We start from the raw sequence: 56,905 nt of genomic DNA on the forward strand, positions 1-56,905 counted from the left end.
AAGGCCGCGGAAGATGTACGTGCGCACGTGGGAAAAAAAATGTTTCATATAAGGAAATTATATTAACATTAAAAGCAGTAGGAAAGTAAGAAATTTTTTGTATAATTATGGAGCCATGGACCGTAAACCATTTGCTCCCAATCTCCATACCCCACAGGACAAATATTCCAAGGAAGAGCTGAATAAACTGGCTTCCAAAGGGTTTTTGGGCAATTTGAAAACAGATTTCAGGGACAATTCCCGGCCGGACCTGGTTTGGGAAGCGGAAGCCATTGCCAAATCCCACGGCATCTACCTGGAATTCAACCGCGCCAAGACCGGCAACGAAAAAGAATGGGTTTACATGGTCCGCATTTCCATTCCCGGCGGCGGCCCGTTAAACCGCGGACAATGGAACGTCATTGATGATCTGACCGAAAAATACACCAGGGACAGCGAAGGCCGCCCTTCCATACGGCTGACCACCCGCCAGAACATCCAGTTCCACTGGATCAAAAAAGAGCATGTGGTTGAGGTGATCAAAACACTGGCCGAATCGGGCTTAAACACCCTCAACGGCTGCGGGGACAATACCCGCAATGTCATGGGATGCCCCCTGTCACGATTTTCCGATGTCTACGATGCCAATGCCATGGCCCAAAAAGCCGGGCTTTATTTCCAATTGCCCCTCGAGCCCTTTATTGAGGTCTGGGCCATTGACCCCAAATACCTTAGAAAGCCCGAAGAATCATTCCAATACGGGCCCAATCTCCTCAACCGCAAGTTCAAGATCGCTTTTTCCGGAGTTGTTAAAGATGAGGCCACCGGTCATCTGGTCGCAGACAATTGTGTGGAAGCCCTGACCCATGACCTGGCTGTAGTGCCAGTGATTGAAAGTAATGCCTCCGCCAAAGGCGGATCCGCCTTCGGCGGAAAATTCCAGATCTACGTGGGCGGCGGCCAGGGCGAACGCAACGGCAAACCATCCATGGCTTGTTTAGGCAAACCCCTGGGCATCGTGGATAAAAACCGTTTGTTTAAAACTTTGGATGCCGTGGTCCAGGTCCACCAGGAATGGGGCGACCGCGAGAACCGCGTCTGGGCCCGCCTCAAATACGTCATCAAAAAGATGGGGGCCGCCTGGTACCGCGAACAGGTGGAAAAAAAGCTTGGCTTTAAATTGGAACCACCAAACCCCTCTTTGGATCCCGGAGCCAGACATATGCATCATGGCTGGTTCAAACAGGCGACCAACGGGCTTTGGTCTTACGGTGCTTTTATTGAGAACGGCCGCCTGATCGACTCGGGCCCCAACGGCAAACTCAAGTCCATGTGCCGGCATTTGGTGAACAGGTACCCGGTGGAACTCCTCATCACCCCCAACCAGGACGCCCTTTTCTCTAATATACCCGAGGCCTCAAAGAAAGAATTTGAAGCTGATCTGGCCAAATTCGGATTCGGCAAGCGCAACGGCAAGGCCTATTCCACCCTGCGCCTGCTTTCAGGGGCCTGTGTGGGCCGCGACACCTGCCGTTTGACATACACGGATTCGGAGAAATTTGAACCTTTTTTGATCGATGAACTGGAGACCTTGGGCTGGGGGGAACTGGCAGAGTCCATCGGTATTACCGGCTGTGAACGGCAATGCTTCCGGCCTGCCACCAAAACCGTGGGGTTGGTCGGCTCCGGATTAAACCGCTACCAATTGAAGTTAATGGGGACCGAAGATGCCAGGCACCAGGGATTGTCCCTTGTTTCCCCGGATGGCAACGATATTTACTTAAGGTCCATCCCCCGCGAGCGGGTAGCGGCTGTCTTGGATGCGCTTTTCAAATTCTGGAAGGCCAAAGCCAAACCCGGAGAAGACCTGGGTTATTTTAACCGCCGCATCGGCATGGAAGGCCTCATCAGCCACTTCAAAGAGAACCCCATTACCGCAGACCTGATGGCCAAACCCTTCCCGGCCGACTGCATTATTGAATAAAAAGGGGACACTTTAAAGTGTCCCCTTTTTACCTTATAAAAATGCTTAACCCTTGCTCTCGCAAGGGTTTTTGTGCTTCTTTGAATCAATAAAAAGCAGATTTAGATCAAGACACTCGCTTCATCCCAAGCGAAAGTGGCCTCGTCTTCTTTATCAGCCCTCTGATTCGACTGTTCATTATGCGGACCGATCATGGCTAACCTCCTCCTCTTCCTTACGACAACATGGTTCTGCCCCAATAAGGGTAAAGATAATATACCTTACTTTTAAAAAAATGCCAGTGTTTTTTTATGAAGGGGTTTTTGGGGGGAAAGCGCTGAAATTTGATTAAATGGCGGACAACATGCCGGTAACGCGGTCGAATTTCTCCCTTGGCTTGTCTGATTTCGCCCCGCGTGCGATCTCCGCGGCATCGATCTTCTTCCAATCCGCGAAAGTGACCACCCGGACCTGTTTTTCCTTTAAAAAAGCTATGACTTCCTGGGTGCTTGGCCTTTCGCACGGTTTTAACCGGTCCAAATCCTCCAGTAAACTCTTGACCGTGTCTTCGCTGTCCGGTTTATTGGTGCCGATAACGCCTGTGGCGCCTCTTTTGATCCATCCGGCCGCGTATAAACCGGCCAATGCCTTCCCGGGATCCATGACCCGGCCATTTTGGTTGGGAATAATACCCGCTTGGTCAGAAAAAGGCAGGCCTTTTATGGGAATACCGCGATAACCGACGCTGCGAAAGAAGATCCCGCAGTCAATTTCCTCAAATTTGTCTGTGCCGCTCACTTTTTGTCTGCCCGGATCCCCCACCAGGCGGTTCATCTCAAATTTTACCCTCTGGACACGGCCTTGACCAAGGAGCGCCACCGGGCTTTTGAAAAAATGCAGGACAAACTTGCGTTTGCGGCCCTGGGGCTGCAGAGTCGTAAAATGCTGAAGGATCTCAAAATTCTTCTTACGGGCCGCATGGGCCGGGTCTTCCATCTCTTTTTGGCTTGCTTCGTTCAATTTCAGGTCTTGGGGATCTAAAACGGGGTAACAATCGGCCAATTCCCCCATTTCCCTGATCTCGGGAGGGGTAAAAGCGGCCTGGACCGGGCCGCGGCGGCCATACATATGGACTTCCCTGATCCTGCTTTCAGCCAGGACCTCCAAGGCCTGCCGGCTGATATCGGTTTTCTTCAATTCATCCGCGCTTTTACATAAAATGCGGGCCACATCCATGGCCACATTGCCCTGCCCCACGATCACGGCCACGTCATGGGAAAGATCAAAATGATGGTCCTGAAAATCCGGATGGCTATTGTACCAGGCCACGAATTCAGTGGCTGTGTAACTCCCCGCCAGACCCTCCCCCTCAATACCCAAATGCCTGTCTGCCTCGGCACCAACGGCAAAAATGAGGGCATCATAAAACTTCTGCAGTTCAGGGACCGTGATGTCCTTGCCCACGGTCACATGGCCTAAAAATGTAAAATGGGGATTTTGGGCGGTCTTTTCAAAGACCTTGGTGACGTTCTTGATCTTGGGATGGTCCGGGGCAACGCCGTAACGCACTAACCCGTAAGGCACGGGCAATTTTTCAAACATGTCCACTGTGATATGTAAGGGCGGGGCATGCCCCGCCCCTACTTTAAACAATTCTTCCGCCAGATAAAATCCGCTGGGCCCGCTGCCGATGATCGCCACCCTGAAAGCGCGTTGCAACACATTCACCTTTTGAATTCGGTTGCCAATACCAAATGTTTGATCCCGGCCTTGGATGCCGCGTCAATGACCTGCACCACGTAATCGTATTTGACGTTGCGGTCGCCGTTGATAATGATCGCGGAATTCTTATTAGCCTTGACCAATCCCCGCATCTTGAAGCGCAGCAGGTCGCGGTCCAGTTTGAGGTTATATTTCTGGTTTTCCAGATAGACCTCCCCGGCCGCACTGACCATGACATTGATATCTTTTGTTGCCAGGGGCTGGGGATTGTTAGACACCTGCGGCAGGGCGATCTTGATGCTGGAGCGGTAGATCAACGGTGTCGTCACCATAAAAATGATCAAAAGCACCAGAATAACATCGGTGAACGGCGCTATGTTGATATCGGCGATGAGTTTGGAATTGCGGGGGCGGAGTCTCATTTCTTTTTCATACAAATAACATCCAGCAATTCGGAAGCCGCCAATTCCATATCCACGACAAAATTGTCAACCTTACGCATAAAATAATTGTACGCGACCACCGCCGGGATGGCGACAAAAAGCCCGGCCGCGGTGCAGATGAGCGCCTCGGAAATGCCGGTGGTCACGACTTCCATGCCGCCGGAACCGGCCTTGCCGATGTCCGCGAAAGCGCGCATGATGCCCAGCACCGTGCCGAAAAGCCCGACATACACGGCCGTACCGCCGATGGTCCCCACAATACTGGTGAAACGTTCGAGTTTGACCGTTTCCACGGTGATCTCCCGTTCCATGGCATTGGAGATCACCTTTTCATCATGACCCTTGAGCGTTAAGCCCGCCAAAGCCACATTGGCATACGGAGTATCTGCCTGACGGCAACTATCAATGGCCCCGGACGTCCGCCCTGATCCATATTCCTGGCGTATATGTTCCATCAGCGCTGGCCTGGAAACCCGCGAACGGCGCTGATAATACAGCATCCGTTCAATAATAACGGCCAAAGACAGGACCGAACAGAACGCCAGCAGATAAATGGTGAAGCCGCCGGCACCAATGAGCTCAAAAATATTTTTATCCTTAAACATGGGGGGATTGGATCCTTCGACTTCGCTCAGGATGACCACTGATGTAAAACTTAGAGGTCATTTTATCCTAACCCTTTCTAGAAAACAAGGAAAATACAGGAATACAGGAATTCACCCTTGACTTAAATTCGTCTTTTGTTAATCTGGAGGCATGGTCATTGCCGTCCCTAAAGAAATCCATCCGGGAGAAACCCGGGTATCGTTCATCCCTCCTTCCGTTGACCGTTTGGTCAAAAAAGGAGCTGTGGTATCTGTTGAAACCGGTTTAGGCCAAAGCATCGGCGTCTCCGATGAAGAATACAAGAAAGCTGGTGCTTCTGTAACTTCAGACCGCCGGACTTTGCTTGCCTCGGCTGATATTGTCCTTCGCCTGCGCAAACCCCCTGTCCAGGAGATCAGCTGGCTTAAAAAAGGGTGTTTGCACATCAGTTTTTTGGACCCCTTCAATGAAAAACAACTCGTGGATGCTCTGGCCTCCGGCGGCATCAGCGCCATTTCCATGGAAATGATCCCCCGCACCACCCGCGCGCAAAAGATGGATGCTTTGAGTTCACAGGCCAACCTTGCCGGATATGTCATGGTCATCCTCGCGGCCGAGCGTCTCCCCAAAATTTTCCCCATGCTCATGACCCCGGCCGGGACCATTTCTCCGGCGCGCGTCTTTATCATCGGTGCGGGCGTTGCCGGTTTGCAGGCCATTGCCACGGCCAAACGGCTGGGTGCCCGCGTCGAGGCCTTTGACACCCGGCCCGTGGTCAAGGAACAGGTGCAGTCCTTAGGGGGAAAATTTGTTGAGATCGACCTAGGGGACACCGGTCAAACCTCCCAGGGATATGCCAAAGCATTGACCCTGGAACAATTGGAAAAACAGCGTCAGGGTATGGCCAAGGTCTGTTCGCAATCAGATGTGGTCATCACCACGGCCCAGTTGTTCGGCCGCAAAGCGCCTGTTGTTGTGACCAAGGACATGATCGCCCAGATGAAAGCCGGCAGTATCATTGTAGATATGGCGGTCGAAAGCGGCGGTAATGTGGAGGGCTCCAAAGTTAATGAAGAGGTCGTCACCGCCAATGGCGTGCGCATTTTGGGACCCGGCAATCTGCCCGGTCATGCCGCTGTCCACGCCAGCCAGATGTATTCCGCTAATCTGCACAATCTCCTGGAAGAATACTGGAACAAGGACACTAAAATTTTTGATCTGAATACCGAAGATGAGATCATTAAGGGTTGCTTAGTCACCCACGCGGGCAAGATCGTCAACCCCATGCTGATCAAATAAGAATTCCCTCCCCCTTGTGGGGAGGGTTAGGGAGGGGGAACATGGAACTCATCTATCTACTTTTTATATTGACCCTCTCGGTTTTTCTGGGCTTTGCGCTCATCTCCCGCGTTCCCCCGCTTTTGCATACCCCGCTGATGTCGGAAGCCAATGCCATTTGCGGGATCATCATCATCGGTGCCTTGATCGCGGCCGGCGCTGATGCCAACAGCACGCTGACCATTATTTTAGGAACATCGGCCGTGGCCCTGGCCGCCTTTAACGTGGTCGGCGGTTATTTGGTCACGGAACGCATGCTGAAAATGTTCAAGAAAAAGGACATTAAATGAGCGAGGTTGTCGTCAATTTCATCTATATCATCAGTTCCGTCCTGTTCGCCTTTGGATTAAAATTTCTGGGCTCCCCTGTGTCCGCCCGCAAAGGCAATATGCTCTCCGCCGCAGGCATGTTTTTGGCCATTGCCGCCACCCTGACCAGCGGGCAACTTAGTTTTCAATGGATCCTCATCGGCATCATCATCGGGGGCGGTTTGGGGACCCTGGTCGCTTTTAAAGCGGCCATGACCCAGATGCCGGAAATGATAGCGCTTCTGCATGGATGCGGGGCCCTGGCCAGTGTTTTTGTCGGCTGGAGCGCTTATCATGTGCACGGCGCTGTTGACCTGACCAATGTCATCACGCTTTACATATCCATCGTCATCGGCGGCCTGACCTTTACCGGAAGCATCATCGCATGGGGAAAACTGAGCGGACGGATCCCCGGAAAACCCATTTTATTTACCGGCCAGCGTTTATTGAACATGGCCTTGATATCAGCGATCCTCATCCTGGGCGTCCTGTTCATCATGGCCCCCGGCCGTTACGACCTCTTCCTGATCATTTTAGGGTTGTCCGTGTTTTTCGGCATCTTTCTGGTCATTCCCATCGGCGGTGCGGACATGCCAGTGGTCATCTCGGTCTTGAACAGCTATTCCGGGATCGTGGCCTGCACCACGGGTTTTGTCATCCATAATACGCTGTTGATCGTGGTGGGCGCTTTGGTGGGGGCCAACGGGATCATCTTGAGCGTCATCATGTGCAAGGCCATGAACCGCTCGATCGTCAACGTCATTTTCGGGGCTTTCGGAACAGTGGTCAAAAAGAAAGCCGACGGCGAAAAAAAAGAGGCCAAAGCGGTTTCTGTTGAGGATGCTTTTCTGGTATTGGAGAATGCCAAATCCGTGGTGATCGTGCCCGGTTACGGCCTGGCTGTGGCGCAAGCCCAGCACGCGGTGCGCGAATTGAGCGAATGGCTAGAGAAAAACGGCTGCGACGTCAAATTTGCCATCCATCCGGTCGCGGGACGCATGCCCGGACACATGAACGTATTGCTCGCCGAAGCCAACATTTCCTATGACCAGTTGATGGAAATGGACGCCATTAACCCGCTCATGGAAAATGTGGATGTGGCCATCGTGATCGGTGCCAATGACGTGGTCAACCCGGCCTCCCGCCATGACAAAAGCAGTCCCATTTACGGCATGCCCATCATCAACGCGGACAAGGCCAAGACCGTGTTCGTGCTCAAACGTTCAATGGCAACCGGTTTCGCGGGAATTGAGAATGAATTGTTTTATTACGACAATACGCGGATGATCTTCGGCGACGCCAAACAAACCGTTCAGGCCCTGGTCGCGGAATTTAAGGAAGCAGCAAAATAAAATCCCCGTTTTGATTTTCTTTGACAGCCATAATACCTTTTGTTACATTAATGTCATCAAGCGCCCCTTCCCCAGACGCGTTAGCACTTAACCCATATTATCCGTCATATCGCCGTAGCATCCGGTAGCTCCCCACTACTTTCGCCGACGGAAAAAGCGAAAGGAGTTTGTATGTTCGTCATAGACGACGCACGCCGGGAATATATGTCCCGGCAAATCGGAGACCTCGGGAAGAATATTCTAACAGCGGCAGTAGCAAGTTACTTCTTTGAAAAATTCTCATTGTTAATGCGTTTTGGCCTGTGTATACTTGGTCTTGGGTTTATGGTCGCTGGCGTCTTGATCCAACCTTCCAAAAAAGGAGCATAAATATGATGGTTCTCGCAACACTAACCTTGCTTCTTATTTTTTGTGTAGGCCTTGTCGTTTATTCGGAGCATAACAAAAAACGGATCTCTCATTAACGAAGGAAACAAATAATGGAAGCTATCATCATTGTTGCCATTGCCGGAATTGCCGGTCTTATTGTTATTCTCTTAAGCCAGCACAATCGCAAACAGCAACATCAGCCAACGCATAAATAAACACCCTTCGTTTACACAAAAAAGGGGACACTTTATGGTGTCCCTTTTTTATCTATTTTGCGCGAAATAATTCAGGTTACGGTGGGCTACTTAATTTATGGTTTGGGGCCGATCATGTCCTGCGGACGGACGATGCGGTCAAACTCTTCGGATTTAAGCAAACCCAGCGCAACAACGGCTTGTTTGAGGGTCATGCCTTCGGCAAGGGCTTTTTTGGCGACCTTGGCCGCGTTATCATAACCGATATGCGGATTCAAAGCGGTCACGAGCATGAGCGAATCGTCGAGATGCTTTTGGATATTGGCGCGGTTGGGCTCAATGCCGACAACGCAATGGTCGGTGAAACTGGCACAGGCATCACCCAGCAAACGGATGGAATTCAAGACATTAAAAATAGTGACCGGTTTGTAGACGTTGAGTTCAAAGTTACCGCTGGCGCCGGCAAAGGTGACGGCCGTGTGATTGCCGAACACCTGGACACAGACCATGGTCATGGCCTCGCATTGGGTGGGGTTGACCTTGCCCGGCATGATGGAACTTCCCGGTTCATTTTCCGGCAAATGCAATTCCCCTATTCCTGAACGCGGCCCCGAACCCAACCAACGAACGTCATTGGCGATCTTTATAAGCGATACGGCCAAGGTGTTCAAAGCACCGCTCAATTCCACCAGAGCATCCTGGCCTGCCAGGGCCTCAAATTTATTACGGGCTGTTTTAAAGGGCTTGCCGGTGATCTGCGCGATCTTTTCAGCTGATTTGACGGCAAACTGTGGATGGGTATTAAGCCCGGTCCCGACGGCAGTCCCGCCCAAAGCCAATTCATACAAACGCGGTAAAGCCGCGTCGATGCGCTCCAGACCATTGGTCAATTGCTGGACATAACCGGAAAATTCCTGCCCCAACGTCAGCGGGGTCGCGTCCATCAAATGGGTGCGGCCGATCTTGATGATGTCTTTGAATTCCACGGATTTTTTTTGCAAAGCATCGCGCAATTTTTTGACCATGGGGACCAAACGCCGGTGAATATCTTCCAGCGCGGCGATGTGCATGGCTGTCGGAAAGGTATCATTGGAGGACTGGGCCTTGTTGACATCATCATTGGGATGGATGGGTTTTTTACTGCCCATGACCCCGCCGGCGATCTCAATGGCGCGGTTAGCAATGACTTCATTGGCGTTCATGTTCATCTGGGTGCCGCTGCCGGTCTGCCAGACGACCAAAGGAAAATGCGCGTTAAGCTTGCCTTCAATGATCTCGTCCGCGGCCTGAACGATCAACCTTGCCTTATCCGCGGATAAAAGCCCTAATTCCTGATTGACCAGAGCCGCGGCTTTTTTCAAGATCCCGAAAGCCCGGATGAATTCCGGCGGGAATTGGTCTCCCCCGATCTTGAAATTCTCCAAAGCCCGCTGAGTCTGGGCGCCCCAGTATTTGTCCGCCGGGACCTTCACTTCCCCCATGCTGTCCGTTTCAATGCGAAAACTCATCATCACTCCTACTTGATCGGCATAACACCGGCCAGGTCGCCGATGACATTGGTTAATTCTGAATTGGCAGGCACCACGATCTTGCTATTGTGGGCCAGGGCCTTTTCAACCGCTTCCAATTTACGCAGCACCTGCGCGTTGCCCACGAAATATTTCTGGGCCGCTTCATTGACCAATTGGATGGCCTGGGCTTCGCCCTGGGCCTCCAAAATACGGGCCTGTTTGATGCCTTCGGCTTTCTTGATCTCGGCGCGTTTTTGACCGTCGGCAACGGTCTCGGCGGCAGTGGCATAATCAATGGCCGCGATCTTCTCGTTCTCCGCCTTGACCACCTTATTCATGGTTTCCTGCACGTCCTTGGGCGGATCAATTTCCTTTAATTCCGTGCGCACGATATCCAATCCCCAGTTCGCGGTCTCGCGCCCCAAAATGGTGTGCAATTCCGTATTGATACGGCCGCGTTCGCTGTTGGCGCTTTTAAGGGTCATGGTGCCGATGATATTGCGCAAGGTCGTACGCGCCAGATTGACGATCTGCCATTGATAATTGCCGACATTGTACTGGCAGTTTTTTACATGCTGTTCATCGGGCTTGACCTTGAAATACACCTGCGCGTCAACCTTGGCATTCAGATTGTCGTTGGTGATGATCTCCTGCGTTTCCGCGTCCACCAGCTGTTCGGTGATGTTGATCTGGTACATGTTCTCAACAATGGGGATGATCCAATTAAAACCCGGAGAGGCAAAACGCAGGTATTTACCGAACCGTTCCACCAGACCGCGATGCGTCGGGCGCACGATGCGTATGCCCATGAAGAAAACAATAACGGCGAAAATGATCAAAAAATAAAAATTCTCCATACTTCCCCCTCCCTAACCCTCCCCACAAGGGGGAGGGAACGTCCTAACTGTTTAATAAATAATGCGTCAACAGCCGCACCCCGGCGCCGGTGGCCCCGTGGCCGTAATACATCCGGCAGGGACCCTCGACGTAGGCGCTGCCGGCAATGTCCAGATGCGCCCAGGGCGTGTCATTGGTGAATTGACGGAGGAATTCCGCGGCCGTGCACGCGCCCGCGCCCCGCACCGAACTGGTGTTCTTCAGATCCGCGATGGGCGATTTGATATAATTTTTGAGTTCCGGATAAACAGGCAGGCGCCAGGCGCGGTCATCCGTATCATTGGAAGCCCGCACCAGAGAACGGGCCAGGTCATCATTGTTGGAAAAAAGACCTGAATAATCAAAACCCAAAGCCACCACACAAGCGCCGGTCAGGGTGGCCATGTCGATCATCGTCGCCGGTTTATAATTCTTGACCACATAAGCAAAAGCATCGGCCAGCACCAGGCGGCCTTCGGCATCGGTATTGCCGATCTCAACGCTTTTGCCGGCATAACCGGTGATCACATCCCCCGGTTTGTACGCCCCGGAACCGATGGCGTTTTCGGCAATGCTCAAAACGAACAAAAGGTTTTTCCTGATCCCCAAGGCCAAAACGTTTTTGAGGATACCGCACACAGCGCCCGCGCCGCTCATGTCGATCCTCATGGTCTCAATATGATTGCTGGATTTGAGATTTAAACCGCCGGTGTCAAAGGTCATGCCCTTGCCGATGATGGCGGTGTACGGTTGACCTTTAGGACCGCCGTGGTATTTGACAATGATGAGTTTCGGCTCCTTGCGGCTGCCCTGGTTGACGGCCAGATGAAAATTCAACCCGTGGCGCTTGAGTTCTTTTTCATTAAGGACCTGCAGGGACGCATTCTTCTTTCCCTTGATCAGCCCTCTGACGGTTTTTTCCAAATATTGGGAAGTCACGGTATCGGCATTGTCATTGATCAGATCACGGGTCAGGCGCACGCCTTCGCAAATGGTCACGGCCTGGCGCAGCGCCTTGCTTTCAGGAACAGCAATAATGATGTGCTTATTTTTGAAGGTCTTGTCATCCTTGGGCCTACTCTTGTATTTGTCCCAGACATAGGTGCCGATGCTGATGCCGTCAATAATGGCCTTGACCGTGTTCTCATCAGAGGCGTGGGGCACCACTTCAACGGTCCTGGCGGATTTGATATAAGGCGACAACAGCGCCTTGCGGGTATTGACGCGCACTTCGGTCAACGACAATTTCTGTGTCTTGCCTAAACCGACGAACAAGGACAACCTCTTGCCCTCCAGGATGGGGAAAACTTCCCCTTTCTCCAGTTCTTTTTTCAAACGGGGATGTTTTTGGCCGGCGGTCAGCAAAATGACCGCGGCGTCTTTATTGAATTTTGCTTTGGGGATAAATGAGATCACAAAACGCTCCTTCTCAAATTAGTGTACGGGGGGGCATGCCCCGCCCCTACGTTATCTTTTCTCTAGCGGCACATAATCATGCTTGGGCTCGCCGGTGTAGATCTGGGACGGACGGCCGATCTTGGTGGCGGGGTCTTCGATCATTTCTTTCCAATGCGCGATCCAGCCGGGCATGCGGCCGATGGCGAACATGACCGGGAACATCCTAAGCGGTATGCCGATGGCCCGCAAAATGATGCCGCTGTAAAAATCCACGTTCGGATAAAGCTTGCGCGAAATAAAATATTCATCTTTGAGCGCGGCCTCTTCCAGGCGTTTGGCGATGTCCAAAAGCGGATCATGGATGCCGAGTTTATTGAGAAGTTCGTCGGCCTTTTCTTTGATGATCCTGGCGCGCGGATCAAAATTCTTGTACACGCGGTGGCCGAAACCCATGAGCCGAAAACCACTGGCCTTGTCCTTGGCCCTGGCCACGTATTTGTCCACCCCGCCGCCGTCGGCATGGATGTCCTGGAGCATTTCAATGACCGCCTGGTTGGCCCCGCCGTGCAGAGGCCCCCACAAAGCGCAGATGCCGGCGGAAATGGACGCGTACAAATTTGCGTGGGAAGAGCCCACCAGACGCACCGTTGATGTGGAGCAATTCTGCTCATGGTCGGCGTGCAGGATCAAAAGGACCCGAAGCGCCTGCACGACCTCATCAACGATCTGATAAGATTTGGTGGGTGAAGAGAACATCATGTTCAGAAAGTTGGGAACATATTTCAGGTCATGGCGCGGATAGACGAACGGTTCGCCGATGGACTTTTTATAGGAAAAAGCGGAAATGGTGCGCACCTTGGACAAGAGCTGGACCGCGATGCGGTCAATGTCCCCTTTGTTGGGGTTTTCCTTGATCATGGTGGGGTAATACGCGGACATGGAACAGACCATGGCCGACAGGATGGCCATGGGGTGCGCGCTCGAGGAGAACGCGTTGAAAAAATTCTTCATGTCCTCATGGATCATGGAATGTTCATTGAAAGCGCTGGAAAAAACGTCGACTTCCTTCTGGGTGGGCAAATGACCGTAGATCAAAAGGTAGGCGGTCTCCACAAAGGTGGACTTTTCCGCCAATTGTTCAATGGGAATGCCGCGGTAACGCAGGACCCCTTTGTCTCCGTCCAGATACGTGATGGCGCTCTTGCAGGAGCCCGTATTACCGAAACCCGGGTCCATGGTGATATACCCGGTGGCGGCGCGCAGTTCGGCGATATCAATGGCTTTCTCACCCTCGGTGCCGACAATGACCGGGCAATCCAGCTTTTTCCCGTCGATATTCAAAGAGATCCGTTCAGACATGTCTATCCCCTCCTTAAGGCACGTTATGGACAAACATCATATCATATATTCGGGGTCCAAGACAACCGCTTTGACTAAAAGGTCCACGATCTTCTTGACGGCCTGGCCGCTGTCCTCGTTCTCAACGAGATCCAGATCGATATCAGACGCGTTAAAACGGTTTTCCCCGACATTGACCACAAAGGTGCGGTTAGGATAATTGAGCGTTTTGAGCAACCCCAATTCATGATCATCAATGTCCGTAATGCTGGTGATGAGGACCAGCCCCGCGTCCGTCATCAAATGGGCCAATTCCCCCAATTGCTGCAAATGTTCAAACTTACCCAAAACCTTATCTTTGGAGTCCTGGGAAGCCAAAGCCAGCTGGTTGGAAACGCCGAGAAAATATACAAACTTGCCTAAATTGGACAGCTTTTCCTCAAGGTCCTTGGCAATGCGTTGTTTACCGGCATCAACCTTACCGGTAATGAGGATGAACGCGCTTTTATGTCCGTATTTCCGGGCGCGGTCATCCGGTGTTATCTGACTGCGCTCCCACCCATACTCGCGCTTGCGGATGTGTTCTTTCAATGAAGAATCACTGTCAAAAACAGGAGCCAGAATGATGCCGCCTCCGGCGATCTCGTATTGGTCCACGAGCACAAAACGGCCTGTGGCCGCGATGTCATTGGCAAGGTCAAAGGCCACGGGTTTCATGGCCTCAAAAACGCATTCCCCGACCTCGTGACGGTCCACATAAGATTTCTGGCTGGAGACCAATTCCGCGGCGTTAAGGACATGGAGGATCTGCGAAACAACTACCGGCACTTGCTGGCTGGCGATCTTTAACTTATAGACCTTGCCCTGCACCAGCGGCTGTTTGCCCATCCAGAACACATTGGCCTTGAATTTCTGGCTGACCTGCGGCAATTTTTCCGACGCCTTGACCATGACCTCGCCGGGACGTATGTAAAACTCGGTGTCCATGGTCAGACCCGCGGACTGTCCGGCAAAGGCCTCCTGACGGACAGGACCGTTAAAATATTCCACGGATCTGACGCGGTTCTTTTTTCCCGACGGCCAAAAGACCACCTCATCTCCCGCCCGCACGGTCCCGGACTCGACGCGTCCGGCAATGATACGCCGCTTGTCCCCCTCTTCGGTGAACTTATAAATATCCTGGACCGGCATGCGGAACACCTGCGTGTGCAAAGGGGCCTGTTTTGGAAAACTATCCAGAACTTCCAGAATATTCGGCCCCCTATACCACGGCATGTTCTTTGAGGCAACGGCCACATTGTCGCCGTGAAAAGCCGCGATAGGAATGAAACTCTGGGGCTTCAGGTCGATTTCGTGGAGGAATTTGGTGTAATCGGCCTTGATCTGTTCAAAGACCTTTTGGTCATACTGGACCAGGTCCATTTTGTTGACGCACACGGCCACATTCTTGATCCCCAAAAAACGCATCACATAGCCATGACGCCTGGAATTTTCCTTAATGCCTTCATGGGCATCGATGACCAACAAGGCCGCTTCGGCGCGGGCCGCTCCGCTGATCATATTTTTTAAGAACTCGATATGACCCGGCGCGTCAATGATGATGTAATCACGCTTGGCGGACTTGAAAAAACTGCGGGCCGTGTCAATGGTGATGCCCTGGGCCTGCTCGTCTTTGAGCGCGTCGAGCAAAAAGGCATACTCAAAGGGCTTGGCATTGCGTTCGCATTGCTTTTTGACCGCTTCCACCTTACCCTCGGGCAAGGAACCGGTATCGGCCAAAAGACGGCCGACCAGCGTGCTTTTGCCGTGGTCCACGTGGCCAACGATCACCACATTCATCTGTTCACGTTGAGTATTCATAGTCACCGTCGTAAGGGCGGGTCCTGTCTTCGGTCACCCCCGTCCGTGCTCGCACCAGCTGCGCGCGGCCGGGGGGCCCCCACCTCAGCCACCCGCACCACGCATAACCTTTACATGTATCCTTCTCGCCGTAAGGTTTCCAAACCGCCGTTGTCTTCCTTGTCCTGGGCGCGGCCGGAGCGCTCGGCGATGTTCTTGAACTTGCCTTCCCTTAACTCTTTGACAATATCCGCCACGTTCTTGGCCTTGGAATCCACGGGGAACGAGCATGGATAGCACCCCAGCGATCTGTAGCGTTTGCCATCACCCTGGTCAAAATACAATTTGGTGATGGGAACATTTTCCCGCTCAATGTATTCCCAAATATTCAATTCCGTCCAGTCCAGCAAAGGATGCACACGGATATGCGTGCCCGGCGCGAAATCGGTCTTGAACTGGTTCCACAATTCCGGCGGCTGGTCTCCCACGTCCCAGTCGCTGTTGCGGTCGCGGGGAGAAAAATAGCGTTCTTTGGAACGGCTCCCCTCCTCGTCCGCCCGCGCGCCCACGATGACACCGGTATAGGGTTCAATGTTAGTATCTGTTTCATATTGGCCGGTCTTATGGTTGAGCCGTTTGCGCGGCCAGGCACCGGAAAGCGTGTTTTTAAGCGCGTCGGTCTTCAGGGCCTTGCAGCAGGCGATGCGGTCAATGGCGCCGTCGGGAAATGTCTTTTTGGCTTTGAGCGCTTCGGTGTTCTGGCCTACGATCATGTTCAACTTGAACTTCATGGCCAGTTCATCGCGGTACTGGATCATTTCCGGGATCTTGTAATTGGTATCAATGTGCACCAGCGGAAAGGGCACGTGGCCAAAGAAGGCCTTGCGCGCCAGCCACAAAAGCACGGTCGAGTCCTTGCCGATGGACCAGAGCATGACCAGCGACTTGAACTCGCGATACGCCTCGCGCAAAATATACACGCTCTGCGATTCCAAAGCGTCCAGTTTGTCTATCGTCTTATTCATACCATCACACCTCAAAGGTAGCACCTGCCTTCTCCGAAGAAGGCAGGTGCTACCTTTATTTCTTGTGCAAACCGCATTCCTTCTGTTCCGGCTGTTCCCACCACCAGCGGCCGGCACGGATATCTTCGCCGGGTTTGATGGCCCGGGTGCAGGGCGCACAGCTGATGCTGACAAAACCTTTGGCATGCAAAGGATTGACGTCCACCTTGTTCTTTTTAATGTAATCGCGCACCTGGTCCAAAGACCAATCAACAAGCGGATTGATCTTTATTTTCCCATTGACCTCGTCCCACTCGAAGATCGTGGCTTCCGACCGGGTCAGGGATTGCGAACGCCGCAGGCCCGTGATCCAGGCATCCGCGTTGGACAAAGCCCGGCGCAGGGGCTCCACCTTGCGCACCCCGCAGCATGTCTTGCGGTTCTCAACGCTTTCGTAAAATAAATTGATGCCCTTGGCCGCAACCATTTCTTCAACGGCCTTGGTATCTGGATAATAGATCTTGAACGTCACCTGACTGTACCTTTTTTGCGTCTTGGCTAAAAGGTCATAGGTTTCCTGATAGAGACGGCCGGTGTCCAGGGTAAATATTTCAATGCCCGGCGCCACGCGGGCGATCATGTCCGTAATGACCTGGTCTTCCTCACCCAAACTGGTGGCAAAAACAACCCTGTTGCCAAAGGTCTTGAATGCCCATTGAATGATCCCCTGGGCATCAAGACCCTTGGTCGCGCTGATCAATTCCGGTATTTTCTCTTTAAATGTCATAACTCACCGTTTTTGATTGGCTCATGTGCTTGTTACGTATGTCCTCAAAATTGATGCCTTCCAGGGCATGGTTCACAGATGTCTGCACCTCCTGCCACATGGCATCCATCACATGCCCTTTAGTTTTGGGCACGGCTTCTGAAAAACCAAGACCGCCAAAATGCCTGACGATATCGCTCAATTTAACATCAGCGGGCTTTTTAAGCAAAACATAACCACCGTTTTTACCTCGGATGCTGTCCACATACCCTGACTCTTTCAAATCGATCAAAATGTGCACCAGAAATTTCATGGGGACCTTCTGACGCTTGGCGATCTTTTGGGCCTGCAAAGGTGTGGTGACCGGCCAATGCAAGGCCAGTTCCAGAATGGCGCGGCAGGCATAATCTATTTTAGCGGAGATCTTCATGGCTATTCCCCTTAAATTTCATAATCCGCCATAACACGCCCTATTTTAACATGCTCCCAGGCCCGTTCATGAAAATAATACAGGACCAATTTCGTAAAAAGCTCCACGAATCCAATGGAAAGGGCGATGTGTAATTTATGCGTGATGAGCCAGGAGATCAGGATGGTATCCATGGTCCCGGTCATGCGCCAGGAAGCGGCTTTGGCCATGCTTCGCCATTTCTTGTCTCTGACGATAAGGTTATTTTTCATATAAACCCCCGGAAACTTTTTTAATCATTACTAAGTTAATCATGTAAGTAAGTATATACGATAAAAAAATTTTGTCAACTATTTTTTGACATCAGCTTCTCTATCACCTTGACCGTGCCTGAAGGCATGGGGTATTGAACAAAATCGCGGGACAAAACCCACCGATGGGTCTGATCAGTTCCGGGTAAAGATGCTGTTTCAGCCGCCCATACGGACAATTTCACCCGGAAGGTCGTATAAAAATGCCGCACGTCAAAAAGATGCCGGGCATCTACAATTTTAATTCCCAACTCCTCTTGTATTTCCCGGCTAAGGGCTTCCCGCGCGCTCTCCCCTTTTTCCAACTTACCCCCGGGGAATTCCCACAAGTCTGCGAGCAGTCCTTTGGACGGCCGTTTCTGGATAAAAAATTTGCCCTTGTGACGAATGACCGCGATCACCGTTTCAATGTCCTTGATGATCTTTTGTTTTGGCTTGGGGATGATCTCCTGTTTGCCTTTGGTATAAGCTGAGCAATACGGGCGCACCGGACATAAAAGACACAAGGGCTCTTTGGACCGGCACACCAAGGCGCCCAATTCCATCAGCGCCTGGTTAAAATCACCGACACCCTTGCGGGGCAAAACTTTTTCTAAGAACGCGGTAACTTTTTTATCCTGTTGCGTGTCCGCCTCACCGGGCAAAGCCAAAAGCCGCATCACTACCCGGCGGACATTGGCATCAATGATGGGCAGGCGCGCGTCATAGGCAATGCTTAAAACCGACCCGGTCGTATACGGACCGAACCCGGGCAAGGAACGCACCACGACAGGGTCAGCCGGCAGCTTCCCTCCATGATCGTCCACGACAAGCCCTGCCGCCTTATGGAAATTCTTGGCCCGCGCGTAATATCCAAGCCCCTGCCACGCTTTCAGGACATCGTGGATGTCGGCCCGGGCCAGATCAAATACGGTCGGAAAGGTCTTCAGCCAGCGTTCATAATAGGGAATAACGGCATTGACCGTGGTCTGCTGGAGCATGATCTCGGAAGCCCAGATGTGATAAGGGTCACGGCTATCGCGCCACGGCAGGGAGCGCTGGTGTTTCTGATACCAGCGCGTCAAATCACGGGCAAATATTTTCCCACTGTCGGTTTTAAGCATGGTTGATGAGGTCTGCAAAAAGGTCGGCGATCACGGGATGCTGACCAACGGGGGTTATGATCAAAAAACGCACGCGCGGGTATTTGTTTTCAGCTTCATGGACAAGGACGGGGATGTCCGTATCCACATGCCGGCCGGAATTGAGAAAATTTAATAAAACAGTGACCTGATCCGCTCCCTTGTTGACACAAATGTCTATGCCTTCCGGGATACTTGGGGATTCCAGTTCCAGAAAAGCAAATTCAAAAATATCCGTTTTGACGCGTTTTCTTAAGGTCTCAACGAGCGCGGACACCTCTTGTTTTGTCTTCGCCGAGCGGCTGCCGTGGCTGACTAATAGGATCGCTTTCATAACATTATGTACGGGCGACCCGGCGGGTCGCCCCTACTATTTCCAAATTACCTTTAACGGATGCGACGAACGGCTGACCTTAAGTGTTGAACCGAAAACGAACGGCAGACAAATATGAGAACCGTCCACGTATACCACCCCTTCACGCATCAAGGAGGTGATCCTGATATTTTCCCGGTCGCGGATAATCCCGCCTTTCAAATGGTATCCGGATCCGCGTCCGTGATACAGCTCACGCGGCTTATATTGCAATTGCCTGCTTTGTGGCGGCAAAACGCGGCCTCCAGCCGAACGGATGGCACCGGTGGAACCGGCGGCCGTGGATATCCACACCCCCGATGATCTCTGCTCCTCTTTTTGTCCCCGGAAATGCAAGGCATAACGGCTCATGGCCCCGGGGCTCTGATGGGAAACCAAAATGTCATTGAGGGCCGGATATTTCTTCTTCTGAACTTCGATCTGCATGCGCTCAAGGACCAGAACGCGTGAACGCCCGGCGATCCAACGCGCCAGAAGACCGGGAAAATTATGCGCCGTACCGGCGCAAAAACGCCCCACGCTCCAATACGGGTTAGAGTTGACCCCTAAAACGAATTGCCCCTTCAGGGCGCGCGCGGCTTCCAGGAACGTGCCGTCCCCGCCGACGGTGATGACCAGGCCGAACCCCGACGGGTCAAAGGCCTTGCCCCGGCAAAAACGCTCATAACGGACACCCCGCAGACGCAGGGCCTTTTCCACCCCGGCCAATGTCGCGTAATGCAGCTGGTGCGTGTCCAGAAAACGTTTGAGATCACGCGGGGCAAGAAGTTTCTTAAGCGTGGACGAACGTTTTTTGCCGGCCAAGAAATAATGGTCGTAACTGGTTTTCTTATAAAAGAGGAGGACTTTAGAATGGCTCATGGTCGTTGGAAATGGACTTTGGCCAGCATATCGCGGTATGAAGGAAAAATATGGTCAGCGCCGGATAAAAAAGACCCGGGTAAGGATGTTTCCAGCGCGAAACAGGTCAGGCCCGCGGCTTTCGCGGAACGTATGCCGAAAGGGGCGTTCTCCAGAACAACAGCGCGGGACTTTTGAACGTTCAAATGCCGTATGGCCTTCTCATAGGGTTCCGGATGAGGCTTTCCGTTATGCACATCGCTGCCGCAGACAACAACGTTGAACGCCTCCCACAGCTCCGGCGGCAGGAGTCTTTGGGCCTCATGCCTGGACGTGCCGGTCACAAGTCCCAGTAAAAAACCTTGGCGCTTCAAACGCTTGAGCAAGGAACGGCTGCCGGGAATGAACCGGGACCTGAAAATCTCTTTAAACAATTCTTCTTTCTCCTTCAGGACCTGATGGCCAAGGTCATCGCTATGCTGACGGCCATGCTCAAAAAAGATCTCACGCACGCTGTCAATGCCCTTTTGGCCTTCACGCTTGTAAATGTCCTCGTGGCTGACACGCACACCGTAACGGACGAACACCTCTTTCCACGCGCGATAATGATAACGCATGGTGTCGGTGATGACCCCGTCCATATCAAATATCAAGGACTCAACTTTAAAAATCACGGATCCAATTATATCACTTTGGAGGGTTATCAACAGGAAGAAAAACACGGAAGGTGGAACCGGACCCGATCCGGCTTTGCACCTCCACCCTGCCTTTATGGGCATTGACAATGTGTTTAACGATGGAAAGCCCTAATCCCGTGCCTCCCAGATCGCTGGACCTGGCCTTGTCCACGCGGTAAAAACGCTCAAAAACGCGGGACAAATGTTCCGCAGGGATCCCGACACCGGTGTCCCTGACATCCACCCGCACAAGATCCCCCTCCAAACAGGCGTCAATGTCAATACGCCCTCCCGCCGGGGTAAACTTGACCGCATTGTCCAGAAGGTTCAGGAAAACCTGCTCCAAACGTCCCTGGTCGGCATGGACCTTAGGCAGGTCACGGGGGATATTGAGGTGGACCGCGTGTTTATTTTGCTCAATGTATTTCTTTTGCATCAGGACCACGGCCTGCAAAAGGGCCTCGATGTCCACCGCCCCTAAGCTCATCTTGATCTCTTTGGACTCCAGCGAAGAAAGCACCAGAAGGTCGCTCACCAAATTCTCCAGCCGATGCGTCTGTTTGCCGATGATGTCCAGAAAACGCAGGGCATGATCGCGGTCATCCAAAGCGCCCTCTTTGAGCGTTTCCACGAACCCTTTGATGGACGTCAGCGGCGTTTTCAATTCATGGGATACGTTGGCCACGAATTCACTGCGCAGGCGTTCGTATTTCTTCAATTCGGTGATGTCGTGAAAGACCGCAACAATGCTTGACAGCGCCCCCTGTTCATTGAGTACGGGAGAGATCTGCATGCTAAAGAACGTTTCCACCGGATGGAGGATGGTGATCTCCCTGCGCAGGGCTTTTTTGGAAGCCAGGGCCTCGCGCAAAAGATCATTGATGGAGGCGTTGCGGATGACTTCCCAATAATACCGGCCGTTGAACTCCTTGGAACGCATTTCAAGCATGTTATAAAAATTCGGGCTGATATGCACGACATGGCTGTCTGCGGAAATGATAATGACCCCCTCCACCATGCTCGAAAGGATGGCTTTCAACTGGTCCTTGTCAGCCGTGACCTGGCGGATCTTCTTCTGAAATTCCTCTTTGGACAAGGCATCGGTCATCAGACGAATGTCTTTAAGGCGGCGGGCATGAAAATAGCGGCTGATGGCAAAGGTGAGGACACCGGACACAACGGCAACCAGAAGAACAAGCGCAATGGACAGCATTACTCAAAGTCCTTAAAACAATACCCGACACCACGCACGGTTTCAATGCAGTCCTTGCCGCGGCCCAGTTTCTTCCTTAAGCCGCGGATATGCACGTCCACCGCGCGGTCCACGATGAATTTCCCTTCTTTCCAGACATTGTCCAGCATCTGCTCGCGGGAATATACGCGCCCCGGCGAACGGGACAAAAATTCCAGGATATCGAATTCAATGGCCGTCAACGCTACGGCCTTGCCGGCATAAACAACCTTGTGTTTGGGGATGTCCAGGACCAGGTCTCCGTATTGTCGGTCCGGGGACCCAACAGCCGTGGAAGATGAAAGGCCCCTGCGCAAGATCGCCTTGACGCGCGCTGTCAGGACTTTAGGACTGAAAGGTTTGGTGATATAGTCATCCGCTCCCATCTGCAGGCCGATGACCACATCGCTTTCTTCGCCTTTGGCAGTCAGCATGATGATGGGGATATTCTTGGTCTTATCCTCGTTCTTGAGCAAGCGGCAGATCTCCATACCGTCGGTCCCGGGCAGCATGAGGTCCAAAATGATCACATCCGGCTTGCGCTTGAGCGCGTGATCAAAAGCATCCCCGCCTTCGAACAGGGCGGAAACATCATACCCTTCCCGCTCCAGATTGTAACGGACCAGTTCGCTGATATCGCGGTCATCTTCAACGATCAATATCTTTTTCTTGGCCATGACGGTCTCACTGCCTCTAACAGACCTGACTACGGATGGATTTAAAAAATAATTTGTCCTTGGGATGGGTAAACAATGCTTCCACATCATCGGGACGGACCCAGCGGACTTCAGGGTGATCGGCATGAACGGGCTTTAAACGTTCTTCATCGGTCGTGAATAAAAACATATGCAGGGTCTTTAATTCCTCCCTGTCCTCTTTAGACCCAAGGCCGATCCTGTAACGGCTGTAGGAACCAAGGTCCTTCACATAGGTCAAACGCCGGATGCCGCTTTCTTCCTCGATCTCCCGGACGGCCGCCTGCAATTTGGTCTCTGCGGGGTCAATATGGCCTTTGGGCAAAGACCAGGATGTGCCGCGCTGGTTGACGACGAGCACGCGGCCTTTTTTATTGACCACCACCCCGCCGGCAGATTCGGTTTTATAGGTCATATCTGGATAATACCCGGCGACACGCAGGGAGCGTGGGGGTTTGAAGATGTTCGCGGATATCGGGAAAGGATAATTAAGGCTCTTGTTCAGCCGCGCTGGGATTGGCAACTTCAGACGCTGAATTCAAATGCGCGGACAAAATTCTCCAGGTCTTCGGGCCTACCTTGCCGTCCGCTTTCAAACCATTCTGGGACTGGAAGGCCTCAATGGCTTTCTTGGTTCTTGGACCAAGATCGCCATCCACCTTACCCGCATAAAAACCGGCATTTTTAAGGGCTTGCTGGATCTGTCTGGTGGTCGGTTTGCCGGAAGCGTCCGCGGCCATTTCACCGGCCGTATCTGTCGGGGCCATTTCGGCATTTTCAACGATCACAGGGACATCCGCGCCCATATCGCTTACGGAAATCACGTTCTCGGAAGCCACCCCGTTGAGCGCTTCCAGAGACGCGGAGTCATCTTTCTTCTTACCGCAACCCGCCAGGACCGATAACGTAAAGACCACCGCGACCAGCACAACAAATTTTTTCATACCGTTTCCTTTTGATTGATCTTGTTTAACAAAATTTTTACTGCTCAATCTTTATATTAACGCGAATTGTCCCGATGTCAATTTTTCTTAATAAAAATTACTCAACATAATTCAGGTCTTTGCCGTGTGTTTCCGCCAGCCCCCTCAAAGCCAAGAACGCGATGGCAACGCAGAGGGCGGCCACCAGGAAGGCGCCCTGGATAATGCCGTATTGCGCTTTCAACGCCTGAAAGCACAGCGTCAAAGGGACCACGGAACCCCGCACAAAATTGGGCACCGTGGTGGCCACGGTTGAACGGATATTGGTGCCGAACTGCTCGGCGGCAATGGTGACGAACACCGCCCAATAGCCGCTGGCAAAACCAAGCGCCAGACAAACCGCGTAAAAAGTAACAAGATCCGGCGCCCGATTGAAAAGATAGATGAGCATGAATAGGGCATTCAGGCCCATAAAAACAGCCACCACCTTCTTGCGGCTTTGGAAGACCTGTGACAATGAGCCGCTGACAAAACCGCCCAGGGCCAAACCGATATAGGAGAACATGACCGCTTGACCGGCACTGGGGGCCTGGACCATTCCCAAGGCCTTGCCGAATTCCGGGGAAAAAGTGATGAGAATGCCGATGACGAACCACAACGGCAGGCCGATCAAAATGCAGCGCAGGTATTTGAGAATACTCTCGGGCGAACGAAAAATGAGCGCGAATGTTCCCCGCCGGATATTCTGTCCCTTGACCTTCGTGAACATGCCGGAATCCTTTGCCTTGATGCGCAAAAGCAAAAGCCCGAAACCCATGACCCCGCCGATGATGTAGGCGGTGCGCCAGTCAAAAACATCGCCGATGAGCGCGGCCACAATGGCCCCCAAAATACCGACGGTGGCCACGATCATGGTGCCATAACCACGGCTTTCTTTGGGCATGGCCTCGCTGACCAGGGTGATGCCCGCGCCCAATTCTCCGGCCAAACCGATCCCGGCGACCAGCCGCAAAACAGCATACGCAGGCACGGATTGGACGAAAGCATTGGCAATATTGGCGATGGAATAAAGGAAAATGGAGCCCAAAAGCACGGACAGACGCCCGTGTTTATCACCCAGCACTCCCCATAAGATGCCCCCCAGCAGCATCCCTCCCATCTGCATATTCAAAAGAAGAACGCCCTGGGACAAGAGTTCGGTGTCCGGCACGCCGATGGCCTGCAAACTCTTGACGCGGACAATGCTAAAAAGGATGAGATCGTAAATATCAACGAAATAACCGAGGGCGGCGATGAGGATGGAGGCCTTGATCATTGATCGGACTTGTTGAGGGTGATGATCGCCTCTCCCAATTTTTTGCGGCGCAATTTGCGGACCATAATAAGGACTTGGCCGGCATTGATGCTTTCCCCTCCCAGAGGGATCTTCTTGCCGGTCTTTCGGGCGAACCAATCCGCCAGTTTCAAAGATCTTTCCTCAACGGACAAAGGCAAGGAGGCCTCTCCCACGGTCTGGCCAAGGACAGCCATCGTGGCCCCTCCGCCGACGATCCATCCGCCGCCATACGGATGGATATAGGATGGAAGCCGGTCAAATTCATCTTCGATCTCGCCCACCATCTCCTCGATGATGTCTTCCATCGTGACCATGCCGATGACCTTTCCCTCTTTGGAGGAAACGAGGGCGATGTGCAATCTTTCCTGTATCATGTGTTCCAAAACCTGGGCGATCGGCGTAGGACTTTCAAAGGTCTTGATGGGACGGATGATGCCCCTGATGCTGGGGTCTGACGGGTTGAGTTTTAATCCCGCCATGATGTCCTTGAAATTGATATAACCCTGGATGGTCTGCGGATCATTCTCAACGGCGCAAACCGGGAAACGCGTGTGCATGTCGTTGTGGGCGTGGACCAAGGCCTGGGTCAGGGAGATTTCCAGGGCGATCGTTGAAACATCATTGATGGGGATCATGCTTTCCTTGATGGGCCGCACGGACAATTGGGCCGCGGCCAAAACGATCTTTTCTTCCCTGGCTCCCAATAAACGCGACGTGCGGGCGATGGCCACGGCGGCATTGAGTTCATGCAGACCGGTGTTCTCCTCGGGGCGGTTCTTGCGCTGATATTTTTGATTGATAAAATCAATGGTCTTTTTGACAATGCCCTCGAAAACAGCCACCACCGGATAGGCAATGCCGGCCAGGATCTTCATGAAGGGAGACAGGGCCAAACAGACAAAGGCCTGGTGATGGATGGCGTACGTTTTGGGAATGAGTTCGGCGAAAATAATGGTCAGGGCGCTTAAAGGCAGGATCAGGAAAACCAGGGCCAGGATGTCCGCGCCGCCGCGGGAGATCCCCAGGCCGGCGGCAAGGGCCGGAGCAAAATGCTTTTCCATGCCCGCCCCACCCACGGCCGCGGCAATGGCGCCCACCAGCGTAATGCCCACCTGCACGACCGCAAGGCTGGCCTCCATGCGGTCCTTCATATGCGCGGCCTCTAAAGCCCCTTTCAATTTCATATTGACCAAGGCGGTCAATTTCGTCCGGGAAATGGAAGCCAGCGACATTTCATAGGCGGCAAAAACAGCATTAACGGCGATCATGGCAAGGATGATGGTCAGTTCAAACATGAAAGGCATGGATTTATTTTAACTCCATTATACTCACGCGCAAGGGTCTCATGATTTTTTAAAACAGGCGCGAATGTGGTAGGCGGCAACACCAAAAGCGATCGCGACGTTCAATGAATTCTTGATCCCCGCCATCTCGATCTCAATGGCCGTATCACACAAAGCCGCCAAACGTTCCGACACGCCGCTGACCTCATTGCCGATGATCAGACACACTGGCGCTTTGGGCACAAATACGTCATGCGAAACCGCTCCTGCCATCTGCTCTAACAGAACGATCTGATATCCCTGCTTCTTTAACTCCTCTGCCAAAACAACCGGGTCTTCTCTATATTCCCACGACACATGGTCTTGCGCACCCAGAGCGGTTTTGACGATGCCTGCCTGCGGCGGATAGCCGGTGATGCCGCACAGCCATATTTTTTCCACTCCTACGCCGTCGGCAGTCCGAAAAATGGCGCCGACATTATGCAGACTGCGGATATTATTCAAAATGACGCAAAACGGCAGGCACGGTTTGTTCAAACCGCTCACCTGCCTGGCCACGATCTCTTCATGAGTTAACTTGATCATACCAAAAGTTTTTGCCACTCTTGATAAACGGCGTCGGCGAGGGGTTTGATGATGCCTTCGGAAAAATCAAAGCGTATGCCCGCGGTTTTATACAATTCCGGCAACGGTCGTGAACCGCCCAAGCTCAACCCTTTGCGATAATCCGCCAGGGCTTTCCTGGGATCTTTGCGCGCGTTAAGCCATACCTGCAAAGCGCCCAACTGGGCGATACCGTATTCAATGTAATAAAACGGTATCTCAAAAATATGCAATTGCCTGTGCCACAAATAGGCCTTCACTTCCGTCAAATCGCTCCAGTCAATGAATTTGCCGCCGAACTGTTCATAAAAACCCGTCCATGCCTGCCGACGCTCTGCCGGCGAATGGTCAGGGTGTTCATAGAGCCAGTGCTGGAACGCGTCAATGTTGGCCACCCAGGCGAGGATGTGGATGATGCCTTCGAGATGTTCGCGGTTGGAGCGTTTGGTGTCCGCGTCATTATAAAACTCGTTGATATAACGCCCGCCCAGAAGTTCCATGGCCATGGACGCCACCTCGCAGAATTCTATGGGGCCGTGGCGATAATCCACCAGCGGGTCTTTGGCACAGGCCAGGGCATGGAACGCATGGCCGCCTTCATGCAAAAGGGTGCGCACGTCATCATCCACGCCCACGGCGTTCATAAAAATGAACGGCTTGCGTGCCTCGGAAAGCGTGTTTTGATAACCGCCCGGGGCCTTACCCTTGCGGCTGTCCAGGTCCAAAAGCCCTTCTTTATCCATCATATTGAACTGGTCGCCCAGCTGAAAGTCCACGCGCTTAAAGATCTTTTTGATCCCATCCACTAATTCCTTCGGCTTTTCAAACGGTTTTAAAGGCCCGCGGCCCAAAGGATCCACGGCCGCGTCCCACGGCCGTAAAGTTTCTGATTTCATTTCCTTCTTGCGCCTTTTGAAAATTTCTTCATTGAGCGGGACGATGAATTGTTCAATGGTCTCGTGATAACGCTTGCAATCGGCCGGTGTGTAGTCAAAGCGGTGATAATTCTTGAATTGATACTCGGTGAAATCCTTAAAGCCGGCATTCCGCGCGATGGCCACGCGCTTCTGGAAAAGTTTGTCAAAAATATCTTCAAATTTATCTTTGTCCTGGGAACGCCGTTCGGCCGTGGCGCGCCAGGCCCTCTCACGCAAAACCCTGTCGGGTTCCAGCAAATATTTACCCATTTCCGGCAAGGTGCGCTCCTGACCTTCAAACACAACGGTCATGGCCCCGCACACCGTCTGATATTCCTGGGACAAAAGGTCCACTTCGGTCTGCAAAGGCACGTTTTTCTCAACGAATAATCCCACGTCGGTCTTGACCGCGCGGTCATGGACTTCATAACGTTTGGCGTCTAAGGGAAATTGAGAGCGCAGTTCCAGGTATTTATGGTTTAAACGGTCATTGACGAGTTTGACCGCGGGTGAAACGGTTTGGATGAATTTGGTGTAGGCCCCAGCAATGGCCTTATCATCCGTGTGACAGGTCATGCGGATATACAAAATGGACCCTGCCTGGCTGACAGCGGCATCCAGTTCAGAGCGGTCCAAAAGCCATTGCTCCAATGCCCTGGCGGACTTGATCTGGCGTGACTCCAGCTGAACATAAAGGCCTGTCACGGTATTAACATCCGTCAGATCCGCATTCAAAGGGACAAAAACACGCTTTTGATACGATGGTATTTTGGCTAAATCCATAAAAGTCCTTTAAAACCGCTTGACAAAAAAACCGTTTCCAGTATATTTAGGACTTACTTTGTAACCTTTGCATTGAGGGTATCCCATGAGATTTTGCGTGATCTGCGGCAAACAGCCCCACTCCGGCAGAAAATATAAAAGGCGCGGTATGGAAAAGAAAAAAGGCGGCGCCGGTTCCAAAGTTGTCGGCAAAACTCTCCGTCAAGTGCTCCCCAACCTGCAGCGCATCAAGATCATCCTGGACAAAACCGTCCGGCATGCCTTGGTCTGCACCAGCTGTATCCAAGCGAATAAGATCGTCAAAGCCAAGTAAGGTCAAATTTCACCTTTGACCTTAATATCTTTTATCATCAACTGCACCACCGGCGCTTTGTTCCAGTCATCCACGCCTAAGCCGTAAGCCAGATCCACCTTTGCCCCCATCTGCACCTTGTCCTTGAACGCGCCCAGGCCAAAACCCACGGCGCTGAAGGTTTTTGTCCCGTCCGTCACAAAAAACTTGATCGTATCCCGTCCCAGGACGGCCGGATTACTTTTGACAATGACTCCGCGCGAACAAAATACCGGCGAAGGATTGCCCTCTCCGTGCGGATCCAGGGACCCGACCAAGGTCACCAGGTCCATATCAATGGCGGACAAAGGAATTTCACAATCAATGTCCAAAGCCGGGACCATTTGTTCGCCGGTCAACAGGTCTTTGGCCAGATCATTAATGGCCGCGCGAAATTCTTCGATCCGTTCATGTTTCAACCTTAAACCCGCGGCACGCTTGTGTCCGCCGAAATTCTCCAGCACGCCCGCGCAACTGGCGAACGCCTCCTGCATATGAAAACCGTCAATGGAACGGGCTGACCCTGTGCCCATGCCGTCCTGCACGGAAATAACAACGGTCGGACGATAATATTTCTCAACGATGCGCGAAGCCACGATCCCCAAAACACCCTTATGCCACCCTTCCTTATGCACCACAATGACCTGATGGTCCTTAAGGTCCGCGTAGGCCTCGATCATGGCCATGGCTTCTTCCACCACCTCGGTTTGCATTTTCTGCCGGCTATGATTATGCGTTTCCAGGCTTTGGGCCAAAACCTGTGCTTGCGGCGCATTGTCGGACAATAAAAGGTCCAGGGAAATATTGGCTGAATCCATGCGGCCGGCCGCGTTGAGGCGCGGACCGATGATAAAACCGATATAATAGGGCTTCATTTTCTTGCCCGATATCTTCGCCGCTTCAAGAAGAGCGCGCAGGCCATGCTTCTTTGTATTCTCGATCCAGGGCAGACCCTTTTTAACAAAAATGCGGTTCTCCCCCCGCAGAGGAACAACGTCAGCCACGGTCCCAAGAGCGACCAGGTCCAGGTCCTCTTCGGGAATTTCACCTAAAAGCGCCTGGGCCAGTTTTGCCACCAAACCCACGGCACACAGGCCCTTGAACGGATACGAACAATCCGGGCGCTTGGGGTCAATGACCGCCAACGCTTTGGGCAGGGCATCGCCGTCCAGTTCATGGTGGTCAATGATCATGACTTCCATGCCCGCGGCGTTGATGGCGTCCACGGGACCGAACGCATTGATGCCGCAATCCACGGCAATGATCAAATGAATGCCTTGCGAACGCGCAAATTCAGCCACCGCGTCATTGAGCCCGTAGCCCTCTTCCATGCGGTGCGGGATATAACTGATCGCTGTGATGCCCAAACGTTTGAGGGTGATGCGAAGAAGAGCGCTGGAGGTGACGCCATCCACGTCATAGTCGCCGTAGATCAAAAGCTTTTCCCCGCGCGCCTGCGCTTGTTTAATGCGGGCGACAGTTTTGTCCATGTCCGTCAGTAAGAACGGGTCGTATAAAGATGACAAGTCAGGGGATAAAAACGATCCGGCTTCACCAACAGCCGTGATGCCGCGGTTGATGAGCAATTGGGCGATGATGGGATGGATGCCAAGCTCGTCACTGAAGGTCTTTTGCAAAAACGGGTCAGGAGACCGGATGAGCCAGCGTTTGTCCATGCTACATCTTTTCAGGGGCGCGCACGCCCAAAAGCCGTAAACCGTTGGCCAAAACGATACGGGCACCTTCGATCAGGGCCAAACGTTCACGGGTGACATTCGGATCATCGTCAAGCACGCGGCAGGCATCATAAAATTTATGGAAACACCCTGCCAGTTCCTGCAGATAACGGACCAGCCCAAAGGGTTCCAGTTGTTTCGCGCATGTGACCAAGATCTCGGGATAAGAGCCGATCTTGCGCATGAGATCGATCTCTTCAGCGGCATTTAAACCGCTGGATCCGGAGGTTTTCGGCGCCAGGCGGCTTTCCTCTTTGGCCTTGCGGATGATGCTGTGGATGCGCGCGTGCGCGTACTGGATATAATAGACGGGATTTTCCGCGCTTTCCTTTTTAGCCAGTTCAAGGTCAAATTCCAGGGGAGCATTGCTCTGGCGCATTAAAAAAAAGAACCGCGCCGCGTCCTTGCCCACTTCATCCATGACCTCGCGCAAGGAAATGAACTCCCCCCGGCGCGTGGACATGGACACGGGCTTACCGTCGCGGTAAATGGTGGCCAATTGCACGATGATGACGTCCAGATCGTCAGGGCTTTTGCCCAAAGCACCGGCCGCGGCCTTGATGCGCGGGATATAACCGTGATGGTCCGGGCCTAAAATATCAACGATGCGTTTAAAACCGCGGCTGAACTTGTCCTTGTGATAAACAATGTCCGGCATCAAATAGGTGTATTCACCGTTGCTTTTGCGCACGACCCTGTCTTTGTCATCGCCCCATAACGTGGATTTGAACCACAGGGCCCCTTCGCTTTCGTAAATGAATTCCTTGGCTTTCAACTGCGCCAATACGTCCTCAATGGCTTTATGGCCGGCGATCTTGGACTGATAGGACCATATGTCAAAATGGACGTCAAAATCCTCAAGGTCTTTGCGGATGACGGCCATCAAATGATCCACCCCAAAATGACGAAAGGCCTCGGCAGGTTGTTTGTCCAGGTCTGCCATGGTTTTGATCCCCTGCTTGCGCATGAACTCCTGCGCCATGGCGCGGATATAATCCCCCTGATACCCGTCTTCGGGGAACGCGGCGTCCGCGTCCAGGGCCTGCCGGACGCGCGCTTCAATGGAACGGCCTAAAATGTTGATCTGATTGCCTTCATCATTGACGTAATACTCTTTTTGGGCGTCAAATCCAACGGCCTTGAGGATATTGACTAAAGAATCGCCCACCGCGGCCTGCCGGCCATGCGCCACGGTCAAAGGACCGGTCGGGTTGGCGCTGACAAATTCCAGGCAGAATTTCTGGCCTTGGCCATGTTCGGAGATGCCGAAACGCTCCTGCCTGGCAAAAACATCCTCGATCACAGCGCAAAACCCTTTTAAGGAAACATAAAAATTGATGAAACCGGGTGCCTTCACCTCCATCTTCTCAATATACGGCGCTATGGCAGAAGCTAAGAGCTCTGTTTGCAGGGCAGGCAGGATCTCCCGTGCTATGGTCATGGGATTCTTCTTGAGAACGCGGCTTAACTGCATGGCGATATTGCAGGAAAATTCGCCATGTTGCTTGTCAGCGGGAAAATCAATGAGGATGACGGACAGCGGCGTGTCTTTATAAAGACCGCGGAGGGCCTGACCTATGATGCTATTTAATTGTTGTCGAAGATGGGCGAACATGAGAGGGCCGGGCTTTTTTCCTGGAACGCGGCTTGTATTCCACTCGGGGGGCGTCCTGCCACAAATGTTCCAGACTGTAGAATTCACGGGCATTGGGCTCGAACACGTGAGCCACGACATTCCCCATGTCCAGCAAAACCCACGCCCCCTGGGAGGCAAGATCTTTCACACTCTTGGCTAAATTGACGTGCAGGTCAAGTCCGCTTAACCCCTCGTTGATCCCTTCCGCGATGGCTTTGACCTGGCGGTCGGAAGTGCCGGTCGCGATGACGAAATAATCGCAGAAATTAACCACCCGGCGCATATCCAGGATAACGATGTCCTGCGCTTTTTTATCGTCCGCGAATTGAACTACTTTATTGGCTAATTGTTTGGAAGTTAACGCCTTATTACGGATAGACCGGCTCCGGCTTACTTTTTCTTGGCCTTGGCAGCCTGGTCTTTGCTCAACACGCGCCAGCATTCATGCGTGCCTTTGAGGGATTTGGCAACGGCGAAGAACCTGCCGGATTTCTCTCTGACCTGGTAATCTTCAGTTTCGAACTTGCCCTTGGTCTTGACGTCGTAAAAAGATAATTTCTCCATCCAGTCCTCCTTGAAGATCGCTACAGGGTTAACCCCGCTTGTGGCGGGGCAAGTAATTTGAAGTTGAGTTTAATGGATATTGCCGGCATTGTCAACGACAAATGAAGAAAGGTCAAAGGTCAAAGCTAAAATCCCATTAAATGCCAGACAGGCGCCGTATTTGGGTCTCTTGTTGGCCTGTCAGGGGGCCGATCAGCGCGACGTTCAAGCGATGCCCTGCCAAAACATCCCTTGCCACCCTTTTGATGTCTGCCAGGGTCACAGCCCTGGTCTTTTCTTCCACCTGCTTCATGGTCTTGACCTGATCATTGCTGATCACAGCGCTGCCCACCCAGATCATATGGTCCATGGTGTCTTCCAAGCCCAAAAGGGATTGGCCGAGATAATAGTCCTTGGCACGCTTGAGTTCGTCGGCCGTGACCCCGCGGCGTCTCGTCCCCTCAAGCACTTTCAGGATCAGCTCCAAAGCCGCGACGATCTTGCCGTTGTCCACCCCGGCGCGGACCAAAAACACGCCGGTGTCATCCAGGGTTTTCAAACCGCTGGAAATGGAATACGCCAGGCCCCGGCGCTCGCGCACCTCATTGAACAGACGGCTGGACATATTGCCGCCCAAAATAATATTCAAAAGCGACAGAACGTAACAATCTTTATGATTGGTCTCATAGGCCAGATAACCCAAAGCCAAATGCATTTGTTCAGTGTTCTTTTCGTAAAACCGCGCCGCGGGTTTATCCTGGGTCTTGCGGGCTTGGCGGTAATCCACCTTCGGCAATGGTTTAAGCGACGCGAATTTACGCCGGACCATGCCCACCAGGCGGTCGTGGTTGACACAGCCGCAGGCGGAAACCACGATATTCTGCGCGCTGTATAACTGACGGTGGAATGCCCAAAGATCATCCGCATTCATCCGTCCTACGCTTTGCGCGGTCCCTGCCAGGCTCTGGCCCAAAGAATGGCCGGGCCATAACAATTCTTCCAAAAGTTCCATGACATAATACTGCGGCAGGTCATGGTACATTTTGATCTCTTCCAAAATGACCGCGCGCTCTTTTTCCAGGTCCTTGTCCGTGATCCTTGGAAAAAGCGCTATGTCCGCCAGAATGTCAAAGGTCAGGGACAAATGCGCCGACGGGACCTTGGCATAATAACAGGTCTCTTCTTCGCTGGTAAAAGCGTTCAAACTGCCACCCACCCCTTCCACCGATTCTTTGATCCGGTCGCAGGAGTATTTCCGGCTCCCTTTGAACGCCATATGCTCCAGAAAATGGGCCACGCCTTTGTTAGCGGGAGTTTCATAGCGGCCGCCGGCAGCGACCCAAACGCCCAAAGCGATGCTGTCGCGGTCTTTGAGGGTCTCGGTGACGACGCGGATATGATTAGGGAGAGTGGTTAAACGGCGCACGATAAATTCCGGACGAACCTGACGACGTTCTTGACCAGATCCCGCTGTCCGGTATTCTTTTCAATGGCCCGGACAATGGCGCTGCCGACAATGACCCCATCGGCAACCCGGCTGAAAGCCCTGACCTGTGCCGGCGTGGATATGCCAAAACCCACGCAAACAGGTTTTTGGGTCATCCGGCGCACGCGGCGGATACCGGCGGCGGCTTCTTTAAGCAAATTTTGTTTTGCTCCGGTCACGCCGGTCAAAGACACATAATAAATAAATCCATTTGAACCATGGGCAATGGGTTTTATCCGTGCAGGCAATGTCGTAGGCGCAACAAAAAATACGGTTGATATGTTTGCCTTTTTCGCATATTTGATCCAATCTCCCGCCTCTTCACAGGGCAGATCGGGAATGATGAAACCATCTACACCTGCTTTAACCGCCGCCTTGACGGCATTCTCTTGCCCAAAATGAAAAACCGGATTGTAATACGTCATCAAAGCGATGGGAATGTCAGACCTTTGACGGATGCGTCTTACGCAATCAAATATTTTGGATAAACTAATACCCTGGTCAAGAGCGCGCTGGGACGAGGCCTGGATCACGGGCCCGTCCGCCATGGGGTCGGAAAAAGGTACGCCCAATTCAACAATGTCCACCCCGGCCTTCTCAAAAGCCAGCACCAATTCCCCGGTTACCTTTAAATTCGGGTCGCCGGCCGTGATAAAGGCGATGAAGGCCTTTTTGCCCTGTTCTTTCAATTGCTCAAATTTGCGATCAATGCGGTTCATATAAGAGTAAAAGGGGACACCTTAAGGTGTCCCCTTTTATATCAATTGTTGGATTTGGTTGACATCTTTGTCCCCGCGGCCGGAAAGGTTGACGATCACCGTCGTTCCTTTTTTGGACTTGCGGGCCAGGGTTTCCAAATATGCCAGCACATGGGCTGTTTCCAGCGCTGGAATGATGCCTTCCAGCCGGGAAAGCATTTTAAAGCCGCGGATGGCGGCCTTGTCATCCACGGCCACATATTGGGCGCGGCCTGTCTTTTGATAATACGCATGTTCAGGCCCGACACCGGGATAGTCCAAACCGGCTGCCACCGAATGGGCCACCTGCACCTGGCCATCCTTGTCCTGCAATAAATTGCTCTTGCTGCCGTGCATGACCCCCACCGGCCCTTTGCTCAACGTGGCTGAATGTTCATGGGTGTTCAAGCCCTTGCCGGCGGCCTCAACACCGATCATGCCGACACCTTTGTCCTTATAAAAAGCATGGAAAAGCCCCATGGCATTGCTCCCGCCGCCGACACATGCCACCAGATGATCCGGCAGTTTTCTTTCTTTCGCCAAGAATTGTTTGCGGGCCTCAACACCGATCACGGCCTGGAATTCGCGCACCATCAAAGGATACGGATGCGGTCCGGCCACCGAACCGATGATATAAAAGGTCTCGCGCACATGGGTGACCCAATCGCGGATGGCCTCGTTCATGGCATCTTTGAGCGTCTGGGAACCGCTGGTCACGGGGATGACCTTGGCGCCCAAAAGTTTCATGCGAAAAACGTTCAGGGACTGGCGCCGGATATCCTCGGCCCCCATGTAAATCACGCATTCAAGGCCGAAGAGCGCGGCCGCCGTGGCCGCGGCCACCCCGTGCTGACCGGCGCCGGTCTCGGCGATGATGCGCGTTTTACCCATGCGCCGGGCCACGAGGATCTGGCCCAGGGTATTATTGATCTTGTGCGCGCCGGTGTGCAAAAGGTCTTCGCGCTTCAGATAGACCTTCAATGTCCTCAAATGACGGCTCAAGCGTTCGGCAAGATACAAATTCGTCGGGCGGCCCGCGTATTCTTTCAAATAAAAGGCAAACTCGTCCCTGAACGCCTTATTTCTTCTCAAGGCGTTGAACTGTTTTTCAAGATCGATGAGCAGGGTCATCAGGGTCTCGGGGACATAACGTCCGCCGAACTCCCCAAAATGCCCTTGTTTGTCCGGTAATGCCATGTTCTACCCCTTGTAATCCGTGATCACCATAATGGTATTGGCGATCCCCACAGCACCGCTGATCTGGAACGGAATGTGACGGCCGTCAATGCTAAACCATATTTTGTATTTGGCCGGGTTGCTTTCCATGTATAAACTTGCCGCTTTGCGGCCGGCCGCTTTGATGCGTTCCGGCCTGACAATGCCTATTTTCAATTTCTGCGTCGGTAAAACGATGTCCAGGTCCTCACCCGCCCGAAATGAGCCGCTGCGGCGGTAACGGTAGATGAACCCGTAAATATTATCCACCGCGCCATCAACAGCGATCACCTGTTGGGTCTCTTTGCCCCGGGCAAATTTGTGCAGGTAGATCTTTTTGGCCCCCTGCAGATAGTCCTCACGGATCTTTTCTTTTGCGCCGAAAATGTTCAAGTCGCGCAGAACGACGACCGGAAAAAGCGTGTCCGGGTCCAGATAGATCTCTTCCTTGTCATAAAAATTAAAACCATCAGCCCTGAAAACGATCAAAAACAAGCGCCGGCCTTCATACTGCACTTCACCGGGAAATGTCAGGGTCGCCCGGCCCACCTTCATGAACCCTTGCTTGATGTCGTACGTCATGACCTCCCCGGCGCTAAACGGCGCGGGCGCGGCACAAACCGCCGTACCCAACAGCAAAAATACTGAAAGAAAAAATGACTTCATCGCCCGTCGTACTCTTTCAGGAACGCCTCCAGGACACGCGCACCGTTATACAAAGTTTTAATGTCCGCGTATTCGTCGTTGGCATGGATAACGCCGTGACTGCCCCAGCCCGTGGAAAAAGCCGGGATGCCATGATCCTGAAAAAACGTGATGACCGTGGCCCCCTGGCTTCCCGTCAATTTCGCCTTGAAGCCCATTTTTCGGCACACGTCCACGTATGTTTTGACAAACGGGTCCTTGGGGTTGATCTCATACGGTTTCTGGCTGTCATCAACAATGACCTTGAACTTTTTTGCCTCTTGACCAATAAGGACCTTGACCTCTTTGACAATGCCCGAGGCTGTCATGCCGGGCATGAAACGGATATCAAGGGAAAACTCACAGAAATCCGCCACCATATTAACCTTGTCCCCGCCGCGGATCGTGCCGATATTCTTCGTCGGCGGGACCAGCAAAAGATGTTTCTTAAACTTGAACTGATGCTTTTTCAAACGACCGATAACACGTGCGGCGATCTCAATGGCATTGACCCCCATCCAATTGTAAGCGCCATGGGCTTTTTTGCCGAAGATCTGCACCCGGCAATGGACCAGTCCTTTTTGCGCGATAATAGCGTCAAACTCTTCCGAATCCGTGATCAGCGCGGCCTTGGGACGCAAAATTCCCTTATCCAGCAAAGGCCGTATGCCGTAGTGGCTCCCTGTTTCTTCGTCCACCGTGGCGGCAAAAACAATGTCCCTTTTCAGGCGAACACCGTCCTCAACCAGACTGCGCAGGGCTTCCATGCCGACCGCGCAATTGCCTTTGTCATCGCTCGCACCGCGGCCATAAATGCGGCCCTTGTGGATCTGCCCGCCGGCCGGTTTGAACGTCCAGCCCGAACCGAAGACGACCGTATCAATATGCGGGGTGATGAGCAGCGCTTCCCTGGCCGCCCGCTGACGGGGCCATGTGCCTTTGAGTGTCGCAATGACATTGGGACGGTCCTTTTGTCCGCCGGAGGCGGATCCGCCTTTGGCGGAAAAACTGACCATCTTAACGTCCAGCCCCAAAGACCGCATGTCCTGCGCAATGAATTTGGACACCATCCGTTCATTGCCCGGCGGATTGACGGAATCAAACTGCACAAGTTTCTGCGTGAGCCGGACGAGCCGATTTTTATTGACCATTAACCCAGGATCCCCTTGGCCTTTTCTTCGCCTTCCAAACGCTTGAAATCGTCATAGTCCACGAAGATGATCTCCGGGCGCTCGTGGCTGATCTTAAGTATTTTGGGCATGTGTTCTCTCACATTTTGAAAAGCAATGTACTTGAACGGTGTTTTGCATTCCGGACATTCCTTCACGTCCACTTTCAGGTCCATTTTTTTGCAATGAGCACAGGTCCCGGACAAGGCCCCGTAAGTGAGCAAATGGGTCTTCACCTCGTCCAAATAAAATTTCTTATAAATGCGCAGGAACCGTTCGGACATATCGCGGATTATAACACCGTCGCCTTTAGGACAACAGTTTTTCTTTCAGGTCATCCGGGATGGGCACTGGCTTGAATTCGGTGTTCAGGCAGACCAGGGACACTTCGGCTTCGAGGATCAGGCGGCCATCTTTCTTGTCATGGATGGTTTGGTGAAAGACCAGTTGCGCGCTCGTGGCTTTCGTTAACTTGGCCGAGCACAATAAAACATCCCCATAACGCGCCGGCGAACGGTAGGTCACATTGCACTGGCGCACGGCATAGCCGAGCCCGCGTTCCTTGAACATCTGGACACTAAGGCCCCTGGTCTCCAAAAACTCCGTGCGGGCTTCTTCTAAATAACACAGGTATTGAGCGTAATAAACGATCCCGCCGGCGTCTGTATCATGATAGTAAATTCGTTTTTCCATAAGGGCAGTAAAGGTAGCACCTGCCTTCTTTAAAGAAGGCAGGTGCTACCTTTACCTTAGTTTAACAAAGCAAGTCGCTGATATCGACATAATTCTGCAAACTTAATGTCTCCGGACGGGCCTTGGGTGACAGGTCCAGCCGGGTCAGGACAGCGGACAATCTCTCTTTATCCGCCAGCGGAGATAAAGCATTCACAATAGTCTTGCGCCGCTGGGTGAAGGCCGTGCGGATCATGGTGAACATTTTTGGTTCATCCTTGGGATGATAAATGGCTTTGGGATGAAAGGCAAGGTGGACAAAACACGAATCCACCTTCGGCGGTGGAGTAAAACAGGTGTTCTTGATCTTAAATAAGACCTTAACCTCAGCGTAATACTGGACAAAACAACTCAAAGAACCGTAATCCTTTCCTCCCGGCCTGGCGGCCAGACGTTCGCCGAATTCTTTCTGCACCGTCAGGAATGCTTCTGTAATATGCGCGCGATGTTCCAGCAAATGTTCGATAATGGGCGTTGAAATGTAATACGGGATGTTGCCGACGATCTTGACAGGCGCCGGTACCCCTTTGAAGTCCCAATTCAAGAAATCCGCGTGAATGATATGGACAGGACCGCCGTCAAATTCCGCATGCAGGGCGGGTAGCAGGTTTCTGTCATACTCAACGGCATACAAAGTTTTCAGACGCGCTGCAAGCAAACGCGTCAAAGAGCCCTTCCCCGGCCCGATCTCAACAATAGTGTCCTGCGGCGTGAAGGTACCGGCCTCAACGATCTTGTGCAAAACCCTTTGGTCATTGAGGAAATTCTGCCCCAGAGGCGCTTTCATGAAAGTTCACAGGCGAGTTGGATGGCGGCGATCATTGAGGACGGATCCGCGATGCCCTGTCCGGCAATATCAAACGCGGTACCGTGCACCGGGGAGGTGCGCACAAAAGGCAGGCCGGCGGTAAAGTTAACCAATTCTTTAAAATACATACCCTTGACCGGAGCCAGTCCCTGGTCATGATACATGGCCACAATACCGTCGAAGCCTTTATCGTGACAAAAAAATGTATCCGCCGGAAAAGGGCCCTGCGCCTTAATGCCCCGCTGTCGGGCCAAACGGATGGCCGGCAATATCGCGCGAAGATCTTCATGTCCCAGCAAACCGCCCTCCCCGGCATGGGGATTTAAGCCCAAAACAGCGATGCGGGGATTGCGAATGTGAAAATGCCGCTTCAACGTTTCATCCATCAACGTTATGGAATTCAGGACCGCTTTCTTGGTGATCAGAGCAGGAACGTTTTTTAGCGGAACATGACGCGTGACCAGGGAAATACGCACGCGGGGCGAAACAAACATCATGTCAAAGCGCTTGACGCCAAAGGCCCGGGCCAGGTATTCCGTGTGCCCGCGGAAATCCTTTTGGTAACGGCTGACCGCTTCCTTGGACAAGGGCGCCGTGACCAGGGCGTCGACTATACCGCCTTTGACCAAGGCCACCGCCCTCTCCAAGGACTTTAAAGCGCCTTCCCCCGGTGTCCGGTAAGCAATGTCAACGACCTCAACGGGAATGCCTTTGAAAAGTTTCTGACTGCCGACGAGCACGAACGCGGCGTAGGACGGGAAACGGCCTTTTTTTAAGGCCTTGCGGATGACCTCCGGCCCAATGCCTGAAGGGTCGCCCATGGTGATGCCGATGACCTTAACCGCGGACTTCGACATAGGATTTTTTACGCAGTTTATCGATCCATTCCTTGAACTTCTTCTGGAATACCTCATCGTAAAGCCGGTTGTAGATGTCGTTCTTGGCCTCGACCAGCGAGGCCTTATGCCCGGGAGAAATGCCCGTCACTTTGAAAACATAAACCCCGGCCTCAACTTCCACGGGCCTGGAGACCTCGTCCAATTTAAGGCCGAAAACGACTTTCTCGACCGCTGGGACCATCTGCCCCTCTTCGATGGCGCCGACAGAAGAAAGTTCGGAATATTCCTGACGCAGTTTCTCAAAATCCTCACCGGCCACAAGACGGGAATGGGCTTCCATCGCCTGTTTGCGGGCCTCGTCTTTGCCTTTATCAAAAGAAATGTAAATGGACTGCAGATTATACCTGGTCTTACGCACAAAATCATCCTGGTGCGCTTCGTAATATTTGGTCACGTCCTGCGGATTGACGAATATTTTTTGTTTAACCTCAATGTCCACGATATAATGCGCTTTCATCTGATTGATGGCTTTATTCTTCAGGTCGGTGATGGTCATACCCTGGGTGCTGAGGGCCGCCACAAACGCATCTTCATTGGAATAACGGTCTTTGATCTCTTTTAAGCGCTTGTTCACCGCTTCCTGCCTTATCTCCAGCCCCTTTTCGTTCGCCGCGGCCATGATCAACCTGTCCTCAATGAGTTGATTGACGCCCTTTTGCTCGTAGGTGGCCATGATCTCATTGATCTCCTGCGCGCTTTTGTTCTCCACCTTTAACTGCCGGTAAATGCTGCCGATATAATCGCGCAAATCTTTGAGGGTGATGGCCTCGCTGTTGACGATGGCGATGATGGTGTCATTGAGCGGCGCGGCCATGGCCGTGACCGTAGGAATGAAAAACGCGAAGGTTAAAATGGATCTAAACGCGGGCGAGCGTAGGTTCATTGGTCTTTGGCTCCAGTTCTTTTTTGAGATGTTCGATGGATTCTTTTAAAAGCCGGCAATACAGGTCAAAACCGATGGATGTGATGAACCCGTGCTGTTGGGTGCCCAGCAAATTGCCCGCCCCCCGGATCTGCAAGTCGTTAAAAGCAATATGGAACCCCGCGCCCAGGTCGCTGTGCTTTTCAATGGCGCGCAAACGCTGCCTGGAGACCTCCGAAAGCGTCTGTTCGGGCGGCACGACCAGATAGGTATAGGCCTGGACGTTCAAACGGCCCACCCGGCCGCGCAATTGATGCAGTTCGGCAAGGCCGAATTTGTCCGCGCGGTTGACGATGAGCGTGTTGGCCGAAGGCACGTCAATTCCCGATTCAATGATCGTCGTGCAGACCAGGACATCCACCTCATGTTTGAGGAATTTTAACATAATTTCTTCCAAAATCCTACCGGACATTTGGCCGTGGGCCACCGCGACCCGGGCCCGCGGCGCCAGACGCCGTACGAGATCCGCGATCGTATCAATATTGTCCACGCGGTTATGCAGGAAAAATACCTGGCCGCGGCGGTTGAGCTCCCGTTCAATGGCCTGTTGAATGATGTCCTCATCATTGCCGATCGTCCTGGTCTCGACCGCGAGACGGTTGGTCGGCGGTGTTGAAATGACCGACATGTCCCGCGCGCCGGAAAGGGCCATATACAACGTGCGCGGGATGGGCGTGGCCGAGAGCGTCAGGACATCCGCCAAAAGGCGCAGATGTTTCAATTTTTCCTTGGATTTGACGCCGAAACGCTGTTCTTCGTCCACGATCACCAGTCCCAGGTCCTTAAAGTCCACGTCTTTGGACAAAAGCCGATGGGTGCCGATGATGATGTCAACCTTTCCTTCTTTCAGACCGCGCAGGATATCCGCCTGTTCATGTCTGGTGCGGAAACGGCTGATCATGGCCACCTGCACCGGAAAATCCTTCAACCGCTGCTGAAAATTATAAAAATGCTGTTCAGCTAGGATCGTCGTCGGGACCAGGATCGCCACCTGTTTATGGTCCATGACCGCCTTGAACGCCGCGCGCATGGCCACTTCCGTCTTGCCATAGCCCACATCCCCGCAAATGAGCCGGTCCATGGGTTTGAGCGACTCCATGTCTTTTTTGGTTTCAACGACCGCGCGCGCCTGGTCCGGGGTTTCCTGATAAGGAAAACGGGCTTCAAAGTCTTTCTGCCAGGGCGCGTCTTTGGAAAACGTGAATCCGGCCAATTGCGCGCGCAAGGCCTGAGTGCGCAGCATCTCGGCGGCCAGCATCCGCAATTTCTTTTCAACAGCCCGGCGGGTGGCCAGCCATTCTTTACTGCCCAACCGGTTGAGCTTCGCCGGACGTTTGGTGAAAGAAACGTATTTCTGCACCAGATGCACGTCATGGCGCGGGACGAACAGTTTGTCCCCTCCCTTGTATTCAATGATCAGGTGCTGACGTTTCTGGTCGTCAACGTCAAATTCTCGGATGCCTAAAAAACGGCCAATGCCGTGATTGTTATGGACGACATAATCGCCCTGCTGGATATCCACGAAACTGTTCAAGGGGGCTTCAGAGGAGAACGGAAAGGACTGCGCCTTAAATGGCAGGATGAGGACGATCTGGTGGTATTCAACAGCCTTGGCCGTTGCCGGATCAAAACCGGTGATGACGCGGACGATATCATCTTCAATGTCCAAACGAACCGGGACTTCAAAATTCAAAGGGAAAATGTCCAGCACCCCGCCGCGATGGGCGAATTCGCCCTCCTTAAAGACCTTAGCCGCCCTGGTATAACCAAAGGCGGCCAAGTTGTGGAGGGTTTCCTCAATGTTGACCTTTTGGTCAACCAGAAATTCCAGGGATTTGAACGCTACCATTTCTTATGACCATGCCACATCAAAAACAGCGGCGAAACAATATACACCGTCGAATAGGTCCCGAAAACAAACCCGATGGCCAGCACCAGAGCGAAGGTGTTGAGCACTTCCCCGCCGACAAAATACAGGGCAAAAACAGACAAAAGGGTCACGAACGTGGTCAGGATGGTCCGTCCCAGGGTCTGGTTGATGCTCTCGTTGATGATCTCGGAAAGTGTTTTATTGCGGGATTTGGGCACGTTCTCCCTGACGCGGTCATAAATGATGATGGAATCGTTGATGGAATAACCGGCCACGGTCATTAAGGCGGTCACGACCAGCAGGTCCACCTGGCGGCCGGCCAGGACCACCAGTCCCAGCGTGATCAGCACATCGTGAAAAATGGCGATCACAGCCGCTGCCGCGAAATCGAAATGCTTGAACCGAAAGCCCACATAGATGAGCATGCCCAGAAGTGCGAGCACAATGGCATAGATGGCCTTGGCGCGCAAGGCCTGGCCCACGACAGGCCCGACCTTCTCAATACGCAAAACCTTGAACGCGTTGTCCGTCATTCTGCTCTTTAAGATAGCCGTCACCTGCTCATGCGTGTCTTCCGGCGTGCGGATGATCACGTTCTGCGGAGCGTTGGAAAATGTCTGGATAACGGCATGTTCCAATTTTTCTTCCTTGAACATCGCCCGCAGATCATCCGCGGACACCGGCTTGCTGAACTTGAACTCCTGGATCTGCCCGCCGGCAAAATCAATGCCGTAGGCCGCGTCTTTTTTCTGGAATAAATGCCCCATCCCCGCGACCAATAAAACAGCGGACAAAACAAAACAGATGTTTTTCTTGTTCAAAAAATTGAAATTCGGTTTGGTAAAAATATGCATCATCGGAAGCGCTTTGACAACGCCCGTCCCGATGAGCCCGTTGAACATGGTGCGGGTGATATAAATGGAAGTGAACAAGCTGGCGATCAAACCGATGGAAAGGGTCACGGCAAAACCCTTGATGGGGCCGGAACCGAATTGGAAGAGCATGAAACCGGCGATCAAAGAGGTCACGTGCGAGTCCAGGATGGCGGACCATGCCCGCGCGTAGCCGGCGCTGATCGCAGCACTCAAAGGCCGCCCGTTGGCCAGCTCTTCGCGGATACGTTCATTGATCAGAACGTTGGCGTCCACCGCCATGCCTAAAGTCAAAATGATACCGGCGATGCCCGGCAAGGTCAATGTCACCTGCGAATCAGGCATCAGGATATTGATCAAACCCATGCCGCCCAAGATCATCAGCAAATTGATCGCTAAAGCCAGGGAAGCGATGAGGCCGCCGATGAAATAATAAACGGACATGAAGATGACGATCAAAATACCGCCCAGGATCGTGGCCTTAACGCCGGCTTCAATGGAGTCCTTCCCTAATAAGGGATCAACCGTGCGTTCTTCTTCCACATGCATGGGAACAGGCAGGGCCCCGGCGCGCAGCGCCAAAGCCAGCATGGACGCTTCTTCAAATTTGAATTCGCCGGTGATCTCCGCGGTGCCACTTAAAATGGGTTCGCGGATATTGGGAGCGGACAACACTTCATTGTCCAGAACAATGGCCAGGCGCTCATTGACATGGGCACTGGTCAGATCGCCAAAGGCCCTGGCGCCCTCGGCGTTGAACGCAAGAGAGATCTTCGGCTGCATGCCGGTATCGCTGTCAAAATCAACATGGGCATCCTTGATCGCTTCCCCGCCCATGGCCGCTTCCTTGGTCACCAGAATGCTCCCGCCTTCTTTCTGCGCCATCAACTCATAGCCCTCGGGCACATTGCCGGCAATGGCGTCCTTGAATTGTTGGGCATCGCCATTGACCAGGCGGAATTCCAAGTGCGCTACGCGGCCGACCATTTCCAGGGCCTTGTTACGGTCGGTCACTCCCGGCAATTGCACCAGGATCTGGTTTTCCCCCTGACGCTGGATCAGGGTTTCCCCGACACCGATCCCATCCAGGCGGTTACGCAAGATCTCTATGGAACGCAGCACGGCATCATTCTTGGCGTTATCATCGGCAAGATTATCATTATCCACCTTCAAAACAAGGTGCATCCCGCCTTTAAGGTCCAGCCCCAGATTGATGCGTTTGTTAATGGGGAAAAGGCAGGCCAGAGAAACAACGACAACCGCTAAAACAATGAATATCCGTTTGCGCAAATCCGCACTCATATCATCCCTTTCACTTCACTATTTCCGGTTTAACCGCATCGGCTTTGACCGTGGCAATGGCCTCCCGGTCAAACTCAATGCGGGAATGCTCATCCACCCGGACCACCACGGTCTTGTCCTTGACAATGATGACCGTGCCGTGAATGCCGGAGGTCGTGACCACCTCGTCGTTCTTCTTTAAATTCTCGAGCATTTGCTTGGTTTTCTTACGCCGTTGCTGTTCAGGCCTGAACACCAGAAAATAAAATATCCCGATGATAACCACATACGGCACCATCATGCTTGAAAAAGACGCCTGTTGAGGCATAAATTATCCTTTCACGTACAGACGCAGCATTGCTGCGTCTCTACTTCGTTTTTTTCATTAAACTGCGCACGGTATCGCTCATTTGCGCGCCTTTGGCCACCCATGCCTGGACCTTCGCTTTGTTCAACGAGAACACCGCGGGTTTCTTGGCCGGATCGTAATGACCGAGAATTTCCAAACTGCGGCCGTCACGGCCTTCTTGGCCGGCCATGGCCACGATGCGGTAATTGTAGGCCTTATTGGCGACCTTCCCTGCTTTTTGCAACCTGATACGAACTTCCATTTTTATTTTCCTTTCATTGATGAGCCATTTCAATGGCTTTGATCTGCGCTTTGGCTTTGTTGACGGTTTCCGTATATTCTTTGGCCGGGTCGGAATCAGCGACAATGCCGGCCCCGGCCTGGACATAGGCCTTGCTGTTACGGACAACAATTGTACGGATCGTGATGCAAGTATCAAGGTTTTTCGAAAAACTAAAATATCCGACGGCCCCGGCATAAGGTCCGCGTTTGACCTTTTCCAAGTCCTCGATGATCTCCATGGCGCGTATCTTAGGCGCCCCGGACACTGTGCCCGCCGGGAACGCGGCTTGCAGGACATCCAAAGCGTCCTTGTCTTTGCGCAAACGGCCCTGCACATTGCTGACAATATGCATGACATGGGAATATTTTTCAACACCCATGAATTCCGAAAGCCGCACGCTTCCCTTCTCGCACACGCGGCCAAGGTCATTGCGGCCCAGATCCACCAGCATGACATGTTCGGCTTTTTCCTTGGGATCAGCCAGAAGATCTTTTTTCAAGGCCTCATCTTCGGCGTCGTCTTTGCCGCGCGGCCTGGTGCCGGCAATGGGACGGGTCTCGACCAGGCCCTGTTCACAACGCACCAGCAGTTCGGGCGACGCGCCCACCAGATGCAGGCCGTCAAAATTCAAATAGAACATATACGGCGACGGGTTCAAGGCCCTCAAAGAACGGTAGATGTCAAAAGGACTGACACGGGTGGGAATTTCAAAACGCTGGGACAGGACAACCTGGATGACATCCCCGGTCATGATATGTTCCTTGGCCTTTTCCACCATGGCCTTGAAACGGCCGGGCGTGCAATTGGATCTGACCGGCAATTTCACTTTGGAGATCCTGTTTTTTTTCACGGCGAAGGGTTTGTTCAAATCGCGGATAACGGCCTCAATGATCGTCATTGCCGCGTCATATTTGTGCGCCTTTTGCGCCGGGCTGTCCTTTGAAGAAAGATGGACACAGGAAACCGCCTTGATCGTATGGTGGCGATGGTCAAAAATGACCAAATTTTTAGCCAGCACGAAAACCATGTCCGGCAGATCCAGATCATCCTTGGCTGTTTGGGGCAGGCGCTCAAAAAAACGCACGCCATCGTAACTTAAGAAACCGACCATGCCGCCGTAAAAACGCGGTAAAGACGGAACGCTCACGGCCTTATAATCTTTCATGAACTCCCTTAAAAGGTCCAGAGGAGACCCGTCGATCGTCCGCGTCTGACGGACTGTTCTGCCTTTCCCCAAATGGATGATCCGGGCCTGACGGCCTTTGGTGCTGATGACCATTTCAGGGTCGCGGGCAATAAAAGAGAAACGGGCGAATTTTTCTTCACCCTCAACGGACTCCAGTAAGAAAGAATACCTGGACTTCCCCGCCAACTGCACATACGCCGACACCGGGGTCTGGCAATCCCCCAGCACTTCTTTATACACGGGGATCAAATTGCCCTTGGCCGATAATTTCAAGAATTCCTGTTTGGATAAATGATTCATAATTTTCACGTATGTACGGGCGATTCATGAATCGCCCCTACGTAATTTTCCTATAAAAACAGCTGCGTTTGTTCGTGTGACAGGCGGCCCCGATTTGCTCCACCTTCATGAGCAGGGCATCACCGTCGCAATCATAATAAATTTCTTTGACGAATTGAAAATGCCCGGAGGTCTCCCCTTTGACCCAAAAGGACTTGCGCGAACGCGACCAATAACAGGCCTTGCCGCCTTCAAGTGTTGCTTTGATCGAATCAAGGTTCATCCAGGCCATCATCAAGACCTCGCCGGTTTTATGGTCCTGCGCAATGGCCGGGATCAAACCGTCGGATGTGAATTTGAGTTTATCAAGATTGTCTTTCGTAATTTGGATGGTTTCCATTTCGTTCATCGGACATTCACTTTCTTTTGTTTAAGGAATTCTTTCACCTGGCCGACCGTCAACTCCCCGTAATGGAACACGGAAGCGGCCAAGGCCGCGTCCGCGCCGGTTGAAACAAACACGTCCCGGAAATGCTCCAAAGTACCGACGCCGCCGGAAGCAATGACCGGAATATTGACCGCAGAACAGACCGCCTTGGTCAGCGGAATGTCATAACCGTTTTTCGTCCCGTCCGCGTCCATGCTGGTCAAAAGGATCTCTCCGGCCCCTAACGCGGCAACCTCGCTGGCCCAGCGCAACACATCTTTTCCCGTGGGAACACGGCCTCCGTGCGTGAACGCTTCCCAATGGCCTCCGGCCCTATCGGGCCGTAGGCCCGGAGGGTCCCCGACGCGTTTGGCGTCAATGGCCACGACAATGCACTGACTGCCGAAGGTGTCCGCTGCTTCACGGATGAATTCAGGGTCCTTGAGGGCCGCCGTATTGATGGAGACCTTGTCCGCGCCGGCATTCAAAAGGTCACGGATATCCTTGATGGTATTGATGCCGCCGCCCACGGTCAAAGGCATGAACACCTGCTCGGCGGTTTTGGCGACCACGTCCAAAAAGATCTTGCGGCCCTCATGGCTGGCCGTGATATCCAGAAATACCAGTTCATCCGCGCCCTGCTCATCGTAGGCCTTGGCCACGGCCACCGGGTCGCCGGCGTCCTTGAGGTCTACAAAATTGACCCCCTTGACCACCCGGCCGTCTTTGACATCCAGACAGGGAATTATACGTTTATTGAGCATATTTTAGAATATTCTGTCTTGCCTTGCTTCGGAACGCTCGCCCTGCCCCAGCGTGTCAGGGCTCGCTCGGCTCTCCGCCTGCGCTCGTCCACTCGTGCTAAAAACTCAGGGACACCTTGCCCGCTCCGGCTGCGCGACGTCCTCGCAAGACAAGCCAGAATCTTTAACCTTTGTCATTCCCGCGAAAGCGGGAATCCAGTTAATCTATTTCAACAGATCAACAGCTTCTTTAAAATCTAATTTACCTTCATAAATTGCCTTACCGGTAATAACACCAAACAAATTACTGAACTGTTTGGTCAAAGATACACAGCGCTGAATATCCATAATTGATGATACGCCACCGGAGGCAATAACATTCATGTTCACTGTTTTTAACATTTCCTGAACACCGTCAAAATTTAAACCCTGCAAGGTCCCATCACGAGCAATGTCCGTATACACAATGGTCTTAAGACCCCTACCTTGTAATTCTTGAGCCAAGTCAATACCACGCACATCGGCACTGGTCGTCCATCCACGCCGAGCCACAAAACCATTAGCACAGTCAATGCTGACAATAATCCGTTCGCCCCATTGCGCTAACATTTTATCTAGAAACATCTGGTTTTCGACCACTCTTGTTCCCAAGATCACGCGACTGACTCCGGATTCCAGAAAACTTTTAACCACTTCCTCATCACGGACGCCTCCCCCAACTTGAACAGGGATCTGCACATTCTCGACAATAGCCTTAATGATGGCGATGTTCTTAATAATTCCAGTCTGTGCTCCGTCCAAGTCCACCACATGCAGGAGTTTCGCTCCTTTGGCCTGCCAATTCTGCGCGGTTTCCACAGGACTTAAATCATACGCGGTGACATCATCAAATTTACCTTTGTACAAACGAACGACCTGCCCGTCCTTGAGGTCAATGGCCGGGATGACGATCATGTCTTGATCTCCGCAAAGTTCTTTAGGATACGCAGGCCCACGCTCTGGCTTTTTTCCGGGTGGAATTGCACGCCCCAGATATTTCTGGCCGCCACCGATGACGCGTAAGGAATACCGTATTCGGTGACAGACGCTGTGATCTTTGGGTCTTCAGGAACAACATAATACGAGTGGCAAAAATAAACGTCTGCCCCGTCGTTAACGCCTTGATACATGGCGGTACCGGCCGGCTGTATTTTGATCTGGTTCCAGCCCATGTGCGGAACCTTGCCCTGGGTGAAGCGCTCAACCGTGCCTTTGAGGATACGCAGGCCCTCAACGTCCCCGCCTTCGGTGCTTTTTTCAAAAAGCAATTGCATGCCTAAGCAAATGCCCAAAAATGGCTTGCCCGCGGTGATAACTTCACGGATAGTTTCAATCAAGCCCAACTGACGCAATTTGTCCATGGCCGGGGCCATAGCACCGACGCCGGGCAAAACAACCTTATCAGCCCGCTTGATCTCAAGGCTCTCATGGGTAATGCGCGCATCAGCCCCGACCTTTTCCAGGGCTTTCTGCACACTCCTCAAATTCCCCATACCGTAATCAACGATGGCGATCATGTTTAATCAATGATCCCTTTAGTGGAAGGAACCTTGCCGACACGACGAGGATCAACGGTTGTGGCCATATCCAAAGCAAGCCCAAGCGACTTAAACATGGTTTCCAAATTCGTGTGTAAGTCGTTGCTGGGGTTCTCCAACGTAAGACTTAACGTTGCCCCCAACTGATGGGCAAAACTTTCCATAAAGTGCTCAAAATGAGAAAACTCATACCCATCCGTACCTTTTTTGGTAAGCATCACACCTTTACAATCGAGCTTGAAATACCCGCGACCGGAAATGTCAATGACACAGCGGCCCACCGTCGCTTCCATCGGCGCAAAAGCAAAGCCGAAGCGCCTGATGCCGGCCTTTTCCTCGCCGAGCGCCTTCTTAAAGGCCTTGCCTAAGGCAATACCGATGTCCTCGTTGGTGTGGTGGATGTCAATGTGCGTATCACCGGACACGTTGAGGTCCAGGTCAAAATAGCCATGGAACGCGAACAGTTCCAGCATGTGGTCCAAAAACCCGATGGGCGTCTTGATCTTTGTCTTTCCCGTCCCATCAATGTTCAAAGCCACCTTGATCTGCGTTTCTTTGCTTTTGCGTTCCAGTTCTGCTGTGCGTTTTTTCATTTGAACCTCACGTTAACGGAATCCGCGTGTTTGGTTAATCCCTCCAGATGCGCCACCTTTTCCAGCGGTTCGCGCACCTTTTCCAGAGCTTTCTTGGAATAAGACAGGACATGGCTGGTCTTCATGAAATCCGACAGGCACAAGCCCGAAAAAAATCGCGCCGTGCCCATGGTCGGCAAAACATGGCTTGGTCCGGCCACGTAATCGCCCAATGCCGTTGGGCTGTACGGCCCCAAAAAGATCGCGCCCGCGTTCTTGATCTTTCGGGCAATGGACACCGGATCATTGGTCAGGACCTGCAAATGTTCAGGCGCGATGCGATTGACGATGGCCACGGCCTCGTCCATGTTCTTGCAATAAATGCAGTATCCCTTACTGACCCGTTTCCTCACCTCTTTGATCAATTGTTTGGACGTGGTGACCAGAATGGACACGCCGCCGGCATGTTCCATCTGCGCTTCCAGGTCTGCCACGACGAAATCCGGATCGCTGAAACGGTTGGCAATGACGACCAGTTCCGTTGGGCCGGCCAGCATGTCAATGCCCACATAGCCGAACAACTGGCGTTTGGCCTCGGTCACGTACATGTTGCCGGGACCGACGATCTTGTCCACCTTGGGGATGGTCCTGGTCCCTAAAGCCAGCGCCGCGATGGCCTGGGCCCCGCCGAGCTTGTAGATCTCATTGACCTTCAAAAGATTGGCCACGGCCAGGATATACGGGTTCACCTGGCCCTGTTTATTGGGCGGTGTGACGATGACGATCCGTCTGACCCCGGCGATGATGGCCGGGACCGCGGTCATATAAACGGACGACACCAGGGGCGCTGTGCCCGCGGGGATGTAGATCCCGACGGACTCCAGGGGATTGATCTCCTCTTTGAGAAGCACGCCGTCCTGGCCGTTGACCCGGCTTGGTTTTTTCAACTGCTTTCTGTAATAGACCGAAACATTATTGATGATGGTCTTGAGCGTCTGCACGAAATCCGGCGTAATGTCCTGGAAGGCCATGCTGATCTCGCTTTCCGCCACCCTCAACTGGCGCACGGCCAGTTTGACCCTGTCAAAACGGCGGGTGTATTTGATCAGCGCTTCATCGCCATTGAGACGCACGTCGTCAATGATCCCGCGCACCTTTTCTTCCACGTATTTCTTGCGGAACAACAGGTGACGGTTGTAGATCCTTTCAATGCCCTGTCCGGTCTGTTTAACAAGTTTCATAAGATCACCATGTCCTTGGCCCGCGCGAGCGCGGCTTCCAGTTGCTGTGGTTCTTTGCTCCCGGCCTGGGCCATTTGCGGCCTGCCGCCGCCGGTGCCGCCAAAAAGCGGGGCAACGCGCCCGACGATATCATTGGCCCTGATCCCCTTTTGGACCAGGTCGTCGGTGACCGTGACGATCAGGGACGCGTCCTTGTCCGTCCTGGCACCCAGGATGAAGACCCCGGACGATAATTTTTGTTTCAACAGGTCGGACAATTTCCGCAATGACCCGATGTCCGCGTCTTGAAGGCAATAGGTCACGACGCTCGCGCCATGGACCTTTTGCGCGCCGCGGATGATGTCATCAACGGACAATTTGACCGTCTCAAAGCGCTCGTTCTGTCTCTTTCTTTCCAACTGCCTGGCGCGTTCGCTTTGCTCCTGGGCATTGTCCCGGACCCGCTGCTGCGCCAGAAACTCTTCAACCGCGGCCTTGCCTGTCACCGCTTCCACGCGGCGCACACCCTGGGCCACGGACCCTTCCCCTGTGATCTTGATGCTTTCCACTTGGGCGGTAGAAGACAAATGGGTCCCCCCGCAAAACTCCCGGGAATAATCCCCGATGGAAATGACCCTCACCACATCGCCATACTTTTCAGCAAAGAACGCCAACGCGCCTTTTTGTTTCGCTTCTTCCAACGGCAAGACCTCGGTCATGACCTGATCGGCATTTTGAATGAACCGATTGATACGATTCTCAATTTTCTGGATCTCTTGCGGTTTAACAGCGCCCGGGTGCGCAAAATCAAAACGCAAACGGTCTGTGGCCACCAAGGACCCCTGTTGTTTGATATGCGTTCCCAAGACCTCACGCAAAGCCGCCTGCAATAAATGGGTTGCCGTGTGATTGCGCATGATGGCCTGACGGCGGGGCGAGTCCACCTGGGCCATGACCTGATCGCCTTCTTTGAGAGCACCCTGTTCCAAAATACCCTCATGGATATGCACATCATTCATTTTGTGCGTATCAATGATTTTCACAATGGCATCGGAAGAACGCAGGACCCCTGTGTCCCCGACCTGTCCGCCGGATTCGGCGTAAAATGGCGTGCGGTCCAGTATGACTTTCACCCGGCTGCCTTCTCCTAAAACCTGCAATACGGTCGCTTTGGTCTCCAAAACAGAATATCCCAGAAACTCCGTCTTGGGCACATCCAATTTCAACCCGGTATCCGCGAATACATCACCGGTCATCTTGCTGCCGGCACGCGAACGGCTCTTCTGCTTTTCCATCTTGGCTTCATAAATTTTAACCGCATCAGAAAGATCTCTGTCATTTAATTCAAATTCAGAATTCTTGGCCTCTTTTAAAATTGTCGTTAATGTTAAGCCATATGTGTCCCGATATAAAAAAATGATCTGACCGAGCTTTTCTATGCGTTCTTCCACTGAAGCAAAAGCTAAGCCCATCCAATCTCTGAATTCTTTTCTTAATGCCGGCAATTTCTCTTTGCGAACTTTGATAAAAGCATCTTCAATACGTTGGACCAAGATTCTTATTTCATTGGCCTTGCCACTCAATTCCGGATAAGGCTGGCCCATCCGTTCAACCACAATGTCCACAAACGTATGGATAATGGGTTTCTGCGCTCCGCCGCGCACAGCCAGGTCCGTCATATCCACGATGAGTTTGCGCACCACATAGCCGCGGCCCTCGTTGGACGGCACAACACCATCGCTGATACCGAATACGACCGCTCGCATATGATCGGCGATGATCCGCGCGTCCTGTTCGGGGATCCCTTTGACTTTCGCTTTGATCTCTTTTAAGACCGGCGCAAAAATATCCGTCTCATAATTACTTTTCTTGCCCTGCACCACCGCGGCCAAACGCTCCAAACCCATGCCGGTGTCTATGTTCTTAGACGGCAACGGATCAAGGATACCTCCCTCTCTGCGGTTGAATTGCGTGAACACCAGGTTCCACACCTCTGAAAAACGGCCACAGGAGCATTCAGGATCACAGTCCTTGCCTTTGGAGCAATTCGGATTGACCCCGTAATCATAAAATATTTCCGAACACGGCCCACACGGACCATTGGGGCCTTTTTCTTTGGCTTCCGATGGCCAAAAATTGGTTTTGTCCCCCAATTTGATGATCCTGTTCACCGGGACCTTGACCTCTTTGAACCAAATGTCATAGGCCTCGGCATCCTCTTGATAAACAGAGACCCATAATTTTTCTTTGGGCAATTTCATTTCCTTAGTCAGGAATTCCCAGGCCCAATGAATGGCGTCTTTCTTGAAATAATCGCCGAAAGAAAAATTCCCCAGCATTTCAAAGAACGTGTGATGAAAATCCGTCTTGCCGACCACATCCAGGTCATCCGTACGCAGACACTTCTGGCAGGTGGCGGCGCGCGTATACGTCAGGTTACGCCCCAGGAACTGCGGCTTAAACTGCTGCATGCCGGCGGTGGTAAAGAGCACCGTGGGATCGTCCTTGGGGACAAGCGAATCACTGGCTACGACCGTATGACCCTTGCTCTTAAAAAAATCTAAAAACTTTGTCCGGATCTGATCAGTAGTCATATGTTCTTGATGGCTTTATACGCGGCTTCCATCGGGAAACCCCGGCGGACCAAAAAATCCAAGACGCGTTTCTTTCGTTTGACCGGGTCAATGCCCGTTAAACGCTCGGCTCTGCGTTGGGCCAGCGTGCAGGCGGCCTCTTCTTCCGAGAATTCTTCTTTCGCGCGGCCTATGGCCTGGGCAATGATGCTCTCCTGGATCCCTTTTTCCTTAAGTTCCCGGATGATCCTTTGAAAACCAAACGGCCGGGCCAGACGGTATTGGACCCATGCCACCGTAAAAGCCCGGTCGTCGAGCAAACGCGACTGCCTGCAATATTCAACCGCCTCCGCAATTTCCGAAGCGGCAAACCCTTTGTCCTTTAACTTGACTTCCAGTTCCCTGACGCTGCGGGGCCGTATCTTCAAAAAACGTAACGCCGCGGCCCGGCATGGGGACAACATCAGGCCTTCTTGGCCTTCATTTTCTCAATGATCTGCTTTTCAACCTTCGCGGAGATCTTGGGATTGTCTTTAAGGAATTGACGTGTCGCTTCCCGTCCCTGGCCGATCTTCTCATTCTCGAACGACAGCCACGCCCCGCTTTTCTGGATGATGTCCTGCGCTAACCCCATGTCAATGATGTCGCTCGACCTGGAAATGCCCTCATTGAAATGGATCTCGAATTCCGCTTCCCGAAACGGCGGCGCGACCTTGTTCTTGACGACCTTGGCCTTGACGCGGTTGGCCACGATCACTTCGCCGGACTTGATGGATTCGATCTTGCGAAGATCAATGCGCACCGACGCGTAAAATTTCAAGGCCCTGCCGCCGGTGGTCGTTTCCGGGTTGCCGAACATGACCCCGATCTTCATGCGGATCTGGTTGATGAAGATAACACAGGTACCCGATTTATTGATGGCGGCCGTTAATTTGCGCAGGGCCTGCGACATGAGCCGTGCTTGCAAACCCATGTGGGAATCACCCATTTCCCCTTCAATCTCCGCGCGCGGGGTCAAAGCCGCGACAGAATCGATGACGACCAGGTCCACGGCGTTGGAACGCACCAGCGTTTCAGCGATCTCCAGGGCCTGTTCGCCGGTGTCCGGCTGGGAGACCAGCAGTTCATCCAGGTTCACGCCCAGCTTGTTGGCGTAGGAGGGATCCAGCGCGTGCTCGGCGTCCACGAAGGCCGCGGTGCCGCCGGCCTTCTGGACCTCGGCCACCACGTGCAGGGCGAGCGTCGTCTTGCCAGAGCTCTCCGGGCCGTAGATCTCGACGATCCGCCCCTTGGGCAGGCCGCCAATGCCCAGCGCGATGTCCAGGCCCAGGGAGCCCGTGGAGACCGATTCGATCTCCATATGGCTCTTGTCGCCAAGCTTCATCACCGAGCCCTTGCCGAAGGCCCGATCGATCTGCGCCATCGCTGCTTCCAGCGCGCGCTGCTTGTCACCGTCTTCTCGTGCCACGAGCTTCAATGCCGTTTGAGACGCCATACCAAGCACTCCCTATCCCATGATTCCGCCAACCCGGTGGGGTAGATCGCTCTCCCCGCCGCCGGACTCAGGTGTACTTAGTTTGTTCTCTGTTCACAAGATGTTCTTTTCCGCCCCTGCGTGGGGGTATAGCGAGGACGGGTCGACGAGCACGTCGGGACCACACCCATCAATTTTCGGTCAAGCTGCCTAGGTGACGACGTAACCGCCGCCTCAGATTCGATGGATCAAGACCCAACGCATTTGCCGCCGCTCGTAGGCCGCCATGATGCCGAATTGCTTCCCGATACCCTTCGACCACCTGGCTCTCGCGGGAAATGAATTCGTCCTCAATCACCTGCAACGTCCTGAGCCTTCCCGTAATTCCGGGGTATTGACCGCGGGCGAGTTGGGCCTTCCCGCTCTTCAGCTTGGCAACGGTTGATCGAGGTAGGCCGACCGCTCTACCAACCGCGGCGTTGCCAAATTTCGCCGAGGCCGCAGCGAGGGCAAGTTGCAATTCCACCGTTGATGGCTGAGCGGAGCCGTAGCGAATGGGAAGGTCTGAGGCCGTATCCACGAGGAAGGCTTCCTCATAGCGATCGGCCTCCTTCCCGATGAATTCAAACCCTCGCACCTGAATGTGCCGACGTTCCGTCCGGCCCTGGTCAAAGGTCGTGTCCCCGGCCGTGGTGTAGCTCCGCGGCGGTAGCAGCGCCGCTCGCGAAGCGCGCCCCTCATTGGGCGCCGTAGCGAGTGAGCGGGGCTGCGGTGGTCATCCACGATCTTCAGTAGGGTTGGGTTGCGACGCTCA

The 56,905-nt window shown here is 52.9% G+C and carries 58 protein-coding genes; 6 read left to right on the forward strand and 52 right to left on the reverse strand.

Annotation, left to right across the window (positions count from 1 at the left end; all coding sequences use genetic code 11):
• Positions 1–115: 115 nt before the first annotated feature.
• A complete protein-coding gene (locus Q7K71_01785; protein MDO8674832.1) occupies positions 116–1,963 on the forward strand; it encodes a nitrite/sulfite reductase in 1,848 nt (615 codons plus the stop codon).
• 327 nt (positions 1,964–2,290) lie between these two features.
• Here Q7K71_01785 and Q7K71_01790 read toward each other — a convergent pair whose 3' ends face one another.
• Genes Q7K71_01790 through Q7K71_01800 form a run of 3 tightly spaced genes read right to left on the reverse strand, consistent with a single transcriptional unit; the run spans position 2,291 to position 4,712 of the window.
• Entirely contained in the window at positions 2,291–3,664 is a 1,374-nt protein-coding gene (locus Q7K71_01790) for an FAD-dependent oxidoreductase (GenBank protein MDO8674833.1), read from the reverse strand.
• A 2-nt stretch (positions 3,665–3,666) separates the two neighbouring features.
• The gene (locus Q7K71_01795; protein MDO8674834.1) at positions 3,667–4,086 is read right to left on the reverse strand and encodes a biopolymer transporter ExbD; all 420 of its coding nucleotides are present in this window, start codon (positions 4,084–4,086) and stop codon (positions 3,667–3,669) included.
• Complete coding sequence (locus tag Q7K71_01800; protein MDO8674835.1) at positions 4,083–4,712, reverse strand: MotA/TolQ/ExbB proton channel family protein; 630 nt, start codon at positions 4,710–4,712, stop codon at positions 4,083–4,085. The genes Q7K71_01795 and Q7K71_01800 overlap by 4 nt, the downstream gene beginning before the upstream one ends.
• 151 nt (positions 4,713–4,863) lie before the next feature.
• On the opposite strand from Q7K71_01800, the gene Q7K71_01805 reads away from it, so the two are divergent.
• The 4 genes from Q7K71_01805 (at position 4,864) to Q7K71_01820 (ending at position 8,059) form a co-directional block, all read left to right on the forward strand.
• Complete coding sequence (locus Q7K71_01805) at positions 4,864–5,991, forward strand: Re/Si-specific NAD(P)(+) transhydrogenase subunit alpha (GenBank protein ID MDO8674836.1); 1,128 nt, start codon at positions 4,864–4,866, stop codon at positions 5,989–5,991.
• A 41-nt stretch (positions 5,992–6,032) separates the two neighbouring features.
• Positions 6,033–6,320 (forward strand): proton-translocating transhydrogenase family protein, encoded by a 288-nt coding sequence (locus Q7K71_01810; protein ID MDO8674837.1) that lies wholly within the window; start codon positions 6,033–6,035, stop codon positions 6,318–6,320.
• Positions 6,317–7,690, forward strand: coding sequence for an NAD(P)(+) transhydrogenase (Re/Si-specific) subunit beta (locus tag Q7K71_01815; protein MDO8674838.1), 1,374 nt, complete (start codon positions 6,317–6,319; stop codon positions 7,688–7,690). Before Q7K71_01810 ends, Q7K71_01815 begins: the two co-directional genes overlap by 4 nt.
• A gap of 171 nt (positions 7,691–7,861) precedes the next feature.
• Positions 7,862–8,059: a hypothetical protein gene (locus Q7K71_01820; GenBank protein MDO8674839.1), complete on the forward strand. Its 198-nt coding sequence runs from the start codon at positions 7,862–7,864 to the stop codon at positions 8,057–8,059.
• 310 nt (positions 8,060–8,369) lie between these two features.
• On the opposite strand, the gene fumC is transcribed toward Q7K71_01820, so the two are convergent.
• The 21 genes from fumC to Q7K71_01925 form a co-directional block, all read right to left on the reverse strand.
• On the reverse strand, positions 8,370–9,761 hold the full coding sequence (fumC, locus tag Q7K71_01825; GenBank protein MDO8674840.1) for a class II fumarate hydratase: 1,392 nt from the start codon (positions 9,759–9,761) through the stop codon (positions 8,370–8,372).
• Positions 9,762–9,769: 8 nt separating this feature from the next.
• Positions 9,770–10,621 carry an SPFH domain-containing protein gene (locus tag Q7K71_01830; GenBank protein MDO8674841.1) on the reverse strand — a complete coding sequence of 284 codons (852 nt, stop codon included), beginning with the start codon at positions 10,619–10,621 and terminating at the stop codon, positions 9,770–9,772.
• A 43-nt stretch (positions 10,622–10,664) separates the two neighbouring features.
• On the reverse strand, positions 10,665–12,056 hold the full coding sequence (locus Q7K71_01835; GenBank protein ID MDO8674842.1) for a leucyl aminopeptidase: 1,392 nt from the start codon (positions 12,054–12,056) through the stop codon (positions 10,665–10,667).
• 51 nt (positions 12,057–12,107) lie between these two features.
• On the reverse strand, positions 12,108–13,397 hold the full coding sequence (locus tag Q7K71_01840) for a citrate synthase (protein ID MDO8674843.1): 1,290 nt from the start codon (positions 13,395–13,397) through the stop codon (positions 12,108–12,110).
• A gap of 36 nt (positions 13,398–13,433) precedes the next feature.
• Positions 13,434–15,236: a GTP-binding protein gene (locus Q7K71_01845; GenBank protein MDO8674844.1), complete on the reverse strand. Its 1,803-nt coding sequence runs from the start codon at positions 15,234–15,236 to the stop codon at positions 13,434–13,436.
• A gap of 110 nt (positions 15,237–15,346) precedes the next feature.
• The gene (gene cysD / locus Q7K71_01850; GenBank protein ID MDO8674845.1) at positions 15,347–16,228 is read right to left on the reverse strand and encodes a sulfate adenylyltransferase subunit CysD; all 882 of its coding nucleotides are present in this window, start codon (positions 16,226–16,228) and stop codon (positions 15,347–15,349) included.
• A 67-nt stretch (positions 16,229–16,295) separates the two neighbouring features.
• Positions 16,296–17,006 (reverse strand): phosphoadenylyl-sulfate reductase, encoded by a 711-nt coding sequence (locus tag Q7K71_01855; protein MDO8674846.1) that lies wholly within the window; start codon positions 17,004–17,006, stop codon positions 16,296–16,298.
• Positions 16,996–17,415, reverse strand: a complete 420-nt coding sequence (locus Q7K71_01860) for an Rrf2 family transcriptional regulator (GenBank protein ID MDO8674847.1) — start codon at positions 17,413–17,415, stop codon at positions 16,996–16,998. Before Q7K71_01860 ends, Q7K71_01855 begins: the two co-directional genes overlap by 11 nt.
• An 11-nt stretch (positions 17,416–17,426) precedes the next feature.
• Positions 17,427–17,666: a DUF2061 domain-containing protein gene (locus tag Q7K71_01865; GenBank protein ID MDO8674848.1), complete on the reverse strand. Its 240-nt coding sequence runs from the start codon at positions 17,664–17,666 to the stop codon at positions 17,427–17,429.
• 74 nt (positions 17,667–17,740) lie between these two features.
• Positions 17,741–18,808 (reverse strand): A/G-specific adenine glycosylase, encoded by a 1,068-nt coding sequence (mutY, locus tag Q7K71_01870; GenBank protein ID MDO8674849.1) that lies wholly within the window; start codon positions 18,806–18,808, stop codon positions 17,741–17,743.
• Entirely contained in the window at positions 18,801–19,160 is a 360-nt protein-coding gene (locus Q7K71_01875) for a CbiX/SirB N-terminal domain-containing protein (protein MDO8674850.1), read from the reverse strand. Before Q7K71_01875 ends, mutY begins: the two co-directional genes overlap by 8 nt.
• Before the next feature lie 36 nt (positions 19,161–19,196).
• Positions 19,197–20,060 (reverse strand): NAD(+)/NADH kinase, encoded by an 864-nt coding sequence (locus Q7K71_01880; protein ID MDO8674851.1) that lies wholly within the window; start codon positions 20,058–20,060, stop codon positions 19,197–19,199.
• Positions 20,057–20,713 carry an HAD family phosphatase gene (locus Q7K71_01885; protein MDO8674852.1) on the reverse strand — a complete coding sequence of 219 codons (657 nt, stop codon included), beginning with the start codon at positions 20,711–20,713 and terminating at the stop codon, positions 20,057–20,059. Before Q7K71_01885 ends, Q7K71_01880 begins: the two co-directional genes overlap by 4 nt.
• A gap of 13 nt (positions 20,714–20,726) precedes the next feature.
• Complete coding sequence (locus tag Q7K71_01890) at positions 20,727–21,929, reverse strand: ATP-binding protein (GenBank protein MDO8674853.1); 1,203 nt, start codon at positions 21,927–21,929, stop codon at positions 20,727–20,729.
• Positions 21,929–22,624 (reverse strand): response regulator transcription factor, encoded by a 696-nt coding sequence (locus Q7K71_01895; GenBank protein MDO8674854.1) that lies wholly within the window; start codon positions 22,622–22,624, stop codon positions 21,929–21,931. The genes Q7K71_01890 and Q7K71_01895 overlap by 1 nt, the downstream gene beginning before the upstream one ends.
• A 16-nt stretch (positions 22,625–22,640) precedes the next feature.
• On the reverse strand, positions 22,641–23,057 hold the full coding sequence (locus Q7K71_01900; GenBank protein MDO8674855.1) for an NUDIX domain-containing protein: 417 nt from the start codon (positions 23,055–23,057) through the stop codon (positions 22,641–22,643).
• Positions 23,058–23,130: 73 nt separating this feature from the next.
• Complete coding sequence (locus Q7K71_01905; protein ID MDO8674856.1) at positions 23,131–23,586, reverse strand: peptidoglycan-binding domain-containing protein; 456 nt, start codon at positions 23,584–23,586, stop codon at positions 23,131–23,133.
• Positions 23,587–23,683: 97 nt separating this feature from the next.
• Positions 23,684–24,880 (reverse strand): MFS transporter, encoded by a 1,197-nt coding sequence (locus Q7K71_01910; protein ID MDO8674857.1) that lies wholly within the window; start codon positions 24,878–24,880, stop codon positions 23,684–23,686.
• Positions 24,877–26,205, reverse strand: a complete 1,329-nt coding sequence (locus Q7K71_01915; GenBank protein MDO8674858.1) for a CNNM domain-containing protein — start codon at positions 26,203–26,205, stop codon at positions 24,877–24,879. The genes Q7K71_01910 and Q7K71_01915 overlap by 4 nt, the downstream gene beginning before the upstream one ends.
• 39 nt (positions 26,206–26,244) lie before the next feature.
• Positions 26,245–26,769: an RNA methyltransferase gene (locus tag Q7K71_01920; GenBank protein MDO8674859.1), complete on the reverse strand. Its 525-nt coding sequence runs from the start codon at positions 26,767–26,769 to the stop codon at positions 26,245–26,247.
• On the reverse strand, positions 26,766–28,487 hold the full coding sequence (locus Q7K71_01925) for a M3 family oligoendopeptidase (protein ID MDO8674860.1): 1,722 nt from the start codon (positions 28,485–28,487) through the stop codon (positions 26,766–26,768). Before Q7K71_01925 ends, Q7K71_01920 begins: the two co-directional genes overlap by 4 nt.
• A gap of 85 nt (positions 28,488–28,572) precedes the next feature.
• Here Q7K71_01925 and Q7K71_01930 point away from each other — a divergent pair, with 85 nt between their 5' ends.
• Positions 28,573–28,800: a L28 family ribosomal protein gene (locus tag Q7K71_01930; GenBank protein MDO8674861.1), complete on the forward strand. Its 228-nt coding sequence runs from the start codon at positions 28,573–28,575 to the stop codon at positions 28,798–28,800.
• 2 nt (positions 28,801–28,802) lie between these two features.
• On the opposite strand, the gene recJ is transcribed toward Q7K71_01930, so the two are convergent.
• The 28 genes from recJ to recA form a co-directional block, all read right to left on the reverse strand.
• Positions 28,803–30,494, reverse strand: a complete 1,692-nt coding sequence (gene recJ, locus Q7K71_01935) for a single-stranded-DNA-specific exonuclease RecJ (protein MDO8674862.1) — start codon at positions 30,492–30,494, stop codon at positions 28,803–28,805.
• Position 30,495: 1 nt separating this feature from the next.
• Positions 30,496–32,169, reverse strand: a complete 1,674-nt coding sequence (argS, locus tag Q7K71_01940) for an arginine--tRNA ligase (GenBank protein MDO8674863.1) — start codon at positions 32,167–32,169, stop codon at positions 30,496–30,498.
• Positions 32,138–32,632 carry a ribosome silencing factor gene (gene rsfS / locus Q7K71_01945; protein ID MDO8674864.1) on the reverse strand — a complete coding sequence of 165 codons (495 nt, stop codon included), beginning with the start codon at positions 32,630–32,632 and terminating at the stop codon, positions 32,138–32,140. Before rsfS ends, argS begins: the two co-directional genes overlap by 32 nt.
• Positions 32,581–32,754 (reverse strand): hypothetical protein, encoded by a 174-nt coding sequence (locus tag Q7K71_01950; protein MDO8674865.1) that lies wholly within the window; start codon positions 32,752–32,754, stop codon positions 32,581–32,583. The genes rsfS and Q7K71_01950 overlap by 52 nt, the downstream gene beginning before the upstream one ends.
• A 136-nt stretch (positions 32,755–32,890) precedes the next feature.
• Positions 32,891–34,159, reverse strand: a complete 1,269-nt coding sequence (locus Q7K71_01955; GenBank protein MDO8674866.1) for a pitrilysin family protein — start codon at positions 34,157–34,159, stop codon at positions 32,891–32,893.
• Positions 34,147–34,938 (reverse strand): tryptophan synthase subunit alpha, encoded by a 792-nt coding sequence (gene trpA, locus Q7K71_01960; protein MDO8674867.1) that lies wholly within the window; start codon positions 34,936–34,938, stop codon positions 34,147–34,149. The genes Q7K71_01955 and trpA overlap by 13 nt, the downstream gene beginning before the upstream one ends.
• Before the next feature lie 36 nt (positions 34,939–34,974).
• Entirely contained in the window at positions 34,975–36,153 is a 1,179-nt protein-coding gene (trpB, locus tag Q7K71_01965; protein ID MDO8674868.1) for a tryptophan synthase subunit beta, read from the reverse strand.
• Positions 36,154–36,156: 3 nt separating this feature from the next.
• Positions 36,157–36,837, reverse strand: coding sequence for a DUF3108 domain-containing protein (locus tag Q7K71_01970; GenBank protein ID MDO8674869.1), 681 nt, complete (start codon positions 36,835–36,837; stop codon positions 36,157–36,159).
• Positions 36,834–38,006 (reverse strand): M20/M25/M40 family metallo-hydrolase, encoded by a 1,173-nt coding sequence (locus Q7K71_01975; GenBank protein ID MDO8674870.1) that lies wholly within the window; start codon positions 38,004–38,006, stop codon positions 36,834–36,836. The genes Q7K71_01970 and Q7K71_01975 overlap by 4 nt, the downstream gene beginning before the upstream one ends.
• Positions 38,006–38,308 carry a hypothetical protein gene (locus Q7K71_01980; GenBank protein MDO8674871.1) on the reverse strand — a complete coding sequence of 101 codons (303 nt, stop codon included), beginning with the start codon at positions 38,306–38,308 and terminating at the stop codon, positions 38,006–38,008. The genes Q7K71_01975 and Q7K71_01980 overlap by 1 nt, the downstream gene beginning before the upstream one ends.
• Positions 38,309–38,333: 25 nt before the next feature.
• Positions 38,334–38,717, reverse strand: coding sequence for a YbgC/FadM family acyl-CoA thioesterase (locus tag Q7K71_01985; protein ID MDO8674872.1), 384 nt, complete (start codon positions 38,715–38,717; stop codon positions 38,334–38,336).
• 61 nt (positions 38,718–38,778) lie between these two features.
• Complete coding sequence (gene rsmA, locus Q7K71_01990) at positions 38,779–39,543, reverse strand: 16S rRNA (adenine(1518)-N(6)/adenine(1519)-N(6))-dimethyltransferase RsmA (protein MDO8674873.1); 765 nt, start codon at positions 39,541–39,543, stop codon at positions 38,779–38,781.
• Positions 39,540–40,421, reverse strand: a complete 882-nt coding sequence (gene pdxA, locus Q7K71_01995) for a 4-hydroxythreonine-4-phosphate dehydrogenase PdxA (GenBank protein ID MDO8674874.1) — start codon at positions 40,419–40,421, stop codon at positions 39,540–39,542. Before pdxA ends, rsmA begins: the two co-directional genes overlap by 4 nt.
• A complete protein-coding gene (locus Q7K71_02000) occupies positions 40,402–41,346 on the reverse strand; it encodes a peptidyl-prolyl cis-trans isomerase (protein MDO8674875.1) in 945 nt (314 codons plus the stop codon). The genes pdxA and Q7K71_02000 overlap by 20 nt, the downstream gene beginning before the upstream one ends.
• Entirely contained in the window at positions 41,321–43,234 is a 1,914-nt protein-coding gene (mfd, locus tag Q7K71_02005; GenBank protein MDO8674876.1) for a transcription-repair coupling factor, read from the reverse strand. Before mfd ends, Q7K71_02000 begins: the two co-directional genes overlap by 26 nt.
• A complete protein-coding gene (gene secD, locus Q7K71_02010; GenBank protein ID MDO8674877.1) occupies positions 43,228–45,429 on the reverse strand; it encodes a protein translocase subunit SecD in 2,202 nt (733 codons plus the stop codon). Before secD ends, mfd begins: the two co-directional genes overlap by 7 nt.
• Before the next feature lie 10 nt (positions 45,430–45,439).
• Positions 45,440–45,736, reverse strand: a complete 297-nt coding sequence (gene yajC / locus Q7K71_02015; protein MDO8674878.1) for a preprotein translocase subunit YajC — start codon at positions 45,734–45,736, stop codon at positions 45,440–45,442.
• Positions 45,737–45,776: 40 nt separating this feature from the next.
• Complete coding sequence (gene rpsP / locus Q7K71_02020) at positions 45,777–46,019, reverse strand: 30S ribosomal protein S16 (GenBank protein ID MDO8674879.1); 243 nt, start codon at positions 46,017–46,019, stop codon at positions 45,777–45,779.
• Between the two features lie 13 nt (positions 46,020–46,032).
• Positions 46,033–47,526, reverse strand: coding sequence for an anthranilate synthase component I (gene trpE / locus Q7K71_02025; GenBank protein ID MDO8674880.1), 1,494 nt, complete (start codon positions 47,524–47,526; stop codon positions 46,033–46,035).
• Positions 47,527–47,563: 37 nt separating this feature from the next.
• Positions 47,564–47,914 carry a phosphoribosyl-AMP cyclohydrolase gene (hisI, locus tag Q7K71_02030; GenBank protein ID MDO8674881.1) on the reverse strand — a complete coding sequence of 117 codons (351 nt, stop codon included), beginning with the start codon at positions 47,912–47,914 and terminating at the stop codon, positions 47,564–47,566.
• Positions 47,911–48,696, reverse strand: coding sequence for an imidazole glycerol phosphate synthase subunit HisF (hisF, locus tag Q7K71_02035; protein ID MDO8674882.1), 786 nt, complete (start codon positions 48,694–48,696; stop codon positions 47,911–47,913). The genes hisI and hisF overlap by 4 nt, the downstream gene beginning before the upstream one ends.
• Positions 48,697–48,900: 204 nt before the next feature.
• On the reverse strand, positions 48,901–49,629 hold the full coding sequence (hisA, locus tag Q7K71_02040) for a 1-(5-phosphoribosyl)-5-[(5-phosphoribosylamino)methylideneamino]imidazole-4-carboxamide isomerase (GenBank protein ID MDO8674883.1): 729 nt from the start codon (positions 49,627–49,629) through the stop codon (positions 48,901–48,903).
• Positions 49,626–50,231 (reverse strand): imidazole glycerol phosphate synthase subunit HisH, encoded by a 606-nt coding sequence (gene hisH, locus Q7K71_02045; protein MDO8674884.1) that lies wholly within the window; start codon positions 50,229–50,231, stop codon positions 49,626–49,628. The genes hisA and hisH overlap by 4 nt, the downstream gene beginning before the upstream one ends.
• Before the next feature lie 2 nt (positions 50,232–50,233).
• Positions 50,234–50,845 carry an imidazoleglycerol-phosphate dehydratase gene (locus Q7K71_02050; protein ID MDO8674885.1) on the reverse strand — a complete coding sequence of 204 codons (612 nt, stop codon included), beginning with the start codon at positions 50,843–50,845 and terminating at the stop codon, positions 50,234–50,236.
• Positions 50,842–52,065 carry a histidinol dehydrogenase gene (hisD, locus tag Q7K71_02055; GenBank protein MDO8674886.1) on the reverse strand — a complete coding sequence of 408 codons (1,224 nt, stop codon included), beginning with the start codon at positions 52,063–52,065 and terminating at the stop codon, positions 50,842–50,844. Before hisD ends, Q7K71_02050 begins: the two co-directional genes overlap by 4 nt.
• On the reverse strand, positions 52,062–54,638 hold the full coding sequence (gene alaS / locus Q7K71_02060) for an alanine--tRNA ligase (protein MDO8674887.1): 2,577 nt from the start codon (positions 54,636–54,638) through the stop codon (positions 52,062–52,064). The genes hisD and alaS overlap by 4 nt, the downstream gene beginning before the upstream one ends.
• Positions 54,635–55,081 carry a regulatory protein RecX gene (locus Q7K71_02065; GenBank protein ID MDO8674888.1) on the reverse strand — a complete coding sequence of 149 codons (447 nt, stop codon included), beginning with the start codon at positions 55,079–55,081 and terminating at the stop codon, positions 54,635–54,637. The genes alaS and Q7K71_02065 overlap by 4 nt, the downstream gene beginning before the upstream one ends.
• Positions 55,081–56,112: a recombinase RecA gene (recA, locus tag Q7K71_02070; protein MDO8674889.1), complete on the reverse strand. Its 1,032-nt coding sequence runs from the start codon at positions 56,110–56,112 to the stop codon at positions 55,081–55,083. The genes Q7K71_02065 and recA overlap by 1 nt, the downstream gene beginning before the upstream one ends.
• Positions 56,113–56,905 lie beyond the last annotated feature (793 nt).

The sequence above is a fragment of the Candidatus Omnitrophota bacterium genome (assembly GCA_030650275.1).
In the GTDB taxonomy this organism is placed as follows: domain Bacteria; phylum Omnitrophota; class Gorgyraeia; order Zapsychrales; family Fredricksoniimonadaceae; genus JACPXN01.

Coding starts and splice junctions, on each gene's coding strand:
- Q7K71_01785 (MDO8674832.1), top strand. CDS start 116: ATGGACCGTAAACCATTTGCTCCCAATCTCCATACCCCACAGGACAAA.
- Q7K71_01795 (MDO8674834.1), bottom strand. CDS start 4,086: ATGAGACTCCGCCCCCGCAATTCCAAACTCATCGCCGATATCAACATA.
- Q7K71_01800 (MDO8674835.1), bottom strand. CDS start 4,712: ATGTTTAAGGATAAAAATATTTTTGAGCTCATTGGTGCCGGCGGCTTC.
- Q7K71_01805 (MDO8674836.1), top strand. CDS start 4,864: ATGGTCATTGCCGTCCCTAAAGAAATCCATCCGGGAGAAACCCGGGTA.
- Q7K71_01810 (MDO8674837.1), top strand. CDS start 6,033: ATGGAACTCATCTATCTACTTTTTATATTGACCCTCTCGGTTTTTCTG.
- Q7K71_01815 (MDO8674838.1), top strand. CDS start 6,317: ATGAGCGAGGTTGTCGTCAATTTCATCTATATCATCAGTTCCGTCCTG.
- Q7K71_01820 (MDO8674839.1), top strand. CDS start 7,862: ATGTTCGTCATAGACGACGCACGCCGGGAATATATGTCCCGGCAAATC.
- fumC (MDO8674840.1), bottom strand. CDS start 9,761: ATGAGTTTTCGCATTGAAACGGACAGCATGGGGGAAGTGAAGGTCCCG.
- Q7K71_01830 (MDO8674841.1), bottom strand. CDS start 10,621: ATGGAGAATTTTTATTTTTTGATCATTTTCGCCGTTATTGTTTTCTTC.
- Q7K71_01840 (MDO8674843.1), bottom strand. CDS start 13,397: ATGTCTGAACGGATCTCTTTGAATATCGACGGGAAAAAGCTGGATTGC.
- Q7K71_01845 (MDO8674844.1), bottom strand. CDS start 15,236: ATGAATACTCAACGTGAACAGATGAATGTGGTGATCGTTGGCCACGTG.
- Q7K71_01855 (MDO8674846.1), bottom strand. CDS start 17,006: ATGACATTTAAAGAGAAAATACCGGAATTGATCAGCGCGACCAAGGGT.
- Q7K71_01860 (MDO8674847.1), bottom strand. CDS start 17,415: ATGAAGATCTCCGCTAAAATAGATTATGCCTGCCGCGCCATTCTGGAA.
- Q7K71_01865 (MDO8674848.1), bottom strand. CDS start 17,666: ATGAAAAATAACCTTATCGTCAGAGACAAGAAATGGCGAAGCATGGCC.
- mutY (MDO8674849.1), bottom strand. CDS start 18,808: ATGCTTAAAACCGACAGTGGGAAAATATTTGCCCGTGATTTGACGCGC.
- Q7K71_01875 (MDO8674850.1), bottom strand. CDS start 19,160: ATGAAAGCGATCCTATTAGTCAGCCACGGCAGCCGCTCGGCGAAGACA.
- Q7K71_01880 (MDO8674851.1), bottom strand. CDS start 20,060: ATGAGCCATTCTAAAGTCCTCCTCTTTTATAAGAAAACCAGTTACGAC.
- Q7K71_01890 (MDO8674853.1), bottom strand. CDS start 21,929: ATGCTGTCCATTGCGCTTGTTCTTCTGGTTGCCGTTGTGTCCGGTGTC.
- Q7K71_01895 (MDO8674854.1), bottom strand. CDS start 22,624: ATGGCCAAGAAAAAGATATTGATCGTTGAAGATGACCGCGATATCAGC.
- Q7K71_01900 (MDO8674855.1), bottom strand. CDS start 23,057: ATGACCTATAAAACCGAATCTGCCGGCGGGGTGGTGGTCAATAAAAAA.
- Q7K71_01905 (MDO8674856.1), bottom strand. CDS start 23,586: ATGAAAAAATTTGTTGTGCTGGTCGCGGTGGTCTTTACGTTATCGGTC.
- Q7K71_01910 (MDO8674857.1), bottom strand. CDS start 24,880: ATGATCAAGGCCTCCATCCTCATCGCCGCCCTCGGTTATTTCGTTGAT.
- Q7K71_01915 (MDO8674858.1), bottom strand. CDS start 26,205: ATGCCTTTCATGTTTGAACTGACCATCATCCTTGCCATGATCGCCGTT.
- Q7K71_01920 (MDO8674859.1), bottom strand. CDS start 26,769: ATGATCAAGTTAACTCATGAAGAGATCGTGGCCAGGCAGGTGAGCGGT.
- Q7K71_01925 (MDO8674860.1), bottom strand. CDS start 28,487: ATGGATTTAGCCAAAATACCATCGTATCAAAAGCGTGTTTTTGTCCCT.
- Q7K71_01930 (MDO8674861.1), top strand. CDS start 28,573: ATGAGATTTTGCGTGATCTGCGGCAAACAGCCCCACTCCGGCAGAAAA.
- recJ (MDO8674862.1), bottom strand. CDS start 30,494: ATGGACAAACGCTGGCTCATCCGGTCTCCTGACCCGTTTTTGCAAAAG.
- argS (MDO8674863.1), bottom strand. CDS start 32,169: ATGTTCGCCCATCTTCGACAACAATTAAATAGCATCATAGGTCAGGCC.
- rsfS (MDO8674864.1), bottom strand. CDS start 32,632: ATGCTGGCGCGTGTTGAGCAAAGACCAGGCTGCCAAGGCCAAGAAAAA.
- Q7K71_01950 (MDO8674865.1), bottom strand. CDS start 32,754: ATGGAGAAATTATCTTTTTACGACGTCAAGACCAAGGGCAAGTTCGAA.
- trpA (MDO8674867.1), bottom strand. CDS start 34,938: ATGAACCGCATTGATCGCAAATTTGAGCAATTGAAAGAACAGGGCAAA.
- trpB (MDO8674868.1), bottom strand. CDS start 36,153: ATGGCATTACCGGACAAACAAGGGCATTTTGGGGAGTTCGGCGGACGT.
- Q7K71_01970 (MDO8674869.1), bottom strand. CDS start 36,837: ATGAAGTCATTTTTTCTTTCAGTATTTTTGCTGTTGGGTACGGCGGTT.
- Q7K71_01975 (MDO8674870.1), bottom strand. CDS start 38,006: ATGGTCAATAAAAATCGGCTCGTCCGGCTCACGCAGAAACTTGTGCAG.
- Q7K71_01980 (MDO8674871.1), bottom strand. CDS start 38,308: ATGTCCGAACGGTTCCTGCGCATTTATAAGAAATTTTATTTGGACGAG.
- Q7K71_01985 (MDO8674872.1), bottom strand. CDS start 38,717: ATGGAAAAACGAATTTACTATCATGATACAGACGCCGGCGGGATCGTT.
- rsmA (MDO8674873.1), bottom strand. CDS start 39,543: ATGAAAGCGCCTCTGGGGCAGAATTTCCTCAATGACCAAAGGGTTTTG.
- pdxA (MDO8674874.1), bottom strand. CDS start 40,421: ATGTCGAAGTCCGCGGTTAAGGTCATCGGCATCACCATGGGCGACCCT.
- Q7K71_02000 (MDO8674875.1), bottom strand. CDS start 41,346: ATGAACCTACGCTCGCCCGCGTTTAGATCCATTTTAACCTTCGCGTTT.
- mfd (MDO8674876.1), bottom strand. CDS start 43,234: ATGGTAGCGTTCAAATCCCTGGAATTTCTGGTTGACCAAAAGGTCAAC.
- secD (MDO8674877.1), bottom strand. CDS start 45,429: ATGAGTGCGGATTTGCGCAAACGGATATTCATTGTTTTAGCGGTTGTC.
- yajC (MDO8674878.1), bottom strand. CDS start 45,736: ATGCCTCAACAGGCGTCTTTTTCAAGCATGATGGTGCCGTATGTGGTT.
- rpsP (MDO8674879.1), bottom strand. CDS start 46,019: ATGGAAGTTCGTATCAGGTTGCAAAAAGCAGGGAAGGTCGCCAATAAG.
- trpE (MDO8674880.1), bottom strand. CDS start 47,526: ATGAATCATTTATCCAAACAGGAATTCTTGAAATTATCGGCCAAGGGC.
- hisI (MDO8674881.1), bottom strand. CDS start 47,914: ATGAACGAAATGGAAACCATCCAAATTACGAAAGACAATCTTGATAAA.
- hisF (MDO8674882.1), bottom strand. CDS start 48,696: ATGCTCAATAAACGTATAATTCCCTGTCTGGATGTCAAAGACGGCCGG.
- hisA (MDO8674883.1), bottom strand. CDS start 49,629: ATGATCGTCATCCCGGCCATTGACCTCAAGGACGGGCAGGTCGTTCGT.
- hisH (MDO8674884.1), bottom strand. CDS start 50,231: ATGATCGCCATCGTTGATTACGGTATGGGGAATTTGAGGAGTGTGCAG.
- Q7K71_02050 (MDO8674885.1), bottom strand. CDS start 50,845: ATGAAAAAACGCACAGCAGAACTGGAACGCAAAAGCAAAGAAACGCAG.
- hisD (MDO8674886.1), bottom strand. CDS start 52,065: ATGAAACTTGTTAAACAGACCGGACAGGGCATTGAAAGGATCTACAAC.
- alaS (MDO8674887.1), bottom strand. CDS start 54,638: ATGACTACTGATCAGATCCGGACAAAGTTTTTAGATTTTTTTAAGAGC.
- Q7K71_02065 (MDO8674888.1), bottom strand. CDS start 55,081: ATGTTGTCCCCATGCCGGGCCGCGGCGTTACGTTTTTTGAAGATACGG.
- recA (MDO8674889.1), bottom strand. CDS start 56,112: ATGGCGTCTCAAACGGCATTGAAGCTCGTGGCACGAGAAGACGGTGAC.